This is a genomic window from Variovorax sp. Soil_C_19 (genome assembly GCF_057657255.1).
In genome coordinates this window covers 335,396-388,286 of record NZ_JBDGIV010000002.1, presented here as the reverse complement: position 1 = coordinate 388,286, position 52,891 = coordinate 335,396, and the positions used below count along the sequence as shown (strand labels likewise).

The following is a 52,891-nucleotide window of genomic DNA, read 5'->3' as shown; positions in this document are numbered from 1 at the left end:
AGAGCGTGTCGCTGTGCGGCGAGCGCTTCGGCTTCGAGGAAGGCGAGACGATCCACACCGAGTACTCGCACAAGTTCACTGTCGACGGGCTGCGGACGCTGGCGGTGAAGGCGGGGTTTCGGCCGGGGAGGGTATGGACGGATCCGGAGAGGCTGTTCAGCGTGCATTGGCTGGGGGCTTGAGTTTTTCCGAGGCGCCGGGTCTCGTCCGGGCCTCCATTCGCGCCCGGCTGTTCTTGCTCCCTCTCCCTCCGGGAGAGGGCAAAAGAGGGCCGACCTGTAGCTCGCCCGCCGGGGCGAGACCCGACCCCGAAAAACAAGCCAGTCCGCGGATGCACAATACTCCCTCGCGGGCCAAAAAAGCCAAACACAGAAGCACCCGCACCCTGGAGAGCAGAACATGAAAGCAACCTGGAACGGCGTGACCATCGCCGAGAGCGACGACACCGTGCTCGTCGAAGGCAACCACTATTTCCCGATGGACTCGCTCCACCGCGAACACGTCACCTTCAGCAACCACAAGACCACCTGCCCCTGGAAGGGCATGGCCAGCTACTACTCGCTGCTGGTCAACGGCGAACTCCTCACGGATGCCGCCTGGTACTACACCGACCCCAAGCCCGAAGCCGATCAGATCCGCGACCGCGTGGCATTCTGGAAGGACGTGAAAGTCACTGCATCGTGACCACGGCCGCCTTCGCGCCGCCGTTCGTCGCGCCCGCCGAACTCACGGCCGCGCTGCGCGAGCAGGGCTATGCGGTGCTGAGCCCGCAGGCGGTGAGCGAATGGCTCGGCATGCCGCTCGACGCACTCGAGGCGCTGCATGCCGACTGGAGCGATCTTCCGCCCGACGAATACCTGAAGGACGGCGGCCGCTACCGCACGCGGCGCCATGCATGCTTCACGGTCGAGGGCGATGCGGTGGCGCAGGTGCCGCACCGCGCGCACTGGCAGCCGGTCGAATACAACGCGCTGCATGGTGGCATGCAGCGCTGGTTCGCGCCGATGCACGAGGCGACCATCGCGCAGCCGGCGTGGCAGCGGCTGATGCAGCGCCTCGCCGAGGCCGCGAGCGGCATGCGCGGCCATGCGGCGCGGCCCTGGTTCGTCGAAGCGCACCAGTTCCGCATCGACACCGCGGGCGGCATCGGCCGGCCCACGCCCGAGGGCGCGCATCGCGATGGGGTCGATCTCGTTGCGGTGGCGCTGGTGGGCCGCAGCGGCATCAAGGGCGGCGAGACGCGCGTCTTCGAGGCCAATGGCCGGCGCGGGGAGCGCTTCACCATGACCGAGCCATGGACGCTGCTCCTGCTCGACGACGCGCGCGTGATCCACGAATCCACGCCGATCCAGCCGCTCGACGAGGGCAGCGCCGGCTGGCGCGACACGCTCGTCGTCACCTGCCGCGCTGAGGGTTTCCAGGGGGATTGATCCCGCTGGTCCGAGTCCTACAGTGTCTGCCCCGGCACAGGGGTTAAATTCGAGGGCCGGCTCCGCGCGAGCCGCGCCTGTCTGTATGCGAACGAAAGTGAGGTCCGCCAATGTTCAATCACATCCTGGTTCCGATCGACGGCTCCGAAACTTCCATGCTCGCCGTCAGCAAGGCCAGCGGCCTGGCATTGGCTTTCGGAAGTCGGATCACGCTGATCCACGTGATCGACAACTACCCCTTCATCGGCGTGGGCGCCGACTATGCGCTCGGCCAGAACGAATACCTTGCCGCCGCCACGGCCAGCGCCAATGCGGCGTTGGCGCGCGGCGTGGCCGCGCTCGCGGCCGAGGGCCTGCACAGCGACCAGCGCGTGATCGACGGCCATGTGGTGCATGAAGGCATCGTCGACACCGCGATCGCCATCGCGGCCGACCTGATCGTGATGGGCTCGCACGGCCGCAGCGGCATCGAGAAGCTGCTGCTCGGCAGCGTCACGCAGCGTGTGCTGCAGGACGCGCCGATGCCCGTGCTCGTGGTCAAGGGCGGGCTGTAGCGGGCCCGCAGAGCGCGGCGAGCGTGAAGTCCGGCGCACTGCGAAAGCGCACCGGCTGCTGCGTCGCCGGATGCACGAAGCCCAGTTCGCTCGCATGCAGCAGCAGCCGTGGGGCGCGTGCACGGACCTCGTCGCTGCCGTAGAGCGCATCGCCGAGGATCGGATGGCCGATCGACAGCAGATGCACGCGCAGCTGGTGCGAACGTCCAGTCAGCGGCTCGAGCAGCACATGGGTGGCCATCATCGCCGCGCCATCTGAAGAAGAACTCACAGCGGCCGAGCCGAGCTCACGCCAGCGCGTGAGGCTGGGCTTGCCCGCCGGGTCCACCTTCTGCAGCGGACGCCGCGGCCAGTCGGCCATCAGGGGCGCATCGATGACCGACCACGCCTGCTCCTTCTCGTGTTGTACCGGCATCGCGCCGTCGACAATGGCTTCGTAGCGCTTGTGCACGAGGCGGTCCGCAAAGGCATCGCCGAGCGCGCGCTGCACCGCGGGGCTGCGCGCCAGCAGCACGAGCCCGCTGGTTGCCATGTCGAGGCGATGCACGATCAGCGCGTCGGGCCAGCGCCGCAGGGCGCGCGCGCTCAGGCAGTCCTGCTTGTCCTCGCCGCGCCCGGGCACGCAGAGCAGGCCGGCGGGCTTGTCGAGCACCAGCAGGTGGGCGTCTTCGTGGACGAGGGTGATCGCATCGAGGTCGGTCATGGCTGCGCCGGAGTGTAGAGACCTGGCGCTCGGCTATCCTCAAACGAATGTCCGGCCCCGCCCCCGCTTCTTCTTCCGCACCCAGCTTTGCCGACCTCCGGCGCGAACGGCCCTTCATGCGGCTCTGGGTGGCGCGGCTCTTCGGCACCGCAGCCTCGCAGATGCTGATGGTGGCCATCGGCTGGCACATGTACGAGCTCACCGGCAGCGCCTGGGACCTCGGGCTCGTCGGCCTCTACCAGTTCGTTCCCGCGCTGCTGCTGGCGCTGCTGGCCGGTCACGTGGTCGACCGGCACCACCGCGGCCGCATCGTGGCGGCCTGTTTCGCGGTGCAGGGCATCGTGGCGCTGGCGTTGCTGGCCGCGGTGCTGCGTCAGGGTGACTCGCGCGGCCTGTTGCTCGGCCTGTCGCTGGTGCTCGGGGCGGTGCGCGCGTTCCAGATGCCGGCGCAGCAGGCGCTCACGCCGCTGCTGGTGCCGCCCACCATGCTGCCGCGTGCGATGGCCTTCAGCTCGGCCGGCATGCAGGGCGCGATCATCGGCGGGCCCGCGCTCGGCGGGCTGCTGTTCGTGGCGGGCATGGCGGTGGTGTACGGCGCGACGGTACTGTGCTTCGCGGTGGCCTGCACGCTCGTGCTGCGGCTGCGCTATGCCCACACGCCGGCCGCGCGCGAGCCGGTCACGCTCGCCACGGTGTTTGCGGGCGTCGACTTCATCTGGAAGCGCAAGCCCGTGCTGGGCGCGGTCTCGCTCGATCTTTTCGCGGTGCTGCTGGGCGGCGCGGTGGCGCTGCTGCCGATCTATGCCAAGGACATCCTGCACACGGGGCCGTGGGGGCTGGGGCTGCTGCGCAGCGCGCCGGCGGTGGGGGCGCTGGTGATGTCGATCGCGCTCACGCGCCGACCGATCGAGCGGAACGTCGGCCGCACGCTACTGATGGCGGTCGGTCTGTTCGGGCTCTGCATGGTGGTGTTCGGCATCTCGCGCAGCTTTATCGTGTCGCTGATCGCGCTCGCGGTCTCGGGCGGTGCCGACATGGTCAACGTGGTGATCCGGCAGACGCTGGTTCAGCTGGAGACGCCCGATGCCATGCGCGGCCGGGTGAGCGCCGTGAACTCGATCTTCATCGGCGCCAGCAACCAGCTCGGCGAGTTCGAATCGGGCGCCACGGCGGCGCTGCTCGGGCCTGTGGGCTCGGTGGTGCTCGGCGGCGTGGGCACCATGCTGGTGGCGCTCGGATGGTTCCGGCTCTTCCCCTCGCTGGCGCAGCGCGACCGGCTGGTGGTGGCGTTGCAGCCGGTCGTGCGCAGGTAGCCGCGCCAGCGTTTCAGAAGTGCGAGAACGCCGCGGGCGCGTGGAGCGTGAGGTCGCCCTGCGCCTCGGCCACGCAGGGCAGGATCCAGCCCTCGGCCTTTTCCTCGGCGCTCAGCCCGGGCCATTCGATGGTGTGGCGCGTGCGGCCCGAGACCACCTGGCAGATGCAGGTGCGGCAGGTGCCGTTGCGGCACGAGCTGGACATCTCGATGCCGGCCGCCGCGGCGGCTTTCAGCAGCGTGGTACCGGCCTCGGCGTCGAAGACCAGGCCCGACGGTTCGAGCCGGACCTTCACCGCGCGGGCCGCGCCTGGTGCTGCTGCTCGCGGCGTTGCTCGCGCAGCATGAAGAGGTACAGGCTCTCGACCTTCTCGCGCGCCCACGGCGTCTTGCGCAGGAACTTGAGGCTCGATGCCACGCTCGGGTCGGTCGTGAAGCAGCGCACCGGGACCATCTCGCCCAGGCGCTGCCAGCCATAGTGCGCGGCCAGCGCGCTGACGATGGCTTCGAGCGTGAGCCCGTGCAGCGGGTTGCGCGGTTGCGCCGGCGGCGGGGGCGCCACCGGGGTGCCGGGCGCTGGCGCGTCGCTCACTTGTTCTTGAGCTTGCCGCGCGGGATCACCGCGGTGGTGAGGGTGCGCACCGGCTCGATGCCGCCGCCCACCGGTTTCGGCGGCGCGTTGTCCTTCTTCGGTTTCTTGGCTTCCTTGCTCGTGCGTTGCTGACCTTTGGCCATATGGCGTCCTTCCGATGCCGCGTGCGGCGTTGATCAGCAGGCAGTTTAGCTGTGCGGCGACAATACGCGGTTCCATCCGATTCCCCAGCATCCATGTCCGATTACGAAGTTCGCCCCGCCACCATGCGCGACGCCAAGGCTGTCGCCGAGATCCACGCCGTGGCCGCCAAGGCTGCCTACGAAGGTATCCTGCCCGAAGAAGAGTTGCGCGCGCTGACGCCCGCCACGCGCGAAGCCAAGTGGCGCGAGGCCATCGAGTTCAGCGAACCGCAGGTTCAGGTGGCGGTGCACGACGGCGAAGTCGTCGGCTTCGTCGGCTTCGACCGCTCGCGCGACCCCAAGACGCCGTCCACCACGGGCGAGATCTGGGCCATCTACGTCAAACCCGAGCACTGGGGCAAGGGCGTCGGCGTCGCGCTCTGGGACGCCGCACGCGAAGGCCTCGAGGAAGAGGGCTGCACCACCGTCACCATCTGGGTCCCGATCCGCAATGAGCGCGCCATGCGCTTCCACGAGCTCGCAGGCTTCAAGCGCGAGATGAAGACCGCCAAGACCACCGCGCTCGGCACGGTGCGCATCGAAGAAATCCGGCTCAAGCGCAGCGTCGTCTGAGCGGCTTGCGGATAAGCTCTCCGCTTCCCTGTTCAACTTCCGACTCTCTCCATGGCCTCCAGCCTGCTTCTGCTGCTTGACGATATCGCGACCGTCCTCGACGACGTCTCGGTCCTCACCAAGGTCGCTGCCAAGAAGACAGCCGGCGTGCTCGGCGACGACCTCGCGCTGAACGCGCAGCAGGTCTCGGGCGTCAAGGCCGAGCGCGAGCTGCCGGTGGTCTGGGCCGTGTGCAAGGGCTCGCTCGTCAACAAGGCCATCCTCGTGCCCGCCGCCCTGGCGATCGGGACCTGGCTGCCATGGCTGGTGACGCCGCTGCTCATGGTCGGCGGCGCCTTCCTGTGCTTCGAAGGCTGCGAAAAGCTCGCCCACAAGTTCCTGCACAAGGAAGAGCACGCGGCCGACACCGCGCGCCACGAGCAGGCGGTGGCCGACGAAGCCGTCGATGTGGTCGCAGTCGAGAAGGACAAGATCAAGGGCGCCGTGCGCACCGACTTCATCCTGTCGGCCGAGATCATCGCCATCACGCTCGGCACCGTGCAGGGCCAGCCGTTCACCACCCAGCTCAGCGTGCTGGTCGGCATCGCGATGATCATGACGGTCGGCGTCTACGGCCTTGTCGCCGGCATCGTGAAGCTCGACGACGCGGGCCTGCACCTGAGCAAGAGCGCGAGCGCGGCGGCGCGCGGCCTGGGACGCGGCATCCTGGCGGCGGCCCCCTGGCTCATGAAGGGGCTCTCGATCGCCGGCACGGCGGCCATGTTCCTCGTGGGCGGCGGCATCCTGGTGCACGGCGTGCCGAAGCTCGGCCATGCGGTCGAGGCCTGGGCCGAAGCCGCGGGCGGCGTGTTCGGCACGCTCGGCTCGATGGCGGCCAATGCGGCGGTCGGCCTCGTGGCCGGCGCCGTGGTGCTCGCAGTGGTCGAGCTCGTCAAGAAGCTCCGCCGCTGAGCCTCAGCGCCGCCCCTTGGCGCGCTGCACCAGGTCGACGACCACCAGCGCCACGCCGAGCACCAGCGCGAACCAGCCGACGAGGTAGGCGCCCGCGATCATCTCGAACCACCGTGTGCCTTGCAGGAAGCGCGGCGCCAGCAGCACGGCGGCGCCGATCACGATGCAGAGGATGCCGCGGTCGCGTGTGCGGAGTTGTTTGGAGGCCATGGTTGTTTCGGGCGAAAGCGGTGTGGGTGTGGAACGGGAGGTGCACCATTGTCGCAAGGAGAGGCCGGGCAGAATCGACAGCCCGCAGACATCGAAAAGCCGCCGCCATGACCCTCGAGATTCCGAAGGACGCCCGCCCGCAGGCCATTGCCTCCATCGAACGCTACTTTCGCGAGAACATGGATGAGCCGATCGGCAATGTCGCGGCAGGGGCGCTGCTGGGCTTCTTCCTGGAAGAGATCGGCCCCATCGTCTACAACAAGGCCGTGGCCGACGTGCAGGAGCGATTGCAAGCCCGGGTGTCCGAAGTGGACCTCGAGGTGCACGAGGACGAATTCCAGTACTGGCGCAAGTTCGATCGCCAAAAAAAGAGCCGGTAAGCCATTGGGGCGCCCTTGGCGATGCGTCCAGACGTTGCAGAATCACGGGCCATGCACCACCACCGCCGCCAGCCGTCCATCCTTTCTTCCCCCGTGCTGCGCCGAACGCTCGCCGCCTTGCCGCTCGTGCTGGCGGCCTCGCTGGCCAGCGCGCAGCAGCAGAGCCCTGCCGCCTTCCCGCTCGAAGCGGTCGGCTACCTCAACGAGGAACTGCCGCGCATGGAGGCGGCCGTGGCCGCCAGGGACCGCGGCTTCTTTCACGGCGCGATCGCCCGGACCGTCGAGTTCTCGGAGCGCTGGGGCTTCAAGGTAACCGCCAACCCCGAGCTTGCGCCCTACGCGATGTGCACCTCGGCGGTGATGGACTACACGGTGGTCGGCATGTGCCGGCTCATGCCCAACGAAGACGCCTGCGAGCCGGGCCTTGCATCGCGCTTCGAGGCCGAGCTGCAGCGCTGCCGCGACATCGCGGCAGCGAAGAAGTAACACCGCCCCTTCGTGGGCATCGACGGAGACATGCCATGGACTACGCGCGCTACCAGACCCTTTCCATCACCCGCCGCGGCGCCAACGGTGCGGTGCTCGACATCCAGATGCGCGCCGCCAACGGCAAGCTGCCGACTGCCGGCCACGACGGCCACCGCGAGCTGGCCGAGATCTGGCGCGACGTGGCGGCCGACGAGAGCGTGCGCTGTGCGGTGCTGCGCGGCGAGGGGCAGGGCTTCTCGGGCGGCGGCGACCTTGCGATGGTGCAGGACATGACCACCGACGACGTGGTGCGCCAGCGCGTGTGGAAAGAAGCGCGCGACCTGGTCTACAACATCATCAACTGCGACAAGCCGATCGTGAGCGCCATGCACGGCCCAGCGGTGGGCGCGGGGCTCGTGGCGGGGCTCCTGGCGGACATTTCGATCGCGGCGAAGAACGCGAAGATCGTCGACGGCCACACGCGCCTCGGCGTGGCCGCGGGCGACCATGCGGCCATCGTCTGGCCGCTGCTGTGCGGCATGGCCAAGGCCAAGTACCACCTGCTGCTGTGCGAGCCCGTGAGCGGCGAGGAAGCCGAACGGATCGGGCTGGTGTCGCTCGCGGTGGACGAGGCCGACCTGCTCGCGCGCGCCTACGAGGTCGCCGACCGGCTCGCGGCCGGCAGCCAGAGCGCGATCCGCTTCACCAAGTACGCGCTCAACAACTGGCTGCGCCAGGCGGGGCCGACCTTCGACGCCTCGCTCGCGCTCGAGTTCATGGGCTTCGCGGGCGCCGACGTGCGCGAGGGCGTGGCGTCGCTGCGCGAGCGGCGGGCGCCGAACTTCGGCTGAAAGAACTCGGCTGAGGAAGGCCGCCCGATGCGGGCCTTCAGGCCGCGCGCAGCCCCTGCAGCGTCTGCAGCAGCACCACGCGCGTTTGCCCGAGCACCATGCCCTTCCATTCGTCGTTGTCGCAGTAGAACGCGTCGCGCAGCTGGCGGCGGATCTCGCGCTGCTGCGATGCGGGCGCCTCGGGGTGGCGGCGCAGCCAGGTGTCGGCGCGCAGGCGCGTGAGCACCTCCAGGTCGGGCAGGGTGCCGAACTCCAGCCCCATGGGCGCGATGCGCGCGCCGGGGCACTCGTCGTAGGCGATGGACACCACCGGCCCCGACACGTCGGCCGACGCCGAGTCGCCCGCGAACGGCGCGAACACGTCGGCGCCCCACCAGGCGTGCGCCAGCGCGAGGTCTTCGGGCGTGTTGCGCCCCGGGTAGATCTTCTCGCCGTGGCCGTAGGGGCCGAGCCCGGTGTGGATGTCGATCCATCCGATGTGCGTGGCCGCGGCCGCGTAGCTGCGCAGGATCGCGCGCATCGTGCGGTTGCTCCACGACGGCGCGGTGCCACCGTAGAAGAGTCCGTCGGGCGAGGTGTACTGGCCTTTGGTGACGGCTTCGCGGAAGGCGCGCATGCCGTGCTGCGCGATGTAGGCGGAAAGCGCCGCCTCGTCGGCGGGCGTCGGCGGCCAGCTGGCCGGCAGCACCAGCGGCTCGACCTCGGCATAGCCCGCGTTCACCGGCAGCGGCGCGCCGAAGTCGATGTGGTTGCGGTTGAGGTCGATGTTGTCTTCATTGGTGCGGTGCAGGTGCGAGAAGCCGTGCGGGTTCACCGCATGCACCAGCAGCAGCGCCACGCCGGCCTGCGCGAGGCGGCCCAGCAGGTCCGCGTCGTCGAGCGTGGCGACCTGGGCGCCCGAGCCGCAGAAGCCCTCGGGCCCATGCGTGCCGGAGGTCACGAGCAGCAGCTTCTTCGCGTCCTTCGCGCCGATGAGTGCCAGGTCGGTGGCCAATTCCTCGCCGAGCGCACCGCGGTGCGCGGGGTGCACGAAGCTCTCGATCGCTGCGCCGCGCGCGGAGGCTGCGTCGAGGAACTTGGCGCGGGCTTCGGCATAGGTGCCCGAGAAGTGGCGGGCGCTGCCGCCGGCGGATGTCTGCATGGGAGGAACTCCTGTTGTCGTGCGCGAATCATGGTGGAAAGACGATCCCGGGCGCGCCGGCTTGCCAAGGCGCATGCCTGTGCATGGCGCGCTCGAACAGCGCCGACGCGGTCCAGCCCGCCAGCCAGCGGTGCAGGTGCGGCCACGGCTGCATGCCGAACCATGCGGCATCGACCATCGCGAACTGCCGCACGAAAGGCATGACGGCGGCGTCGGCCAGCGCCGGCGCTGCACCGAAGAGCTGCCCCGCCGGCGCCAGCAGGGCGTCGAGCCGCAGCAGGAACTGCGCGCCGCGCTCGCGCGCATCGGGGGCCGCGTCCTCGAAGCGCTGCGGGTACTTGTAGCGGTCGAGCTGCGGCTTGAAGCCGTTGTCGCACTCGGCCACCAGCGCGAGCATGTCGCCGAGCGAGCCCGTGGCCGGCGCCAGCCAGTGCATCGGGTCGCTGCGCCCGAGCGCCCAGTGCATGATGTCCAGGCTCTGGTCGATCACCGTGCCGTCGGGCAGCACGAGCACCGGCACCGTGCCCTTGGGCGAGGCGGCGAGCATGTCGGCCGGCTTGTGCTTCAGCACCACTTCGCGCAGTTCGCAGCACTGGCCGCTCGCGAGCAGCGCAAGGCGCGCGCGCATCGCATAGGGGCAGCGGCGAAAGCTGTAGAGGACGGGCAGGCGCGGGTGTGGCATCGCGCGTTCAGCCGCTGCATTCGCCGCAGGTGCCGTGCAGCGTGAACGCGGTCCGGCGGGCGTCGATGCCGTGCTTGCGCAGTTCCCGGCCCAGCCGGCTCATGACCTTGGGCAGCTCGGGATCGGCGGGCAGTGCGAGCACCTTGTGGCACTGATCGCATTCGAAGCGGTGGCCCGATGCGGCGTCCACGTGGCGCGAGAAGCGGTTGGTGCGGTCGGCACCGACGCGGCGATCGCACAGGCCGGCCTCGACCAGGCGGTCGAGCACGCGATAGACGGTCACGCGGTCGGGCCGCGTGCCGGCTGCGGCGGTGTAGGCGGCGACCAGGTCGTCGTGCGTGAGTGGCTGGGAGGCCTGCGCCAGCAGCGCCAGCACCGTCTGCGCCGCGCGCGTCACGCGCAGGCCGGCGGCGCGCAGCAGGGCCTCGCTGTCGAACGGTGCGGCGGACGGGGAGGGCTTTGGGGGCGGGCGCATGGTTTTCTCGGAACGCCATTGTGTTGCATTCTGCGGGGTCCCGGACTGGCCGGTCCGAATGCGCTAAGGTCTGGTTCCTTGAGTCCTTTCGAATACCTTTTTGCCGACGACCATGTCCCGTCCCCCCATCGAAATTGAAACCGCACCCCACCCCACCGCCGCGGTGATCGTGATGCACGGCCTCGGTGCCGACGGCAACGACTTCGTGCCGATCGCGAACGAACTCGACCTGTCGTCCGTGGGCCCCGTGCGCTTCGTGTTCCCGAACGCGCCGATGATCCCGGTGACCGTCAACGGCGGCTACCAGATGCCGGCCTGGTACGACATCGTGATGTCCGACCTCGGCAAGCGCGAGGACGAGGCCGGACTGCGGCGTTCGCAGGCTGCCATCGAGGCGCTGATCGCGAACGAGAAGGCGCGCGGCATCGCGGCCGGCCGCATCGTGGTGGCGGGCTTCTCGCAGGGCTGCGCGATGGCGTTGATGACCGGGCTGCGCCACACCGAGCGGCTGGCGGGCATCGTCGGTCTCTCGGGCTACCTGCCGATCGCCGCCACGACCGCGGCCGAACGCCATGCGGCCAACCACGAGACCCCGGTGTTCCTTGCCCATGGCCGGCAGGACCCGGTGGTGCCGCTGGCGCGGGCGCTGCAGTCGCGCGACGCGCTCGCCGCGCTGGGCCACGCGGTCGAGTGGCACGAGTACCCGATGGCGCATTCGGTCTGCATGGAGGAGATCGCCGACCTGAACCGCTTCCTGCTGCGCGTGCTCGCCTGAAGCCATGGTCCCAGCTATCGAAAACATAGCGGGCGCGCAGCATAGCGGATGCCGGGTTTCCCTGCACGAGCAGTGCCCGTGCGGCCGTGCTACCTTCCAGCCCCTCAGGAATTGACGGGCATAACAATATGAGCAGCAGATTGCAGGAGAGGCTGGGTGCGCTCTCGGCCGCGCGGTTGAAGGGGATGCGGCGCGGCATCGAGAAGGAGAGCCTGCGCGCGCTGCCCGACGGCAAGCTCGCGCTGACGCCACATCCGGCCGCGCTCGGGGCGGCGCTGACCCACCCGCACATCACCACCGACTTCAGCGAATCGCAGCTGGAGCTCATCACGGGCGTGCATGCCGACGTCGAGGCGGCGGTCGACGAGCTGACCCGCGTGCACCAGTTCACCTACCGCGTGCTCGATTCGCTGGGCGACGAGCGGCTCTGGGTGTCGAGCATGCCCTGCGGCCTGCCGACCGACGAAACCATCCCGATCGGGCGCTACGGTTCGTCGAACGTGGGGCGCGCCAAGAGCGTCTACCGCATGGGGCTGAGCCACCGCTACGGCCGCCGCATGCAGACCATCTCGGGCATCCACTACAACTGGTCGCTGCCCGACGTGACGAGCGACCAGTACTTCGCGTTGATCCGAAACTTCCGCCGCCACGCCTTCCTGCTGCTGTACCTGTTCGGCGCCTCGCCCGCGCTGTGTTCGAGCTTCGTGGCGGGTCGCCCCCACGAGCTGCAGCCGCTCGGCGACGGCAGCATGTTCATGCCGCACGGCACCTCGCTGCGCATGGGGCGCCTGGGCTACCAGAGCGACGCGCAGGCCTCGCTCGCGGTGAGCTACAACAGCCTCGACGGCTACGGTGCCTCGCTGCAGGACGCCCTCACGCGGCCCTGGCCCGCCTACGAGGCGATCGGCATCCGCAACCTCGGCGGCGACTACAACCAGCTGGCCACGAGCCTGCTGCAGATCGAGAACGAGTTCTACGGCACCATCCGCCCGAAGCGCGTCATCCACCCTGGCGAGCGTCCGTTGCATGCGCTGCGCGAGCGCGGCGTCGAGTACGTCGAGGTGCGGCTGATGGACCTCGACCCGTTCGAGCCCGTCGGCATCAACGCGCAGACGATGCGCTTCATCGACGTGTTCCTGCTGCAGTGCCTGCTCGCCGACAGCCCCGACGACACGCCGCAGGAAATCGCCGAACTGGCCCACAACCAGCACCTCACCGCCGCGCGCGGGCGCGAGCCGGGCCTGCGCCTGCTGCGCGGGGGCCGCGAGGTGGCGCTGGCCGACTGGGGCGTCGAGCTGGTCGAACAGTGCCTGCCGATCGCCGGGGCGCTCGACGCCGCCCACGGCGGCACGCAGCACGCCGAGGCGGTGCGCGCCGCGCTGGCGGCGCTGCAGGCACCAGACAGCCTGCCATCGGCCCGCGTGCTGGCGGCCGTCGAATCGCAGTACGGCAACTCCTTCATCGGCTTCGTGCGCGACCGCTCGGAAGCCGCGCGCGCCGCGATGCTCGCGCTGCCGTTCCCGCCCGAGCAGCAGGCCGGGTTCGAGCGCATGACCGAGGCCTCGATCCAGGAACAGAAGCGCATCGAGGCCGCCGACACAATGCCGTTCGAGATCTACCGCGAGCAGTACGTGTCGCCGGCGCGGCTGGGCATCGGCCACGCGAAGCTGCCCGTCGCGGCCTGAGGCCTCAGCCGCCCAGCACCCGCTCCGTGTCCTGGCCCAGGTTGGGCGCGGGCCGGTGGATCGCGGTAGGGGTCGCGGAGAACAGGGCGGTCGGCCGCGTCACCACCGTCGCGCCTTCCGTCGGATGCGCCACGGTCTGGAACAGGCCGGTGCTCTTTGCCTGGGGATGCGTCTTGATGTTGTGGATCGAGTAGAGCTCGGCCACGGGAATGTCCATCTCGCTGCAGACGTCCATCAACTCACGCGTCGTGTGCTGTGCGGTGATGTTGCGCAGTTCCGCGTAGATGGCCTGGATGTTCCTGTTGCGATCGGTGCGGCTCGCGATGTTGAACCGATCGATGAACTCGCCGCGTCCGAAGTGGTGGAAGAAAGCCTTCCAGTGCTGCTCCGTGTAGGGCAGCAGGGCGATGTGCCCGTCCTTGGTGGGCGAGGGCTTGCGGCCGCCCTTGAGCAGCCGTGCGTAACCCGCTTCGGCGATCGGCGGCTCGAAGCCCTGGCCACCCAGGTGTTCCGTCATGGTGAAGGCGACCATGGTCTCGAACATCGGCACCTCCACGTACTGGCCTTCGCCGCTGCGCGCCTGGTGCACCAGCGCACCGAGGATGGCGTTGGCCGTGGCCAGGCCGGCGATCTTGTCGGCCAGCAGCGTCGGTGCGTATTCGGGCGCACCGCTCTCGTGGCCCATCAGGTGCGCCAGGCCGCAGGCGCCCTGGATGATGTCGTCGAACGCGGGCTGGCCCGCGAACGCACCGCCTTCGCCGAAGCCGGTGGCGGCGCAATAGACGATGCGCGGGTTGATCCGCCGCACTGCTTCGTAGCCGAAGCCCAGCCGCTCGATCGCCCTGACGCGGATGTTGTGCACCAGCACGTCGCACCGAGCGACGAGCCCGCGTAGCTGCGCGTTGCCCGCCTCGGTCTTCAGATCGATGCACACCGAACTCTTGTTGCGGTTGATGTTCATGAAGGTCGAGCTCATGCCGGGCGAGCGGCCCACGCCATTGGCACGCATCAGGTCGCCCTCGGGCGGCTCCACCTTGATCACGTCGGCCCCGTAGTCGGCCAGCACCTGCGTGGCCACGGGGCCGAGCACCACGGCGGTCAGGTCCAGCACCCGGATGCCATCGAGGGGGCCGCGGCGCGGGGGCCTGGCCGCGGGTGCCGCGTCGGTGGGTGTCGTCTCGTTCATGGCAGGGCCTCGCGTCTCATCGTTACTACCTACAGCGGAATGCTGGTGATGAATATAGATTATTGCTTGATCGCAAGCAACTTAGGAAAAACATGGATGCATTGCACATTTCGGTCGAAGACCTGCCCGCGGAATGCGAAGCGCTTCGACAGGAAGTCAGGGCCTTCGCCCAGGAGAACATGGCCCGGTACTCGAAAGCCCAGCGGGCGCAGAACTGGTCCGGCCGCGACCCGGCGTTCACGAAAAAGATGGCGGAGCAGGGCTGGCTCGGCATGACTTGGCCGACCGACATCGGCGGCGGCGGCAAGACCATGCTCGAACGCTACGTGATGCTCGAGGAACTGCTGGCCGTGGGCGCACCGATGGGCGCGCACTGGGCCTCCGACCGCCAGATGGGCCCGCTGCTCATCCGCTACAGCCGCGACAAGCTGGCGCCCAAGGTGGTGCCCGAGATCATCCGCGGCGAGGCCTTCATCTGCATCGGCATGAGCGAGCCCGACGCGGGCTCCGACCTGGCATCCATCCGCACCCGCGGCACCAAGGTGGACGGCGGCTGGAAGATCAACGGCCGCAAGGTCTGGACTTCGGGGGCGCATCACGCGCACTACATGGTCGCCCTGGTGCGCACCAGCGACCGCGGCGACGACCGCCACGCCGGCATGAGCCAGATCTTCATCGAGATGGACCGCCCGGGCGTCACCGTGCGGCCGATCGTCTCGCAGCTGGGCACGCGCATCTTCAACGAGGTCACGCTGGACGACGTGTTCGTCCCCGACGACCACCTGGTGGGCGAGGAGGGCAAGGGCTGGCGCCAGGTGATCAACGAGCTCAAGTTCGAGCGTTCGGGCGCCGAACGCTTCCTGAGCAGCACCCAGCTGCTGCTCGAAATGCTCGACGAGGCCGACGCCGGCAACCCGCAGCAGAGCGTGGCCATCGGCAAGGTGATTGCGCGCTACGCCAGCCTGCGCCAGATGTCGCAAGGCATCGCGCTGATGATGTCCAAGGGCGAAGACCCTTCGCTGGCCGCGTCGATCGTCAAGGACCAGGGCGCGCTGCTCGAGCAGTCGCTGCCCGACATCGCCTACGAGATATTTCCCGACAAGCTGGGTGACGGCAGCGCGTTCGACCAGGTGCTGAACTTCCTCACGCTGGCGGCGCCGTCCTTCTCGCTGCGCGGCGGCACGCGGGAGATCCTGCGCGGGATCATCGCCAAGGAACTGGGGCTGCGATGAACGACGACATGATCGGCCAGACCGTGCAGCGGCTGCTGTCCAACGAAGTGACGCGCGAGCGCCTGATCGCCGTGGAAGCCGGCGCCTTTGCCGACGACCTCTGGCGCACCATCACCGATGCGGGCATGACCAAGATCCTCTGCCGCGAGGCGCATGGCGGCATCGAAGCGTCGTGGGCCGACGCCATGCCGCTGTTCCACCAGGTGGGCTACACGCAGGCGCCGGTGCCGCTCGCGCAGGCGGTGGTGGGCCAGTACTTCGCGTCGCGCTGCGGCCTCGACCTGCCGGCCGAGAGCATCGTGGCCCTCGCCGCGGGCCTGCAGACCCGGGACCTGGCGCTCGCCCGCGGCGCAGAGGGGGCGCCGAGCAGCCTCACTGGCCGCATCAAGGCAGTGAAATGGGCGCGCCACGCCCAATGGCTGCTCGTGGAGCTGGCCGATGGCATCGGCCTGGTCGACGCCAAGGGGCCCTGTGTGGAGGTGGCGCATGGTGTGGACGCCGCCTCGCTCCCGGCCGACGCGGTGATGCTCTCGCAAGCGCCCGTGGCCCACATGCTCCCGGTGCGCATCGACGGACTCGCGCAACCGCTGGAGGCAGCCTATGCCGCCGTGATCGCGACGCAACTGACCGGCGCACTCGAATATGCGCTCGACCTGGCCGTGCAGTACGTGAAGGACCGCGTGCAGTTCGGCAAGCCCATCGGACGGAACCAGGCCATCCAGCAACAGCTGGCGGTCCTGGCGGGCGAGGTGGCATGCAGCCATGCGGCCAGCGCCACGGCCCTGAGGGATCTACCCGCCCTGGCGGACAGCGAGGCTCCGCGCGCCGAGTTCAGCGCCGCGGTGGCCAAGGTGACCGCGAGCGACGCGGTGAAGACCGGTGCGTCGATCGCTCATCAGGTGCATGGCGCCATCGGCTTCACGCACGAGTACCCGCTCAACTTCGCAACCCGCAGGCTCTGGGCCTGGCGCGCCGAGGCCGGCAGCAGCTCCGAATGGGCAGAGCGGCTGGGCCGCGCCTTCATCGCAGGCGGCGCGGTTGCGTTCTGGCCGCACCTGACTGCGCGCACCTTGCCGTCGCAGGCAGCAGCACCCCCCCCTCAAACCCGAAAGGACCACCGGACATGCCTGACGCCGACACCTCCCAATCCGCCATCCTGAGCAGCCGCGACGGCCACGTGGCCGTGATCGAGTTGAACCGCCCGCCGCACAATTTCTTCGACGTGGAGATGATCGCCCGCATCGGCGACGAACTCGACCAGCTGCAAGCGGACAAGGCTTGCCGCGTCGTGCTGCTGCGCGCAGGTGGCAGCGCCTTCTGCGCCGGCGCGGATTTCGCGAGGCGAGAGGGCGCGAGCGTGCCGCGCAGCGCCTCGCGCATCAACCCGATCTACCAGGAGGCGCTGCGCATCTTCAGCTTCGGCAAGCCGATCGTCGCCGCCATCGAGGGCGCTGCGATCGGGGGCGGCCTGGGCCTGGCGCTGAGTGCGGATTTCCGTGTGTCGTGCGCCGAGGCCCGCTTCTGCGCCAACTTCAACCGGCTGGGCTTCCATCCCGGCTTTGCGCTGTCGCACACCTTGCCCGCACTCGTCGGCAAGCAGAAGGCGGCATGGATGCTCTACACCGGCGCGCGCGTCGGCGGCGAGCAGGCCAAGGCCATCGGACTGGTGGACTTCCTCGTTTCCAAGCCCGACGTGCGCACCGCCGCCATGAACCTCGCGCGGGAGATCGCCGTCTCCTCGCCGCGCGCCGTGCAATCCACGCGCCGGAGCGTCCAGGGCGATTCGCTCCACCACATCCTCAGCGCGCTCTCGCGCGAGAGCGCGGCGCAGTCCGAGCAGTTCGCCGGCCCCGACCTGGCCGAGGGCGTGCAGGCGATGGCGCAGCGGCGACCGCCCGTTTTCGAAGACTGATCAGCAAGTTCACAACAGGAGGCAAGAGATATGCAACGCAGACAATTCGGCGCCAGCGTGCTGGCGGGCGCATCGGCGCTGGCCTTTCCCTCGATCGCGCTCGCGCAGCCGCCAGCGATTCGCATCGTCGTTCCCTTTACCGCGGGAAGCGGTTCCGACGAGGGCGCGCGCTTCTATGCCGAGCAGTTGTCGCGAAAGATCAACCGCCCGGTCATCGTCGAGAACAAACCCGGTGCCAGCGGCGTGATCGCCGTGCGCACGGTGCTGGCGGAACCGGCCGACGGCAACACCATCCTGCTCGGCAGCAACTCTCTGATCGCGGTGAACCCGGTGATGGTGAAGGACCTGGGCTACGACCCCTTCAAGGACCTGGCACCGCTGCATGGACTGGGCATCTCGGCCGCGGCCTTCATCACCAGCAACGACTCACCCTACAACAGCATCGCCGACGTGGCGGCGGGATATAAGGCGAAGGGCCAGCCCATTTCGGTGGGCAACTATTCCGAAGGCTATCGCCTGGTCGGCGAGTGGCTGGCCCAGGAACTCGCGATCAAGATCACGCCCGTACGCTACAAGGGCGGTGCGCCCATGGTGACCGATGTGATCGGCAACCGGCTCGACGTCGCGCTCAACGACATCACCGGCATCGCCGCGATGCAAAGGGCCAGGAAGCTGCGCGTGCTGGCCATCACCGGCGCCGAGCGCGACAGGCTGCTGCCCGACACCCCGACAATGAAGGAACTGGGGCACACCGAGTTCGAGACCTATGTCTGGTCGTCGCTGTCGATGAAAGCCGGCACGCCCGCAGACAAGATGAAGGCGTTGGCCGAGGCGATCACCGCTGTGCAGGGCACCGAGGCCGCCAAGGCGTACCAGTCGGCCCGGGCTGGTACATTCCTGTCCAAGTCACTGGCGGAGCTGGGCGAGTTCCAGCGCTCGGAATATCTCCGATTCAAACGCGTGGCCGAGCGGGCTCACATCGTCCCGTCCTGACGTTCCAAACGAAATCGGCTCGCGGGCCGATTTTTTCATGGCATCCGCCATGGCCGAGATCTGCAACGCAACACGACATCTGCTGCCCATGAAGGAAACCACAGGCCGTACGCAGGAGCAGCGCCGCGAGGAATCGGTGAACGGCATGGTGCAGGCCGCCATCGAACTGATCGCCGAAAAAGGCGTGAGCGGGCTCACCATGGCCGAAGTCGGCATCAAGGCCGGCTACAGCCGCGGGCTGGCGCACCTGCACTTCGGTTCCAAGGACAAGCTGCTGTCGCAGTGCCTCGAATACCTCTGGCGCGACTTCAACACCCAGCGCAAGAAGGGCGGCGCCGACACCACCGGCCTCGCCGGCATCTATTCGCTGGTCGACGCCTACACCCAGCGCGCGGAAGATGCCGTGAAGAGCATCCGTGCCATGTTCTTCATCGTGCTGGATTCATCGGTGGCCGATTCGTCGCTGTACGGCTTCGTGCACGACTACAACGAGAAGATCGTGGCCTATGCCGAGTTCAAGCTGAACGAGGCCAAGGCACTGGGCCAGATCGAGCAGGACGTCGATACGCAGTCGGCCGCCTTCATCATCATGAGCCTGCTTCGTGGTATTTCCGTGCATCGCCTGAACAACGCGACCATGGACGCGGGGCGGGTAAAAGACGAGATCCTGCGGATGGTGGGGAGGTGGCTGGTGCGATAGCCTATCGGCCGCCGCGGCTGTCCTCCGCTTCCCACTGGGCCCGCGCTACCATGACGACAGGCGCGGGCGCCAATCGCCTACAGGCATTGGCCTGCATCGCTCACCGTGGCTGCGCGCACCGCGGCGACCATGGAGCCATGCAGCTTCCAAGATCCCGCAACTCCCACTTCAGGCGCCTGGCCGTGCCGGAGATGCCGGCATGACTGTCAAGGCCTACCTCGTCGAGGACAGTGCCCTCATCCGCGACAACCTCGTCGGGTTCCTCCATGACGTGGCCGATGCGGACGTGGTGGCCTGCGCCAGCACCGAGGAGGAGGCCGTCAACTGGCTCGACACCCACCACGACGACTGGGACCTGACCATCGTCGACCTGTTCCTCGAGCGCGGCAACGGCCTCGGGGTGGTGCGGGCCTGCCGCAATCGCCGCGCCAGGCAGAAGGTGGTGGTGCTCAGCAACTACGCGACGGCCGACATGCGCAGGCGCTCGGCCCAGCTCGGCGCCGACGCCTTCTTCGACAAGTCGGCCGAACTCGACCAGCTGGTGGCCTACTGCGACACCCTGCGTCACGCGCGCGACTGAAGGGGCGGGCGGCCGCTCGTGCCGCTGCGCTTTTCTGGGGTAAAAGAGCGACCCATGAGCAACAGTACCATCGACTTCCACGGCCGCGTGGCCATCGTGACGGGCGCCGGCGGCGGCCTGGGCCGCCAGCATGCGCTGGCGCTTGCGGCGCGCGGCGCCAAGGTTGTGGTCAACGACCTGGGCAGCGCCGCCGACGGTTCTGGCGGCTCGTCGAGCGCCGCCGAAAGCGTGGTCGCCGAGATTCGCGCAGCGGGCGGCGAGGCCATCGCCAACGGTGCTTCGGTGACGGACTTCGCCGCGGTGCAGGCGATGGTGCAGCAGGCAGTGGATGCCTGGGGCCGCGTCGACATCCTGGTGAACAACGCCGGCATCCTGCGCGACAAGAGCTTCGCCAAGATGGACCTCGCCGATTTCAGGCTGGTGCTCGACGTGCACCTGATGGGCGCGGTGAATTGCACCAAGGCCGTCTGGGCGCTCATGAACGAGCAGAAGTACGGCCGCATCGTCATGACCACCTCGTCCTCGGGGCTCTACGGCAACTTCGGCCAGAGCAACTACGGCGCGGCCAAGCTCGCGCTCGTAGGGCTGATGCAGACGCTGAGCATCGAGGGCGCGAAGAACGACATCCGTGTCAACTGCCTCGCGCCCACCGCGGCCACGCGCATGACCGAAGGCCTGATGCCGCAAGAGGTGCTCGATGCGCTCAAGCCCGAGGCAGTGGTGCCGGCCATGCTGGTGCTGGCATCGGCGGACGCACCGAACCGCACCATCCTCTGCGCGGGCGCCGGCACTTTCGAGGCTGCGTACATCACGCTGACGCAGGGCGCCTGGCTCGGCATTGGCACCGACACGCCCGAGCAGTTGGCCGAGCGGCTCGCCGACGTGATCTCGCGCGAGGGAGAGACCGTGCCGCAAAGCGGTGCCGCGCAAGGCACCAACGAGGTTGGCAAGGCAATGAAGGCGAACGCGGCGCGGGGCTGAACCCCTGCCGGGGCCGCGCTGCCGTTACTCGGCGATGAAGCCCGGATCCTTGCGAATCGATTCGCGGTCGCGGTGGCTGTGCAGCCGCCCCAGCGTGTGGTCGAGCAGGCGTTTGAGCTTCTCGGTCGCACCGCGGAAGGCCTCGTCGAGCCCGGCGGCATGCTGGGTCACGGCCAGCGGCTGGTGGTGCGCGAGGCGCGCTTCCATCGTGCAGCACTTGTCGGCTGCGCCAGCCTTGTCGTGGTTCTCGTCGCTCAGGTGCACCTCGACGCGTGTCACCTCTCCCGCGAAGCGGCTCAGCTGTTGCTTTATCTCGGTATCGGCCCAACGCTCCAGCGTTTCCTTGTTGTCCACGCCATTGCTCGTGTTGACCTGAATCTGCATGCGAAAACTCCCTGCTCGGATGAATTGGACGAAGGCCCACTTTGCACCCGGATCGGTGCCGTCCGGCGTAGGCGTGTGCCCCTACCTGGGGACAGGCGGTGTTCAGCTCTGGATATAGGTTGTGAGCTGCGCGATGGTTTCCTCGTGGTCGGAAATGATGTCGTCCATCAGATCCTGGATCGAGATCATGCCCACCACCTTGTCGCCGTCGACCACCGGCAGGTGGCGGAACTTGCGCTGGCTCATCAGCGCCATGCAGGCACGGGTGCGGGTCTGTGGTGTCACGGTCATCACGTCGGGCGTCATGATCTCGGAGACCTTCACTTCCTTGGAATTCTTGCCCTGCAGCGCCACCTTGCGGGTGTAGTCGCGCTCGGACAGGAAGCCCACGAGCTTCTCGCCGTCCATCACCATGAGCGCGCCGACCTCGAAGCGCGCCAAGGTCTCGAGCGCGTCGAACACGCTGGCATCGGGCGAGGTGCGCCATGCGGCGGACTGGTGGCGCTTGAGCAGTTCGGAGACCGGTTTCATCGCTTGCACTCCATCTATCAAGAATTCTGGCTTCGACCGACGCACCGATGCGCCGCCCTCGAGCAAATGATAGGCGCGGAAGCGCGCACGGCGATGTAAAAAACTTCTGCGCACGGCGGGGCGCGCTTGCTGCGAACTAAGGTGTCGGTTGCCTGCCCGCACAGGCCTGCACGATCCCGGGCCACAATGCAGCCCCCGTACCTCAAGGAAAGAACACCCACCGATGGCGATCCAGTGGTTCCCCGGTCACATGCACCTGACCCAGAAGGCCATCACCGAGCGCGTGAAGGACATCGACGTGGTCATCGAGCTGCTCGATGCGCGCCTGCCGGGCTCCAGCGCCAATCCGATGCTTGCCGAGCTCACGGCCGGCCGGCCCGCGCTGAAGGTGCTCAACAAGCAGGACCTGGCCGACCCGGCGCGCACCGCCGCCTGGCTGGCGCACTACAACGCGCTGCCCGCCACGCGCGCGATCGCGCTCGACGCGAGCCTGACCACGCCCGCGCAGGCGATCGTGCGCGCCTGCCACGAACTCGCGCCCAACCGCGGCGGCATGGCCAAGCCGATGCGCGTGCTGATCTGCGGCATTCCCAACGTCGGCAAGTCGACGCTCATCAACACGCTCACGGGCAGCCGCAAGGCCAAGACCGGCGACGAGGCCGGCATCACCAAGCTGGAGCAGCGCATCACGCTTGCCGACGACTTCTACCTGTGGGACACGCCGGGCATGCTGTGGCCGCGCATCGTGGTGCCCAAGAGCGGCTACAACCTTGCCGCCAGTGGCGCGGTGGGCCGCAATGCCTTCGACGAGGAAGAGGTCGCGCTCGAACTGCTCGGCTACCTGAAGGCGCACTATGCCGGCGGCATCGGTGTGCGCTTCAAGCTCGAAGACGACGCCGCCAGCCTCGCCGCCATGACGGACGAGGAACTGCTCGAGGCCATCGGCCGCAAGCGCGGTGCGCTGCTCGGCAAGGGGCGCGTCAACCTGCAGAAGGCAGCCGAGATCGTGATGCACGAATTCCGCGCGGGCAATCTCGGGCGCATCACGCTCGAGACGCCCGAGGAGTTCGCGGCCTGGCTGGCCGAGGGCCAGCGCATCGACGCCGAGCGCGCCGCGAAGAAGGCGGCGCGGGGCAAGCGCGGCAAGGCCGGTCCGCAAGCCACGGCAACGCCGGACGCCTGACCGGAGCAGGCCGGTGTCTTCTGAACCCGCGGATTGCAACTGGATGCAGGCGCTGGCGCGGCGCTTTCCCGAACTCGACGCTTGCGCGCTGGCCGCTCTGGCGGGCCAGGCGCAGCGCACCACGCTCGCGCCGCATGCCACGCTGCTCCCGGCGGGCGCGCCGTGGCAGCATGCTTTCTGGGTCGAACGTGGGATCCTGCGGTTGTTCTACATCGACCGCGAAGGCCGCGAGTCGAACAAGAACTTCCATGCGGAGGATGCCTTCATCTGGCCCGTGACCGATGCGCTGCGTCGCGAGCCGGCGGCCTTCTTCATTGCGGCACTGGAGCCGTCGGCCGTGCGGTGCCTGCCGTTCCCCGCGCTCGAAGCGGCCGTGGCCGGCCTGCCGTCGTGGACCGCGGTGCGGCTGCAGGCGCTCGCGGGCCTGCTCGACGACAAGATGCGGCGCGAGCAGGCCTTCCTGCAATGCACGGCGCGCGATCGCTACGAGGCACTGCTGCGCGAGCGCCCCGAATGGACCGGGCGCATCCCGCTGAGGCACCTGGCCTCGTACCTGGGCATGACGGACGTCTCGTTGTCGCGGCTGCGCGCGTCCATGGGGCTTATCGGCGGTTAAGGCGCCGCGGCGGCGACGCTGCGACAGTGGCGCTTTTTATTCGACGAGGCACCCCATGTTCCGTTTTCCGCCGATGTCCGTGCAGCTCGGGCTGCACGCGCTCGCCGTCTTCTGCCTGGGCGTGATGGCCGGCTTCTTCTGGACCTACAGCGCCAACGTCAACTTCGCGACGCTGCAGATGGACGGCAACACCTATGCGCAGGTGCAGTCCAGCCTCAACCGAAACGTGCGCCATGCGATGTTCTTCGGGTTCTTCTTCGGTCCGCCGCTGCTGTGCGCGTTGGCGGTGCTGGCGGCATGGCCGGCATGGCGGGAGCGCTGGTTCTGGTGCCTGGCGGCTGCGGGGTTGCTGTATGCGCTGGGCATCGTGCTCTTCACCGCGCGCGTGAACCTGCCGCTCAATGCCTATACCGAGTCGTGGGACCCGCTGGCGCTGCCGTCCGATTGGGCGCAGGTGCGCGAGCGCTGGAATGCCGCGAACCTGTGGCGCGCCTGGGCCGGTTCGACGGCCTTCGGTTTGGCGCTTGCGGCGCTTTGCTTGCGCGGTCCTGTCGCCAAGGCAACTCCTCGCACCGGATCCGTCGCGGGTGCGACCGCAGGCCAAGGCTGCCGTTCGTAGAGTGGCTCCATCCACTTTTCGAAAGCGAGACCGCCATGCTCGACACCATCCAGGCCATCAACAAGATGGCTGCCTTCAACCGCTGGGCCGGCTTCGAGGTCACGCGTGCCGAAGCCGGCGAAGCCGAGCTGCGCATGGCGTGGCGCGAGGAAGACATGGGCCAGTACGCCGGCTTCCTGCATGCCGGGATGATCGGCGCGCTGCTCGACACCGCCTGCGGCTTCGCGGCCTCCACGGTGTCGGGGCGGGTGCTGGCGTCGCAGTTCTCGGTCAACTGCCTCTCGCCCGCGATCGGCCGCGTCTTCGTGGCGCGCGGCAAGGTGGTGAAGGCCGGGCGCAAGCAGGTGTTTGCCGCGGCCGAACTCTATGGCCAGGGCGAAGGCGACAGCCTCAAGCTCGTGGCGACCGGGAACGCCATCCTGGTGCCGGTGGCGCCGGAGCAAGCGGCGCCGCAGCAGCCCCGCGCCGGCGCTTGAGGCCGAACAGCGGCCGAAGCCAGCCGAGGCGGCGGATCAGCCCGTCGGTCAGCAGCCAGCAGCCGCCGAAGGTCAGCGCCACGAGCAGCGTCGGCTCCAGCATCGGGCCCAGCGCCAGCGGCGCCAGCAGCACGATGCCCGCCACGATCAGCGTCTGGTGCAGCATGTACCAGGGAAAGACCGATTCGTTGGCCCAGCGCAGCCACGCCCAGCGCCGGTTCAGGTGGCGGTATGCATGGCCGAGGATCGTGGCGAGCGCAGACCACAGGTAGAGCATGCGCAGCAGATCGATCACCGCGGGCGGCGGCGTCCCGGTGCGGAGCCTTAGCAGGACGAAAGCACCGAAGGCCGCGGCCGCGAGCGCAAGCGAGGCCCAGCGCAGGCGCTCCAGCTCGCGCCAGATGCCGCTCGCCATCTCTGTGCCCATCCACCAGCCATACAGGAACACCGTGAAGTAGATGCCGTGCAGGTAGACGTCGTGCACGAGGTCGTGCGTGGGTGGAAAGTGCCGGGCCAGCAGCATTGTCCACGCCACCAGCGGCAGGGCCGGCAAGAGCATCAGCTTCGCACCGCGCAGCCCGTTGAAGCCATCGCCGAGCCGGCGCCCCGCGCGCGAACGCCAGAGCGGCAGCGTCAGCGCGACCAGCGCGGTGTAGGCGAACAGATAGGGCAGGTACCAGAGATGGTTCCAGGTGATGCCGAACGCCGCACCCGTGAAGGCGTCGGGCGGCCAGGGATCGTTCATCGGCAGGTAGCGCAGCAGGAAGGCGCCGAAGCCCGGCGCGACCAGGCCCCTGGCCATGCCTTCCGCATAGGCCTGGTACGGCACCACTACCGCCATGCCGAAGGCCAGCGGCAGCATCAGCCGCAATCCGCGGCCCCGCAGCAGCTGCCAGGTGCCCTGGCCGCGACACAGGAAAGCCAGCGACACGCCAGAGATCAGAAACACCAGGTCCATGCGCCAGATGTTGAGCGCGCGCATCGGCCACTGCAGCCATTCGGCCGCGTGCGGGCTCTTGAGGTGCCAGGGCCAGTCGGCCACGTAGTACATCGCCACGTGGTAGAGGATCACGAGCCCGAAGGCGAGTGCACGCAGCGCATCGATGTCGTGGCGGCGCGAGGGCGGGGCGGGGTTCGGATTCATGCGCTGCATGGTGGCGCCTCCCCGCCCGCTGCGGGCTGCCCGGTGACGAAGCGGCGGGCTTTTGTGACGAGCGGTGGCCAGCGAGGGACGGAATTCACCGGCCCCGTAGCCCGAAGGTCGCGAGAATGCCGGCCATGAGCGATGCCTCCCGCAACCTGTACGAGCGCTACGAACCCGTCCGACGGCGCGTCGAGGTGGGTTTCTGGATCGTCTTCATGGCGCTGCAGGCGCTTTTCAACACCACAGTGGCGCTGGTCGACGCGCGCGACCGCTCAGTGCCGCGCGCGGGTTGGGAGATCGTGACCTGGGAGGTCTCGAGCCATCTGGTGCTGTTGGCGCTGGTGCCGGCCGTGGTCGCGCTCCAGCGCCGGCTTGCGCCGCTCGCGCGCAACCGGCTGCTGCACTACCTGGCCTGGCACCTGGCCGGCAGCGTGGTGTTCAGCCTGGTGCACGTGGCCGCGATGTTCGCGCTGCGGGCCCTGGTCTATGCGGCCGCCGGCGAACGCTACGACTTCGCCGGCTGGACCGGCCGCTGGGGCTACGAATACCTGAAGGACGTGCGCGCCTACCTGGCGATGGTGTTCGGCATCTGGGTGTACGGCGTCTTCATGCTGCGGTTGCAGGGCGAGGCGCGCGTGCTCGATGCGCCGGAGCCGGCGCCATCGACAGCGCCCGAGGAAAGGCCAGCTTCGGCGGCACCGCCGCCACCAGCGCGGCCGGAGCGCTTCCTGGTGCGCAAGCTGCGGCGCGAATTCCTGATCGCCGCGGGCGACATCGACTGGCTCCAGGCCCAGGGCAACTACGTCGGCCTGCACGTCAACGGCCACGACTACCTGCTGCGCGCCACGCTGACCGACTTTCTGGGCCAGCTCGATCCGGCGCTCTTCGTGCGCGTGCACCGCAGCCATGCGGTGAACGTCTCGCGCGTGAAGGAGATCGAGCCGCTCGACGGCGGCGATGCGCGGCTGCACATGCACGACGGCAGCACCGTGCCCTGCAGCCGCCGCTACCGCGAAGCGTTGCGCGGCACGGCCGCCTGAAAACCGGATGCGGGCGCACCGCGATGCGGCGCCCGTTTCGGTGCGCGCGCACCACAGAGACGCTCTTTGGGCACCGTTTTTGCTTCTGCGGTCCGCCGTGCTGCCGAATGGTGGCGCGGCGCACCAAATCCAACCACAACAAGGCAAGAAGCTCCAATGGACGCACTCAAACAGGGCGCAGACGCGCTGTTCATCCTTCTCGGCGCGATCATGGTCCTGGCCATGCACGCGGGCTTTGCCTTTCTGGAACTCGGCACCGTGCGCAAGAAGAACCAGGTCAACGCGCTCGTGAAGATCCTGGTCGACTTCTCGGTGTCGACCCTCGTCTACTTTCTCGTGGGCTACGGCGTCGCCTACGGTGCCCATTTCTTCGTGGGCGCGACCGAACTGGCGGCAAAGAGCGGCTTCGAGCTCGTGAAGTTCTTCTTCCTGCTGACCTTCGCGGCGGCCATCCCGGCCATCATCTCGGGCGGCATCGCTGAGCGCGCCAAGTTCTGGCCGCAGCTCATCGCCACCGCCGTCATCGTGGGCCTGGTGTATCCGTTCTTCGAGGGCATCGCCTGGAACAAGCATTTCGGCATCCAGGCATGGATCGCCGCCGTCACCGGCCATGAATTCCACGACTTCGCCGGGTCGGTGGTGGTGCATGCGATGGGCGGCTGGCTCGCGCTGCCGGCGGTCATGCTGCTCGGCGCCCGCCGCAACCGCTACCGGGGCGACGGCTCGCTCTCGGCGCACCCGCCGTCGAACATCCCGTTCCTCGCGCTCGGCGCCTGGGTGCTCTGCGTGGGCTGGTTCGGCTTCAACGTGATGAGCGCGCAGACCATCGACAAGATCTCGGGCCTGGTCGCCGTCAACTCGCTGATGGCAATGGCTGGCGGCACGCTGGTGGCGCTGGCCATGGGCCGCAACGACCCCGGCTTCGTCTACAACGGCCCGCTCGCGGGACTGGTCGCGGTGTGTGCGGGCTCCGACCTGATGCATCCGCTCGGCGCGCTGGTGGTCGGTGGCGTGGCGGGCGCGATCTTCGTCGCCATGTTCACGCTCACCCAGAACAAATGGAAGATCGACGACGTGCTCGGCGTCTGGCCGCTGCACGGCCTGTGCGGCACCTGGGGTGGCATCGCGGCCGGCATCTTCGGCACGCAGGCGCTCGGCGGCATCGGGGGCGTGAACGTGGGCGCGCAGCTCATCGGCACCGCGATGGGTGTCGCCTGGGCCCTGGTGGGCGGCTTCGCGGTGTACGGCGTGCTCAAGGCGACCATGGGGCTGCGGCTCACGCAGGAAGAGGAATACGACGGCGCCGACCTGTCGATCCACCACATCTCGGCCACGCCGGAGCGCGAAGTCAACTGGTGAGGCTCATCAGCACTTCTGGAAGCGCTTGCACTCCGCCGCGGCGCGCAGGGCGACCACGGTGTTCTCGCCGTCGATGCGGCGCGCGACGAACTCCACGGGCGAGCCATCGGGGATGCCATCCAGCAGCGCGCGATCGGCGAGCCTGAAGGTCTGCGTGGAAAACGGCAGCTTGGCGCGCGGCAGCAGCGTGAGGCGGACGTAGGGCTTGCCGGCGTCCTCGTGCGCGGCGACGAAGCGCGCGCGCGTGAACACCGGTTGCTGCTGTGTTTCGGCCGCGGGCGGGTCCGGTCGCCGAGCGGCGTCCTGCGCGTTGGTGGCCGTGGCCAGCACCAGGCTGAGCCAGGCAATCGACAGGTGGCGGGGCGACGGGAACGGCATGCGCGGGCTCCGTGGTGTTGCGGGCATCGCATTGTCGATCGTGCAAGCTTCGGCAAAGCCAAAGCCAAAGACGCAGGGCGGCGGCTGTAGCAAACTCGCGCCACATCCGCTCCTTCACCACCGGCCGCCATGACCCAGACCCCGCCCACCTTTGAAGTCCTCCCGCGCGATCTTTCCGCCTACCGCGAGGGCAATGTCGGCATCGACTACGTGCACCGCTTCGAATCGGGCCGACCCGGCCCGCACGTGCTCATCAACGCGCTCACCCACGGCAACGAGATCTGCGGCATGACGGCCGCCACGCACCTGCTCGACAACGCGGTGCGACCGAAGATCGGCACGCTCACGGTGAGCTTCGCGAACATCGACGCCTACGAATCGTTCCAGGAAGCGTCGCCCTACGACAGCCGCCAGATCGTGCACAACCTCAATCGCGTCTGGTCGCCCGAGTGGCTCGACGGCGCCGAAGACAGCCCGGAACTGCGCCGCGCGCGCATCCTGCGGCCCGTGGTGGAGGCGGCCGACCACATTCTCGACATCCATTCGACGAGCCAGCCCGTGGTGCCGTTCTGGGTCTACCCGGCCTTCGAGCGCAACGCCAGGGTCGCGATGGCGATCGGCCACCCGCCGGTGCACCTCGTGATGCCCGACGGCCTGGGCTCGGGCACGCCGCTGATCCAGTACGGCCGCCATGGCGGACCCGACGGCGAGGGCGTGGCGATGGTGGTCGAGTGCGGCCAGCATTTCCTACGTTCCGCATCGGACCTGGCCACCGAGGTCGCCCATGACTTCCTGGCCTTCTTCGGCCTCATCGACCCGCGCCCCGACACCCCCGCACCGGGGCCGCAGCGGCGCTTCCAGCTGCTGCAGACGCATGTGATCCAGAGCGAGGACTTCGCCTTCGTGCGTCCGCTGATCGGCTTCGAGACCTTCGCCAAGGGAGAGCTGATCGCCACCAATGGGCCCGAGGAGATCCGCGCGCCCGTGGACGACTGCACGGTGTTCATGCCCGCGCAGAAGGTGATCGTGGGACGCGAGGCGGTGTATCTGACGAAGCCGATCTGAGCGGCGGGCCGGTCAGCCCACAGCGTGCAGCAGCTTGGTGATCTGCGTCCGGAGCGATGGCAGGTCGCTCTGAATGGTCTGCCAGACGATCGCATGGTCTACCGTGAAGTAGCCGTGCGCAAGTGCGTTTCGCATCTCGTAGGCCACGCGCCAGGGGATCTCCGAATGCGCGGCCGCGAAGGCTGCGTGGTGCTTCACGACGTTGTTGCAGGCCTCTCCAATGACTTCGAGATTGCGCAGGACTGCGTCCTGAGTCTTGCGATCAGCCAGGTATGTTTCGCGCACAAAGCCCTCGGTGTAGGCCTCGATGTTGCCAATCGCCTCAAGCACATGGCCCAGGTAGTCAGAAACTCGCCGGGTATCTGCCCGCGTCATAGCAACACGGCTTCGCGCAGCACCTGCTCCCGGAACTTCGGCGGCAGTCCGTTCGGCGTCAGCACATCGACCTCCACGCCCAGCAAGTCCTTGAGTTCGTGGCGAATCGCGCCGATGTCCATCATGGTCGTCTGCGCCGTGGGTTCGACGAGAAGGTCGAGGTCGCTGTCCGGGCCGTCTTCGCCGCGCGATGCCGAGCCGAACACGCGCACACTGCGCATGTTATGGCGAAGGGCGATCTCGCGGATGCGGGCGCGGTGCAGGGAGACGGCTTCGGAGGGGCGCATGGGGCGCAGTGTAGTGCGGCCTCGTCAGCCTGCAACGAACAGCGCCGGGTCCACCATCGCCCGGTTCAGCATCACCGACCAGTGCAGGTGCGGCCCCGTCACGCGGCCGGTCGCGCCGACCGCGGCGAGCTGTTCGCCGGTCTTGAGCAGGTCGCCCACCTTCACGTCGATGCGGCTCAAGTGGCAGTACATGGTCAGGAGGCCGCCGCCATGGTCGAGCCAGACGGTGCCGCCGTTGAAGAAGTAGTCGCCGGTGTCGATCACGCGGCCGGCGAGCGGCGCGACGACGGGCGTGCCGGTGGCGGCGGCGATGTCCATGCCGCTGTGCGGATTGCGCGGCTGGCCGTTGAACACGCGGCGCAGGCCGAACGAGCCCGAGCGCCGGCCGGGCACGGGCACGCGCATCTGCAGCGCGGCGTCGGGGCGCAGCGCGGTGCGGGTCGCGGTCACGGTGGCGAGGTGGTCGCGCTCGCGCTCGAAGCGCGCCTGGTCCTCGGCCGAGAGGTCGACGGTGCGCGGCGCCACGTTCAGGCGCTGTTCCCGATATCGCTTGTCGGCCACGGTGTAGGCGACCTGCCGGTCGCTGCCGTGGTCGGTGCGCACCGTGATGTGCGCCTCGCCGGGCGTGGCCGCGAGGGGAATGCCGACGATGGCGGTCCATTCGATCGCGTCGCCCAACACGAGCAGCGGCTGCTCGCCCGAGAAGGCCGCCGGCCGCTCGGTGGCGGGTCCGAGCGACAGGCGCGCCACGCCGCCGGGCACCTGGCTGGGCTGTGGCCAGACGCCGGCGTGCGCCGGCTGTTGCCTTGCCGGCGCGGCTGCGGAGGCTGCGGGGACGGCGAACAGGCCCAACGCGCCGAGCAATGCCAGGCGGCGGGTCAGTGCGGGGGCGAGAAGGTCGGGGGCGGTGTGGGGTCGGATGTCGTGCATGGAGATCGAATAAAAAAACTGCTGCAACCTGCAACGCATTGCCGCCTGCCGCGCTACGCGCGCCAGGCGCCCGGCGCCAGGCCCTCGAGCGTGTGCGGCCCGATGGCCACGCGAACCAGGCGAAGCGTGGGCAGGCCCACGGCGGCGGTCATGCGCCGTACCTGCCGATTGCGGCCTTCGCTGATCGCAAGTTCCAGCCAGGTCGTCGGAATGTTCTTTCGCTCCCGAATGGGCGGCTGGCGCGGCCATACGTCGGGGGTGGTGTCGAGCACGCGGGCGCGGGCCGGCCGCGTAGGACCGTCGTTGAGCTGCACGCCGTCGCGCAGCGCGGCCAATGCGGCGTCGGTTGGCATGCCTTCAACCTGCACCCAGTAGGTTTTCTCCAGCTTGAAGCGCGGATCGGCGATGCGCGCCTGGAGCCGGCCATCGTCGGTGAGCAGCAGCAGGCCTTCGCTGTCGGCGTCGAGGCGGCCGGCCACGTACACACCCGGCACCTCGATGAACTCTTTCAACCCCCGCCAGCGGCCCTCGGGCGTGAACTGGCTGAGCACGCCGTAGGGCTTGTTGAAGCGTATGAGCAAGGTCGCTTTCTGTCTTGCCTACTTGCTCCAGCCGTCCCGCATGCCGGCCGCCCGGTTGAACACCCGCTTGCCTGCCGCATCGGCCTTGCTGTCGGCCACGAAATAGCCATGACGCTCGAACTGGATGGCCACGCCGGGCTCGGCCGTCGCCAGCGAAGGCTCCACGTATGCCGGGCAAACCTGCAGGCTCTGCTTGTTGAGCTCGTCGAGCAGTTCGCCGCTGCCCGGATTCGCCGCGGCGAAGAGCCGCTCGTACAGCCGCACCTCGGCCTGCAGCGCATCGGCCGCGGCCACCCAGGTGATGTTGCCCTTGACCTTGACCGCGTCGGCGCCCGGCGTGCCGCTCTTGGTGTCGGGCACCAGCGTGGCCTGCACCTCGACGAGCCGGCCTTCGGCGTCGCGCGTGCCGCCGGTGCATTCGATGACGTGGCCGTACTTGAGCCGGACCTTGTTGCCGGGGAACAGCCGGAAGAAGCCTTTGGGTTGCACGTCCTCGTAGTCGGTGCGCTCGATCCAGACCTCGCGGCCGAGCTTGAACGCGCGCTTGCCCATTTCGGGATGGTGAGGGTGCACGGGCGCCGAGCACTCGTCGAACACCTCGTCGCCCCCCATCGCTTCACCCCAGTTGGTGATGACGAGCTTGACCGGGTCGAGCACCGCCATGGCGCGCGGTGCGATCGGATCGAGCGTGTCGCGCAGCGCCGCTTCGAGGCTTGCGTAGTCGATCCAGCCGCCCGACTTGGTGGTGCCGCTGCGTTCGCAGAACAGGCGCAGCGCCTCGGGGGTGTAGCCGCGGCGGCGCAGGCCCGCGAGCGTGGGCATGCGCGGATCGTCCCAGCCGTCCACGTGCTTCTCTTCGACCAGCTGGCGCAGCTTGCGCTTGCTCGTGAGCACATGCGTGACGTTGAGCCGCGCGAACTCGTACTGGCGCGGATGCGGGCTCGCGATCAGGCCGCCTTCGGCCAGGCGGTCGAGCAGCCAGTCGTAGAAGGGGCGCTGGTCCTCGAACTCGAGCGTGCAGATCGAATGGGTAATCTGTTCGAGCGCATCCTCGATCGGGTGCGCATAGGTGTACATCGGGTAGATGCACCACTTGTCGCCGGTGTTGTGGTGCGTGGCGCGGCGGATGCGGTAGAGCGCCGGATCGCGCATGTTGATGTTGGGGCTCGCCATGTCGACCTTCGCGCGCAGCGTGGCGGCGCCGTCGGCCAGCTTGCCGTCGCGCATCTCGCGAAAGCGCGCCAGGTTCTCTTCGGGCGTGCGGTCGCGGAACGGGCTGTTCCTGCCGGGTGTGTTGAAGTCGCCGCGGCTCGCGCGCATCTCGTCGATGCTCTGCTCGTCGACGTAGGCCAGGCCGGCGCCGATCAGGTATTCGGCTGCGCGGTACATGAAGTCGAAGTAGTCGCTCGCGAAGTACTCGTGCGGCTGCAGCGTGCCGGGCGCGCTCGGGCGGTCGGCGAGCAAGGTTTCGTAGCCCAGCCACTGGACCGCATCGCGGATCGCGTCGACGTATTCCTGCTCTTCCTTCTCCGGGTTGGTGTCGTCGAAGCGCAGGTGGCAGACGCCGCCGTATTCGCGGGCCAGTTCGAAGTTGAGCCAGATGCTCTTGGCGTGGCCGATGTGGAGGTAGCCGTTGGGTTCGGGCGGAAAGCGCATGCGGACCTTGGCCGGGTCGGGCATGCCGTCGGCATGATGGGCGGCGTCACCGGGCGAGCCGCCCCATTGGCGGCCGGAATAAGCCCCCTGCGCGAGGTCGTTCTCGATCACGTGGCGCAGGAAATTGCTCGGGGCAGCGGCGGTTTTCGCGCTGTCTTTGTCGGTCGGGGAGGTCATTGCGGCATTCTAGATTGCGCTCTTTTGCTGTTACCTTTGGCAACGTTCTTCACATTCGCGCGGGCAACCGGTTTGCATTTGGCGCGTTCAATACCTACATGGGCGGCAACGCCCCAACCAGGAGTTCCAGATCATGAGCCTCACACGTTCAACCTTCTTCAAATGGACCGGCGCAGGTCTCGTGGCCTTCGGCGCCTTGTTTGCGGCCACTTCGGCCAGCGCCCGCGGCGACGTGAGCTGGTCGATCGGCGTGGGCATCCCGGGCGTGGCCGTGGGTGTGGGCGCCCCGGCCTACTACCCGCCGCCGGCGCCCGTGTACTACGCGCCGCCCCCGCCGGTGTACTACCGCCCGCCGCCGCCGGTCTATTACCGTCCGGCCCCGGTGTACTACGCGCCGCCGGCCTACTACGCACCGCGCGGCCACTACCGCCATCATCGCCACCACCGCCATCAGCACTGGCGTTGAGCCGGTGCGGCATCGCCAGACGGTGCCTTCCCGCAAGATCAGGAAGCCGGTCCCTCGACGGGGCCGGCTTTTTTCATGGCCGTTTCACATGGCGCGAAACAGATGGGCATAGAGCCGGCTGACGGGGATCTTCTCGGGCCGGCCGCGCAGCGCGAGATTCAGCTTGCCGGCCTCGTCGCGGTGCACTGCCTCGATGGCGGCGCTGCGCACGACCACGGCGCGGTGCACCTGCCAGAAGGCCTGCGCATCGAGCTGGGGCAGCAGCTGCTTGAGTGGGGTGCGGATGAGGTATTCATGGCGCTCGGTGAGCACGCGCACGTACTTGTCCGCGGCCTCGAAATACAGCACCTCGTCGACCGGCACCATGCGCACGGTGGCGCCGCCGGTCTCGCTCGCCGCGATCATCCGCAGCGGCGCCGCGACGGGTGACTGCGCGGGGGGGCCACCGGCACCGGCACCGGCGGCGAGCAGCCGCCGCCACTGCGCGAGCGTCTGCTCGAGCGTTTCGTCGCTGGCGGTGGCGGTAGGGCGCTGGGTGTCGAGCGCCAGCCGCAACCGCTGCACGGTCTTCTGCAGCCGCGCGGGCTGCACGGGCTTGAGCACGTAGTCGATGGCCTGGGTCTCGAAGGCGCGGGCGGCGTATTCGCCGTAGGCGGTCACGAAGACGAGCTGCGGCAACGGCGCTTCGTCCGCCGGCCAGCGGTCGGCCAGTTCGGCGGCGGCGCCGAGGCCGTCCTGGCCGGGCATGCGGATGTCGAAGAAGAGCACCTGCGGCAGCAGGCGCAGCGCCTCGTGCACTGCGGCGTTGCCGTCGCGCGCGATCGCGAGCACCTGGAGTTCGGGCCAGGCCGCGGCGAGTTCGGCCTGGAGGGCCTGGGCGAGCAGCGGCTCGTCTTCGGCGATGAGGGCGGTGGGGTTCATGCGTGGGGCTGCAACGGAAAGCGCAAGGTGGCGCGGGTGCCGCCCGCGGGGCCGGTCGTCAAGTCCATGCGGCCCCGGTCGGCGTACATGGCAGCGAGCCGCTCCCGAACCTGGCCGAGCCCGAAGCCGCCGCCATCGCCCAGCGCGCCGGGGTGTGCAGCATCGAAGCCCCCACCGGTGTCGCTGACCTCGATCACGAGCTCTGTGTCGATCCGCCGCGCGCGCACTGCGATCTCGCCGCCTTCGACCTGCGGCTCGAGCCCGTGGCGGATGCTGTTCTCCACCAGCGGCTGCAGCAGCAGCGGCGGCACGGCCGCGTTGCGCAGCTCGTCGGGCAGCTCGAGCGTGTAGCGAAGTCGCTCGCCCATGCGCACCGACATCAGTTCGAGGTAGTCGGCCAGCCGGTCGAACTCGGCCGCGAGCGGGTGCGAGAGCGCGCGCGAGCCGCCGAGCGTCATGCGCAGGTAGCTGTTGAGGCGGTCGAGCATGGCCACGGCGCGCGGCGGATCGGTGGCGATCAGCACGCGCAGGTTGGCCAGCGTGTTGAACAGCATGTGCGGCTCGAGCTGGCTTTCGAGCAGCTTGAGCCTCGCCTCGGTGGCATTGCGCTGGGCCAGATCGAGCTGCTCCTGCATGTACCGGCCCTTGCCCAGGGTATAGAACAGATACGACATGCCGGCCGTGGTGCCCAGCGTGACGGCGATGGTGGCGATCAGTTGCGCCCGGCCGAGCTTGTAGAACGTCAGTATCGGTCGCCCGCTCCATGCGTCGCCGATGGTCTGGCCGACGAGGAAGCCGATCGTCACGCTCACGGCCACCAGGACGATGCCGCGTGCGCCATGGGGCCAGCGAACCTGCTGGCCGCGGGTCAGCAGCAGCCGGCCCATGTCGATGAACAGCCAGCTCACGAGCCCGATCGAGAGCGAGTAGACGAGCTGCTTGTCCCAGGCGCCGTCCGCGCCGCGCATGGTGGCGGTCATCACGGCCGCGATCACGCAGCAGCAGGCGGCCGTGATGAGGCCGTGCCGCAGCACGTCGCGAAGGATTCCGGCGCCGAACAGCGGGGCCGGCATGGGCGCCCCGCCTGCTACCAAGGATCGCCTCCCTGCAGCGCACGGCGTTCGCGCGCCACGAGCCGGTCATAGACGCCGCCACCGGTGGCGACGAACCAGACCACGGCGCCGTGGATCAGCAGCCCGAGGCCCCAGCCCAGCAGTGGGTACACCGCCCAGCTGTGGCCGCGCGAGGCCGAGAGGGCGACCAGGCCGAGGTTCACCAGCACATAGACGAAAGCATGGATGAACCAGCCCAGCTTGGCGCCGGCGCGGCGCCGGGCGAGCCGCTCGAGTTCGGAGGCAGAAGCGTGGGTGTGGGGCTGTGCAGGGTTCATGACGGTTCTCCGTGAGGGGGTTGAAGAAAAATGTCGATGAAGCGGCTGGCGATCTTAGGCCGGGCGCACTTCGGGTGCCATGGCGGCGGTTCGGAGCGCCAGTTTCCACAGGCGCAGGGCCCGCGCGGCGAAGATGCCGCTGAAGGCGCCATACAGCATCGGAATGCCGACCGCGAAAGCGGCCTGTCGGTGCAGCGCGGGGTGCAAGGCCAGCGCCACGCCGACCGCATACTTGGTGAAGAAGATGCCCATCATCAGCACCAGCGGCACGGCGCTGCCGGGCAGGTGGAAGCTGCGCGCGGCGGGGTCGTAGCGGACGCCGGCGGGCAGTGCAGCCTGCAGCACCGCCAGGCCCATGGCGGCCGCCGCGAGGCTCCAGCCGAGCAGGGCACCGGGCGAAGGGCCGAAGGCCGTGAGCACGCCCGCCAGCGACAGGCCGGTCATGCCGACCGACACCGCCGTGAGCCGGCCGAGTCCGCTGCGGCCTGGCAGCAGCTGCCTTGCGCCCAGCCACAGCAGGAGCACGAAGACGGCGAAGACCCACTTCGGGGTGTGAAGAATGATCTCGAGCAGCATGGCGGTTCAGAAAGAAAGCATCGATGGAGCGGACTGTGCCGATCGTTGGCCGGCGCGGCCATCGGCGTGCGACGAAATGCGCCACGGCGGCGCGAGGCGCGGCGACGGTGTGCGAAACGTGGGCATTCTTTGCAGCTTTACCGTCGCTTTACGGTCCGACAGACAGGCGCGCTACGATCCAGCGGTCCACTAGCGGCTGTACTGCGCACTGCCCCACCCCATGGAATCACCGACCTCCGAGCCTTCTTCCGGCGATTCGCCTGCTGCCCCACCGGCACACCCCGTCCCTTCTCCCTCTCCGCGTCCGCCTTCGCGCCGCCGGCGCTGGCTGGGCAGCCTGCTCGCGCTGCTGTTGCTGCTGGCTGTCGGTGCGGGGGGCTGGTACCTCATCAACCGCAAAGACAGCGCTGCAGGCGCGTCGCGCTTCGGCGGCGCGACCGTCACGGTCGGCCATGCCGCGGCGCGCGAGACCGAGCTGCCGGTCACCATCGATGCGCTCGGCACCGTCACGCCGCTCGCCACCGTCACGCTCCGGGCCCAGGTCGGCGGCGTGCTGACCGAGGTGATGTTCACCGAAGGCCAGACGGTGGCCAAGAACCAGCTGCTCGCGCGCATCGACCCGCGCCCCTACGAGCAGGCGCTGATGCAGGCCCGTGGCACCCGGGAACGCGACGAGGCGCAGCTCGCGGCCGCGCGCGTCACCCTTGCGCGCTACCGCACGCTGCTCGGGCAGGACTCCATCGCGCGGCAGGAGGTCGACACCCAGGCCGCGCTGGTGCGGCAGCTCGAAGGCACGGTCACCACCGACCGGGCCGCCGAAGCCTCGGCCAGGCTGAACCTCGACTGGACCCGCATCACCGCCCCCGTGGCCGGCCGCATCGGGCTGCGCGCGGTCGACCCGGGCAACACCATCACCGCCAACGCGACCACCGGCATCGCGGTCATCACGCAGATGAACCCGATCGACGTCCAGTTCTCGGTGCCGCAAGACCGCGTGCCCGACATCCAGGCCCAGCTCGCGCGCGGCGAACCGCTGCCCGTGACCGCGTTCGACCGCACGCGCGCGGCAACGCTCGACACCGGCACCTTCTCGACGCTCGACAACGTGGTCGACACCACCACCGGCACGGTGAAGGCCAAGGCCCGCTTCGCCAATGCGCAGACCACGCTGTTCCCGAGCCAGTTCGTCAACGTGCAGCTGCTGCTGCGCAAGCTGCGCGCGGTGGTGGTGCCGGTGACGGCGGTGCGCACCGGCCCGAACGGCGACTACGTGTACGTGATCAACGAGGACCGCACGGTCTCGATGCGCGCGGTGAAGCGCGGCGAGGCCAATGCCGAGGTGGTAGCGATCACCTCGGGCCTGCGTGCCGGCGAGAACGTCGTGACCGAAGGCGGCGACCGCATCAAGGACGGCGCGGTGGTGCAGTTGCAGGGTGATCGGCCCGGCGCCGGCCCGCGTGGCGGTGCGGCCGGCCCGCGTGGCGCGGCATCGGGTCCGCGTGGTGGAGAGCGCCGTCGCCAGCGCCCGCCGCAGTGATCGAGGTTGAGGTGCCCGCGCGATGAGCCCGTCCCGTCCCTTCATCGAACGGCCGGTGGCCACGGCGCTGCTGATGCTGGCCATCGTGCTGGCCGGCTTCGTGGGCCTGCGGCTGCTGCCGCTGGCCGCGCTGCCGCAGGTCGACTACCCGACCATCCAGGTGCAGACGCTCTATCCGGGCGCGAGCCCCGAGGTCATGAGCCGCACCGTCACGGCACCGCTCGAGCGCCAGTTCGGCCAGATGGCGGGGCTCAACCGCATGAGTTCGGTCAGCTCGGCGGGGGTCTCGATCGTCACGCTGCAGTTCGCGCTCGACGAGACGCTCGACGTGGCCGAGCAGCAGGTGCAGGCCGCCATCAATGCCGGCGGCTCGCTGTTGCCGGCCGACCTGCCGGCGCCGCCGGTGTATGCCAAGGTCAATCCAGCCGACGCACCGATCCTGTCGCTGGCCGTCAGTTCCGAGACCATGCCGCTGACCGAGGTGCAGAACCTTGTGAACACGCGGCTCGCGCAGAAGATCAGCCAGGTCGGCGGCGTCGGGCTGGTGTCGCTCTCGGGCGGGCAGCGCCCGGCCGTGCGCATCCAGGCCGACACCAATGCGCTCGCGTCGGTGGGCATCGGCCTCGACACGCTGCGCAGCGCCATCAGCGCAGCCAACGCCAACAGCGCCAAGGGCAGCTTCGACGGGCCGCAGCGGGCCTACACCATCAACGCCAACGACCAGCTGCTCGCGGCGGACGACTACAAGAACCTGATCGTCGCCTGGAAGAACGGCGCGCCCATCCGCATGACCGACGTGGCGCGCGTGGTCGACGGCGCCGAGAACACGCAGCTCGGCGCCTGGGCAGGCTTGCGCGGCGAGGATGCGTCGGCACCGGCCGAGCCGCCGCCGGGCCGCCCCAAGGCGGCGAGCGCCCCCTCGGGCGGCAGCGAGGACACGCCAGTGCCGAGCGTGGGGGCAGGCATGTACCCGGCGATCATCTTGAACGTGCAGCGCCAGCCGGGCGCGAACGTGATCGGCACCGTCGAAGCGATCAAGCAGCAGCTGCCTGAACTGCGGGCCTCGCTGCCTGGCTCGCTCAAGGTCGAGGTGCTGAGCGACCGCACCACCGGCATCCGCGCTTCGGTCTCGCACGTGCAGCTCGAGCTGGCGCTGGCGGTGGTGATGGTGGTGCTGGTGATCTTCTTCTTCCTGCACAGCGTGCGCGCGACGGTCATCGCGAGCCTCGCGGTGCCGATCTCGCTGATCGGCACCTGCGGGCTGATGTACCTGCTGGGCTACAGCCTCAACAACCTGAGCCTGATGGCGCTGACGATCGCCACCGGCTTCGTGGTGGACGACGCGATCGTGATGATCGAGAACATCGCGCGCTACCTCGAGGAGGGCGACCCGCCGTTCAAGGCCGCGATCAAGGGCGCCACGCAGATCGGCTTCACCATCATCTCGCTCACGGTGTCGCTGATCGCGGTGCTGATCCCGCTGCTGTTCATGGGCGACGTGGTCGGCCGGCTGTTCCGCGAGTTCGCCGTCACGCTGGCGATCACCATCCTGATTTCCGCCGTGGTCTCGCTCACGCTGGTGCCGATGATGTCGGCGCGCTGGCTCCGGCCGCAGGCGGAGGAGGGCGGGCGCTTTGGCGCGAGCGTGCAGCGCTTCTTCGACCGCGTCATCGCGCGCTACGACGTGTGGTTGATCTGGGTGCTGCGGCACCAGCCGCTCACGCTCGTGGTGGCCGTCGCCACGCTGGCGCTCACCGTGCTGCTCTACGCGGTGATTCCGAAGGGCCTGTTCCCGACCCAGGACACGGGCCAGCTGAAGGCGCGCATCGAGGCCGCGCAGGATGTCTCGTACACGCGCATGGCCGCGCTGCAATTGCAGGCCGCCGACGCGATCCTGGCCGACCCCGAGGTGGCGAGCGTGAGCTCGGTGGTCGGCGTGGACGCGGCCAACAACACCGCGCTCAACACCGGCAGCATGCTCATCAACATGCGGCCCGATCGCGGCGACCAGGAGGCCACGATGCAGCGCCTGCGCGAGCGCGTGCGCGCCGTGGCGGGCGTCACGCTCTACCTGCAGCCCACGCAGGACCTGACCATCGATGCCGAAACCGGGCCGACCGAATTCCGCGTTTCGCTCGAAGGCGTGGACACCACCACGGTGGACACCTGGGCCCAGAAGCTGGCCGAGCGGCTGCGCGCCGAGCCGCTGGTGCGCAATGCCACCACCACCGCCGGCGCGACGGGGCTCGCGGCCTACGTGGACATCGACCGCAACACCGCCTCGCGCCTGTCGATCACGGCCAGTTCGGTGGATGACACGCTCTACAGCGCCTTCGGCCAGCGCATCGTCTCGACCATCTTCACCGAGACCAACCAGTACCGCGTGATCCTCGAGGCCCAGCGCGAGGCGCTGTCGTCGCCGCAGCTGCTCGGCAACCTGCAGCTGCGCACCGGCAGCGGTGCGGCCACCACGCTGTCGTCGATCGCCACCGTGCGCGAACAGCCCGCGCCGCTGGCGGTGACCCACGTGGCGCAGTACCCTTCGGCCACGGTGGGCTTCGACACCGCCCAGGGCGTGGCGCTCGGCAAGTCGGTTGCGGCGATCCGCGCGGCCGCCAAGGAGATCGGCATGCCCGCGAGCATGACCATGACCTTCCTGGGTGCCGCTGGCGCGTACGAGAAGTCGCTCACCAACCAGCTGTGGCTCATCCTTGCGGCCGTGGTGTGCGTGTACATCGTGCTCGGCGTGCTGTACGAGAGCTACATCCATCCGCTGACCATCCTTTCGACATTGCCCTCGGCCGGCGTGGGCGCGCTGCTCGCGCTCATGCTCACGGGCAACGACCTGGGCGTGATCGGCATCATCGGCATCATCCTGCTGATCGGCATCGTCAAGAAGAACGCGATCATGATGATCGACTTCGCGATCGACGCCGAGCGGCGCGAAGGCAAGTCGCCGCAGGAGGCCATCCACCAGGCGGCCTTGCTGCGTTTCCGACCCATCTTGATGACCACGCTGGCGGCGCTGTTCGCGGCGCTGCCGCTGATGTTCGGCTGGGGTGAGGGCGCCGAGCTGCGCCGGCCGCTCGGCCTTGCGATCTTCGGCGGGCTGGTGGTGAGCCAGGTGCTCACGCTGTTCACCACGCCGGTGGTCTACCTGGCCTTCGACCGGCTGGGTCGCCGCTTCGGGCGCCAGCGGGAGGCCGTGGCCGAATGAACCTGTCGCGGCCCTTCGTCGAGCGTCCAATCGCCACGGTGCTGCTGACCGTCGGCATTGCGCTGGCCGGCATCGCGGCCTTTTTCGCGCTGCCGGTGTCGCCGCTGCCGCAGGTCGACTACCCGGCCATCTCGGTCACGGCCAGCCTGCCGGGGGCGAGCCCGAGCACCATGGCGTCGAGCGTGGCGACGCCGCTCGAGCGCCGGCTCGGCGTGATCGCCGGCGTGAACGAACTCACCTCGACCAGTTCGAACGGCTCGACGCGCATCAGCCTGCAGTTCGACATGTCGCGCAACATCGACAGCGCTGCGCGCGAGGTGCAGGCCGCCATCAACGCGGCGCGCGCCGATCTGCCCGCCACGCTGCGGCGCAACCCGACCTACCGCAAGCGCAATCCGACCGCCGCGCCGATCGCGATCCTGGCGCTGACGTCGAAGACGCGCACGCCGGGCCAGATCTACGAGGCCGTGTCGAACATCGTGAGCCAGAAGCTCTCGCAGGTCGATGGCGTGGGCGAGGTCGAGATCGGCGGCGGCTCGCTGCCCGCGGTGCGCGTCGAGCTCGAGCCGTTCTCGCTCAACCGCTACGGCATCAGCACCGAGGACGTGCGCGCCGCGATCCAGTCCAACAACGCCAACCGGCCCAAGGGCGCGATCGAGGGCGACGAGCGCCGGCTCCAGATCTACACGCCCGCGCCGGGGCGCCATGCGGCGGAATACCGCGACATGGTGATCGGCTGGCGCAACGGCGCGGCCGTGCGCCTCGGCGACGTGGCGCGCGTGATCGACAGCGTGGAGAACACGCGCACGCTGGGCCTGTTCAACGGGCAGCCGGCGGTGATCGTGCTGGTCACGCAGGAGCCCGGTGCCAACATCATCGAGACGGTCGACGGCGTGCGCGAGCTGCTGCCCGAGCTCCGTGCGCAGCTGCCGCAGGACATCGAGGTGCAGGTGGCCTCGGACCGCACCAACTCCATCCGCGCGTCGCTGCGCGAGATCGAGGCCACGCTGATGATCTCGATCGTGCTGGTGGTGCTCGTGGTCGGCCTCTTTTTGCGCCGCGCACGCGCCACCATCATTCCCGCGGTGGCCACCGTTGTGTCGCTGCTCGGCACCTTCGGCGTGATGCACCTGCTGGGCTACAGCCTCAACAACCTGAGCCTCATGGCGCTCACGGTGGCCACCGGCTTCGTGGTGGACGACGCCATCGTGGTGCTCGAGAACACCAGCCGCCACATCGAGGCCGGCGTGGGCCGCATGGAGGCCGCGCTGCGCGGCGCGCGCGAGGTGGGCTTCACCGTGCTGTCGATCAGCCTGTCGCTGGTGGCGGTGTTCATTCCGCTGCTGTTCATGGACGGGCAGATCGGACGGCTGTTTCGCGAGTTTGCCGTCACGCTGTCGGTCGCGGTGCTGATCTCGCTGGTGATCTCGCTCACCACCACGCCGATGATGTGCGCCATGCTGCTGCGGCCCGAGACGCCCGGCGGCAAGCCGCCCGGCCGGTTCGCGCGCATGGCCGAGCGCGGCTACCAGTGGAGCCTGCGCACCTACGCCCACAGCCTCGACTGGGCGCTGGCGAGCAAGGCCGTGGTCATGGTGCTGCTGCTCGCGGTGGTCGGCCTCAACGTGTACCTGTTCACCGCCATTCCGAAGGGCTACTTCCCCGAGCAGGACAACGGCCAGCTCAACGCGGGCCTGCGTGCCGACCAGAGCATCTCGTCGGTGGCACTGGCCGAGAAGCTGCGGCAGGCGGTCGACATCATCCACAAGGACCCGGCGGTCGACACCGTGGTGGGCTTCTCGGGCGGCAGCCGCTCGGGCGGCGGCTTCATGTTCGTCAACCTCAAGCCGGCCTCCGAGCGCAAGGAGAAGACCGCCACGGTCATCGCCCGGCTGCGGCCGCAGCTGGGCCAGCTCACCGGCCTGCGCGTGTTCCTGAGCCCAGTGCAGGACCTGCGCATGGGCGGGCGCTCGAGCAACTCCACCTACCAGTACACGCTGAAGGGCGACAGCCTGGGCGACCTGCGCACCTGGACCGCGAGGCTCGCCGACCGGTTGCGCCAGGAGACTGCGCTGACCGACGTCGACAGCGACCAATCGGACAACGGCGTGGAGACCTTCGTCGAGATCGACCGCGACAGCGCGGCACGGCTCGGCGTGACCGCCAGCGCGGTCGATGCCGCGCTCTACAACGCCTTCGGCCAGCGCTCGGTCGCCACCATCTACGACGAGCTCAATCAGTACTCGGTCATCATGGAATGGGCGCCGCGCTACCAGCGTGCGCCCGTGGTGCTGAAGGACCTGTACGTGCCGTCGACGCTCACCGCAGCCACCAGCGCGAACGGTGCGGCCACGGTGAGTTCGCTCGCCAGCAACACCGACGCGAGCACCGGCACTTCGACCACCACCTCGGCCAACCCGGGCCTGCGCACGGCCTCCACAGGCCAGGCGCTGGCGGCCAACACCACGCAGATGGTGCCGCTCTCGGCCATCGCCAAGGTCAGCGAGCGCGCGGTGCCGAGTTCCATCGATCACCAGGACACCGAGCTGGCGAGTACCGTCTCGTTCAACCTGAGCGAGGGCACCACGCTGGACGATGCGCGCCGCATCGTGGCGCAGGCCGAGGCCGACATCGCCATGCCCACCAACGTGCGCGGCAGCTTCCAGGGCACGGCGCTCGCGGCGCAGCAGTCACAGGGGCAGCAGCTCGCGCTGATCCTGGCGGCCATCGTTGTCATCTACATCGTGCTGGGCGTGCTCTACGAGAGCCTGGTGCACCCGGTCACCGTGCTGACCACGCTGCCCTCGGCCGGCGTGGGCGCCGTGCTCGCGCTGCTGCTGTTCCGCATGGAGTTCTCGATCATTGCGTTGATCGGGCTGTTCCTTTTGATCGGCATCGTGAAGAAGAACGCGATCCTGATCATCGACTTCGCGCTCGAGGCCGAGCGCGCGCGCGGCATCTCGGCCGTGGAAGCGGTGCGCGAAGCCTGCCTGCTGCGCTTCCGCCCGATCCTCATGACCACGCTCGCCGCCGCCCTGGGCGCGCTGCCGCTCGCCGTCGGCTTTGGCCAGGGCGCCGAACTGCGGCAGCCGCTCGGCGTGGCGATCATCGGCGGCCTCGTCGCGAGCCAGCTGCTCACGCTGCTCACCACGCCGGTGGTCTACGTGCTGCTCGACAAGCTGCGGCGGCGTTCGGGCAACGAGCGGCACCTGAGCCGCGCGGCCGGCGCGCAGACCTGAAGAGAATGAACGAGACCCTGCCATGACACATCGCCGCCCCCGCATCCTTTCGCTGTCCGCGCTCGCCCTGGCGGCGGTGCTGGCCGGCTGTGCCGTGGGGCCTGCCTACCAGGCGCCCGCTGCGGCCATGCCCGCGGGCTGGAAAGAGCAGCCGGCCGCCGACGGCTGGCTGCCCGCCGCGCCGGCCGACGCGCTCGACCGCGGCGAATGGTGGAAGCTCTTTGCCGACCCCACGCTCGACGAGCTCGCCGCGCGCGTGAACGTCTCGAACCAGAACATCGCCGCGGCCGTGGCCAACTTCGCCCAGGCCCGCGCACTGGTGCGCGGCGAACGCGCGGCGCTGTTCCCGTCGGTCGCGATCGACGGCAGCGGCCGGCGCAGCGGCAACCTCGGCGGTAGCAGCAATGCGTCGAGCGCCTTCGCAGCCAACCTCGGCGTCGACTGGGCGCCCGACGTCTGGGGCCGGTTGCGGCAGGCCGTGGGCAGCGCCCAGGCCAACGCGCAGGCCAGCGAGGCCGACCTGGCCTCGGCGCGGCTCTCGGCCGTCGGCGATCTGGCCACCAACTATTTCTCGCTGCGCGAAACCGACGCCGAGATCGTGCTGCTCGACCAGACCATCGAAGGCTACCAGCGCGCCTTCGAGATCACGAGCAACCGCTATGCGGCCGGCATTGCGGCGCAGACCGACGTGCTGCAGGCGCAGACGCAGCTCGTCAATGCGCAGGCCGAGCGCGTGGGCCTGCAGCGCACGCGCGCCACGTTCGAGCATGCCATCGCCATGCTCGTCGGCGTGGCGCCGGCCGACTTCAGCTTGCCGCCCGCGCGCTGGACGCCCACCGTGCCCGGCGTCCCGACCGGCGTGCCGTCGACGCTGCTGCAGCGCCGGCCCGACATCGCGGCGGCCGAGCGCGCGGTGGCCGCGGCCAATGCGCAGATCGGCATCGCGCGTTCGGCCTACTTTCCGAGCTTCAGCCTCAGTGCCTCGGTCGGCGGCAACGCGAGCCGCGTGAAGGACCTGTTCGATGCGTCCAACATGCTCTGGGCGCTGGGGCTGTCGGTGGCGCAGGTGGTGTTCGACGCCGGTGCGATCGGCGCGTCGGTCGATTCGGCCAGGGCGGCCCACGACGCGAGCGTGGCGCGCTACCGCCAGACGGTGTTGGGCGCGTTCCAGGCGGTCGAAGACCAGCTCACGGCCGGCGCGGCGCTCGCGCAGCAGGAAGGCCTGCGGCGCGAGGCCTCGGCCGCCGCCGACAGGAGCGAACAGCAGTTTCTCAACCGCTACCGTGCGGGCCAGTCCGGCTACACCGAAGTGGTGACCGCACAGGCGGCCGCGCTCAATGCGCGCCGCGCGCTGGTGCAGGTGCAGGTCGATCGGCAGACCGCCGCCGTCGCGCTGATCCAGGCGCTGGGCGGCGGATGGCAGGCCGGCTGGACCGGCGCCTCGGCGCCCTAGGCGCGCGGGCTCCGCGGGCGCAGGTAGGCGCCCGACTCGAACAACTGCGCCGCGGCCTCGTCGATGCGTCGCATGCCCGGTTTGCCAGCGCGGCTCGCGAGCAGCTCGACCAGTGCTTCGGCCAGCGCAACGCCCGCAGCGACCGAAGGAAAGAACGACGGGCTCTGGATCGTGAACAGCAACGTCTCGTCGGCGAGCAACGACAGCGGGGATGCCGTGCTGTCGGTCAGCGCGACGATGCGCAGCCCCGCTGCCTTGGCGGCCTGGGCCACCTGCAGCGCCTCGCGCGAGTAGGGCGCGAAGCTCGCGACCACCAACGCATCGCCTTTGGCGAAGGCGCGCTGCTGCATCTCGAGCGAGCCGCCCGGGCCGTCGACCAGGTGCACGCCGGTGCGGAACAGCCGGTACGCATAGACGAACGAGAACGCGATCGGAAAGCAGGCGCGGAAGCCCGCGGCATGCACCGCGCCCGCCTTCTCGAGCAGCACGCATGCCTTGCGCAGCGCGTCGGCGCATTGCCGGTGCGTGGCTTCGAGGTTGCGGCGCTGCACTTCGAAGATCTCACCCGCGAGGCCCTGGTTCTGGACACGGCCGACGAGCTGCTTCGCATGTCCGCCAAAAGGGTCGGAGCCGAGCCCCATGTCGCCCGCGAAGGCTTCCTTCAGCTGGGGCCAGCCCGCATAGCCCAGTTGCTGCGCAAAGCGCACCAGCGTGGCCGGCGTGCTCTGCGCGCGCGCGCCCACGCTGCGCATCGAGGCCGTGACCACCTCGTTCGGATGGTCGAGCACATAGCGCGCCACCTGCTGCAGCGCGGGGCTCAGTTCGTTGAAGCGCTGGCGGATCTGGTCTCTGGCAATCGTCATTGGAACAAATGTACCGGAACGCAAGCGCATTCGCGGTTGGGTGAAACATGTATTCCAATGATAATTCGGCCGCATGACCCGCATCGCCCTGATCCACGCGCTGGCGCATTCCGTGGCGCCCATCAACGCCGCCTTCGAGCGCGACTGGCCCGAGGCCCGGCGCATGAACCTGCTCGACGACAGTCTCTCGGCCGACCTGGCGCGCAGCGGGCAGGGGCTCGATGCCGCGATGCACGAGCGCTTCCAGCGGCTCGCGCAGTATGCGGTCGATGCGGGGGCCGAGGGCATCCTCTTCACCTGCTCGGCCTTCGGGCCGTGCATCGAAGCGGTGGCCCGGCGGCATGCGGGCATTCCGGTGCTCAAGCCGAACGAAGCCATGGTGGCCGAGGCGGTGCAGGGCGCGTCGGGCCGGCTCGGGCTCATCGCCACCTTTGCGCCGACGCTGGCCTCGATGCCGTCCGAGTTTCCGCCCGGGACCGCGCTCGAGCCGGTGCTGGCCGAAGGCGCACTCGAAGCGCTCGACGCCGGCGACACCGCGCGCCACGATGCGCTGGTCGCCGCCCAGGCCGCCGCGTTGCGCGCGCGCGGCTGCACCCGCATCGCGCTCGCGCAGTTCAGCATGGCGCGTGCGCGCAGCGCCTGCGAAGCGGCCAGCGGACTGCCCGTGCTCACCACGGTCGACAGCGCGGTGCGGGCGCTGCGGCAGCGCACGCGTCAAGCGGCCGGCTAATCCCCGCGGCGCCCGGGGGCCGGCCGAAGGGACTGTCGCGATGCCTCGCCATAATTGCGGCTCTTTAAAGGAGTAAGCGTGGACATCGTTTTGCTGGTGAAGGCCGCCATCATGGGCATCGTCGAAGGGCTGACCGAGTTTCTGCCGATCTCGTCGACCGGGCATCTGATTCTTGCGGGCGCGCTGCTCGGCTTCGACGATGCGAAGGCCAAGGTCTTCGACATCGCCATCCAGACCGGCGCGATCTTCGCGGTGATCCTGGTGTACTGGCAGAAGATCCATTCGACCATCGTGGCGCTGCCGCGCCAGCCCAAGGCGCGGCGCCTGGCCATCAACGTGGTGCTGGGCTTCCTGCCGGCGGTGGTGCTGGGCCTGGTGTTCGGCAAGATGATCAAGGAACACCTCTTCACGCCCGTGGTGGTGGCCAGCACCTTCATCATCGGTGGCTTCATCATCCTGTGGGCCGAGAAGCGCCCGCCCGGTTCGGTGCGCGTCGAGCACGTCGACGACATGACGATGTGGGATGCGCTCAAGGTCGGCCTGGTGCAGTGCTTCGCGATGATCCCGGGCACCAGCCGCAGCGGCTCGACCATCATCGGCGGCATGCTGCTGGGCCTGTCGCGCAAGGCGGCCACCGATTTCTCGTTCTTCCTGGCGATCCCCACGCTGATCGGTGCCGGCGCCTACAGCCTCTACAAGGAGCGGGCGCTGCTGACGATGGCCGACATCCCGATGTTTGCCGTAGGCCTGGTGTTCTCGTTCGCGAGCGCATGGCTGTGCGTGCGCTGGCTGCTGAAGTACATCAGCACGCACGACTTCATCCCGTTCGCGTGGTACCGCATCGCCTTCGGCATCGTGGTGCTGACCACTGCGTGGACCGGCGCGGTGGTCTGGGCCGAATAAGCGCGCGAAGGAACAGCAAGGCGCGCGGCCGTCAGGCCGTGCCGCCGTGGCCGAGCAGGGCGCTCGCGGCGTCGGCCTCGCGCCGCACTGCGCCCGCGATCGGGCCGTCGATCGCCGGGTCGAAGCCGCCGGTGGCGCCCAGCGCCGTCAGCACCGCGCACACGCGCCCCGCATAGTCGACCACCGGCGCGGCCACTGCGCTGATGCCGCGCAGGTAGGTGTCGCGCACGATCGCGCAGCGTGCCTGCTGCACCTCGCGCCGCAACTGGCCGATCGGGTCGGCCGCGTCGAGCGTGGCGCGCATGTCCGGCGGTGCCTCGGCGAGTTCCTGTTCGGCCAGGGCGCGCACGCGCGATTCGTCGAGCAGGCCGAGGAAGGCGCGGCCCGTCGCTGACCAGAGCATCGACATCACCGAGCCGGCACGCACGTTCACCGTGACCGGCAGGCCCGGCTCCTCGAAACGCACGATGGTCGGCCCCTTGTTGCCCATCACCGCGACGAAGCAGGTCACCTCGAGCGATTCGCGCAGGCGCAGCAGGCCGGGCTCGGCCGCGCGGATCGGGTCGGCCTGGCGCATTGCGGCCAGGCCGATCTGGATCGCCGCCGTGCCCAGGTAGTAGTGCTGCGAGGCCGCGTCCTGCAGCACCAGCCCTTCTTCCATCAGGCTCGCGAGGTAGCGGTGCACCTTGGCCGGGCTTTCGGCCACGTGGGCGGCCAGCGCGGTGAGGCTGCTGCGCCCGCCCAGGTGGGCCAGCCCCTTGAGCACCGCCATGCCGGTTTCGGCCGACTGCACGCGCTGGCGCCGCTCGCGGCCGGCGGCGGGAACGGGAGGGACTTCCGGGGCTTGGGTCATGTGGGCGGGGATGTTACGTGCTCGGCACCGGGCACCGGATGCCTCGGGTTAGACCTGAGTTTTTAATTACGCAATGCGTATGATACTTACGCAATACGGAACAACACCGAGGCAATTCCCATGACAAAGCACTACTTCCTTCGTTGCATCGCGGCCCTGGCGCTCGTGGCCGCCACGAGCGCCGGCGCGCAGACGGCCACCTTCCCGTCCAAGCCGATCCGCTGGATCGTTCCCTACGCGGCGGGCGGCGGCTCCGACTTTCTCGCGCGCACAGTCGCACAGACGTTCTCCACGCAAGTGGGGCAGCCCGTGCTGGTCGACAACAAGCCCGGCGGCAACACCGCGCTGGCTGCCGCCGAGACCGTGCGCTCGCCGGCCGACGGCTACACGGTGCTCTCGGCCGACAACGGCACGCTGGTGTTCAACCCGGCGCTCTACAAGTCGCTGAGCTACAGCCCCACGAACGACCTTGCGCCCGTCACGCTGATGGGCAAGTTTCCGATGATCCTCGTGGTCGGCAACGACGCCGGCTTCGCCACGGCCAAGGACTTCATCGCCAAGGCAAAGGCCAAGCCCGGCGGCATGAACTACGCCTCGGCCGGCGCGGGCAGCCCGCACCATCTCGCGATGGAACTGCTCAAGGTCGAGGCGGGCCTGTTCATGGTGCACGTGCCGTACCGCGGCGCCGCGCCCGCGCTGGCCGACGTGGCGGGCGGGCAGCTGCCGGCCATGATGGTCGACCTGGCCGCGGGCGCCGGCTTCATCAAGGGCGGCAAGGTGCGCGCGCTCGCGGTGGCCAACCCCACGCGCCTGCCGCAGCTGCCCGACGTGCCCACCTTCGCCGAACTCGGCTACAAGAACGTCGAGGCCGCCGCGCTGGTCGGCGTGGTGGTGCCCTCGGCCACGCCGCCCGAGGTGGTGAACACGCTCAACCGCCAGTTGGTGGCGGCCATCAACGAGCCCGCGGTGCGCAAGCGCATGATCGACTTCGGCGTGGAGCCGGTGGCCAATACGCCCCAGCAGTACGCCGCGCTGCTCAAGAGCGAGACCACGCGCTGGCACAAGCTGATCCGTGATCTGAAGATCACGCTGGACTGATGACGAGCCCGCGCACCTCCGGTTGCCCCGTCGCGCACGGGCCGCTGTCGTCCGAGCGCACGCCCACGGGCTGCCCCGTGAGCGCCCGCGCAGCCGAGTTCGACCCCTTCGAGGACGGCTACCAGCAAGACCCGCCCGAGTACGTGCGCTGGGCGCGCGAGAAGGAGCCGATCTTCTACAGCCCGAAGCTCGGCTACTGGGTGGTCACGCGCTACGACGACATCAAGGCGGTGTTCCGCGACAACATCACCTTCAGCCCCTCGAACGCGCTCGAGAAGATCACGCCCACGAGCGACGAGGCCAATGCGGTGCTCGCCTCGTACGGCTTTGCGCTGAACCGCACGCTGGTCAACGAGGACGAGCCCGCGCACATGCCGCGCCGCCGCGTGCTGATGGACCCGTTCACGTCCGAAGCGCTCAAGCATCACGAACCGATGGTGCGCGAACTGGCGCGCAGCTACGTCGACCGCTTCATCGACGACGGCCGCGCCGACCTGGTCGACCAGATGCTCTGGGAGATCCCGCTCACGGTCGCGCTGCACTTCCTCGGCGTGCCCGAGGAGGACATGGACACGCTGCGCAAATACTCGATCGCGCACACCGTCAACACCTGGGGCCGGCCAAAGCCCGAAGAGCAGGTGGCCGTGGCGCATGCGGTCGGCAACTTCTGGCAGTACGCGGGCAAGGTGCTCGAGAAGATGCGCCAGGACCCGGACGCGCCGGGCTGGATGCAATACGGCATCCGCAAGCAGAAACTGCATCCCGAGATCGTGACCGACTCGTACCTGCATTCGATGATGATGGCCGGCATCGTGGCCGCCCACGAGACCACCGCCAACGCGACCGCCAATGCGATGAAGCTGCTGCTGCAGCACCCGCACGTGTGGCAAGAGCTCTGCGAGGACCCGGGGCTTATTCCGAACGCGGTGGAAGAGTGCCTGCGCCACAACGGATCGGTCGCCGCCTGGCGCCGCCTCGTCACCCGCGACACCCAGGTCGACGGCGTGGACCTGCCGGCCGGCTCGAAGCTGCTGATCGTCACCTCGTCGGCCAACCACGACGAAGGGCACTTCGCCGATGCCGACCTGTTCGACATCCGCCGCGACAACGCGAGCGACCACCTGACCTTCGGCTACGGTTCGCACCAGTGCATGGGCAAGAACCTCGCACGCATGGAGATGCAGGTCTTCCTGTCGGAGTTCACCCGGCGGTTGCCGCACATGCGCCTGGCGGAGCAGCGCTTCACCTACGTGCCGAACACTTCCTTCCGCGGGCCCGAGCACCTCTGGGTCGAATGGGACCCGGCCGCCAACCCCGAACGCCGCAACCCGGCCCTGCGCGAGGTGCAGGTGCCGGTGCGCATCGGCGAGCCCTCGCGGCATGCGGTGACGCGGCCCGTGGTGGTGGAGCGCGTCACGCGCGTGGCCGACGGCATCGTGGGGCTGCGGCTGGTGTCGCCCGACGGCAAGCCGCTGCCGCGCTGGACGCCCGGCTCGCACATCGACGTGGAATGCGGTTCGAGCGCGCTGTCGCGCCAGTATTCGCTGTGCGGCGATCCCGACGAGACGGGCGTGCTCGAGATCGCGGTGCTGCACGAGCCCGAGGGCCGCGGCGGCTCGGCCTGGGTGCATGCGAACGTGAAGGCCGGCGACCGGCTGCGCATCCGCGGCCCGCGCAACCACTTCCGGCTCGACGAATCGCTGCAGAAGGCCATCTTCATCGCGGGCGGCATCGGCATCACGCCCGTGAGCGCCATGGCGCGCCGCGCGAAGGCGCTGGGCATGGACTACGAACTGCACTACAGCGGTCGCAGCCGCGCCAGCATGGCCTTCATCGACGAACTGGCGGCGCTGCATGGCGAGCGGCTGCATGTGCATGCAAGCGACGGGGGCCGTCGCAACGACCTGCGCGCGCTGCTCGCCGAGCCGGTGCCGGGTGCGCAGGTGTACGCCTGCGGACCGCTCAGGATGCTCGAGGCGCTCGAGGACTGCTGCGCGGCCTGGCCCGAGGGGGCGCTGCGCGTCGAGCATTTCGAATCGACCCTGGCCACGCTCGATCCTTCGAAGGAACAGGCGTTCGAGGTGGAGCTCAAGGACTCCGGCCTCGTGCTCACCGTGCCGCCGGACCGGACCCTGCTTGCCACGCTGCGCGCTGCCAATGTCGACGTGCAAAGCGATTGCGAGGAGGGCCTTTGCGGCTCGTGCGAGGTGCGGGTGCTCTCGGGCCAGGTCGACCACCGCGACGTGGTGCTGACGCGCGCCGAGCGCGACGCCAACACCCGGATGATGGCCTGCTG

The 52,891-nt window shown here is 69.1% G+C and carries 59 protein-coding genes (2 of these 59 cut by a window edge); 35 read left to right on the top strand and 24 right to left on the bottom strand.

What is annotated here, in order from left to right; translation table 11 throughout:
• The 4 genes from egtD to AC3A6R_RS06255 all read left to right on the top strand — a co-directional run.
• Positions 1–182, top strand: the end of a protein-coding gene (egtD, locus tag AC3A6R_RS06270) for an L-histidine N(alpha)-methyltransferase (RefSeq protein WP_487864019.1). The gene continues 817 nt to the left of window position 1, outside the view; only the last 182 of its 999 coding nucleotides appear in the window; its start codon lies beyond the left edge, outside the window; it ends in the stop codon at positions 180–182.
• Between the two features lie 217 nt (positions 183–399).
• Positions 400–684, top strand: coding sequence for a DUF427 domain-containing protein (locus AC3A6R_RS06265; protein WP_487858177.1), 285 nt, complete (start codon positions 400–402; stop codon positions 682–684).
• On the top strand, positions 681–1,430 hold the full coding sequence (locus AC3A6R_RS06260; RefSeq protein WP_487864018.1) for a 2OG-Fe dioxygenase family protein: 750 nt from the start codon (positions 681–683) through the stop codon (positions 1,428–1,430). Before AC3A6R_RS06265 ends, AC3A6R_RS06260 begins: the two co-directional genes overlap by 4 nt.
• 110 nt (positions 1,431–1,540) lie before the next feature.
• A complete protein-coding gene (locus AC3A6R_RS06255; protein WP_015866434.1) occupies positions 1,541–1,984 on the top strand; it encodes a universal stress protein in 444 nt (147 codons plus the stop codon).
• On the opposite strand, the gene AC3A6R_RS06250 is transcribed toward AC3A6R_RS06255, so the two are convergent.
• Positions 1,968–2,687, bottom strand: a complete 720-nt coding sequence (locus AC3A6R_RS06250; RefSeq protein ID WP_487858175.1) for an RluA family pseudouridine synthase — start codon at positions 2,685–2,687, stop codon at positions 1,968–1,970. The genes AC3A6R_RS06255 and AC3A6R_RS06250 overlap by 17 nt on opposite strands.
• 116 nt (positions 2,688–2,803) lie before the next feature.
• On the opposite strand from AC3A6R_RS06250, the gene AC3A6R_RS06245 reads away from it, so the two are divergent.
• Positions 2,804–4,000, top strand: a complete 1,197-nt coding sequence (locus AC3A6R_RS06245; protein WP_487858623.1) for an MFS transporter — start codon at positions 2,804–2,806, stop codon at positions 3,998–4,000.
• Positions 4,001–4,013: 13 nt separating this feature from the next.
• On the opposite strand, the gene AC3A6R_RS06240 is transcribed toward AC3A6R_RS06245, so the two are convergent.
• From AC3A6R_RS06240 to AC3A6R_RS06230, 3 genes are read right to left on the bottom strand one after another with little or no spacing between them, the layout of a single operon-like run.
• Positions 4,014–4,295 carry a 2Fe-2S iron-sulfur cluster-binding protein gene (locus AC3A6R_RS06240; RefSeq protein ID WP_487858174.1) on the bottom strand — a complete coding sequence of 94 codons (282 nt, stop codon included), beginning with the start codon at positions 4,293–4,295 and terminating at the stop codon, positions 4,014–4,016.
• Positions 4,292–4,591 carry a VF530 family protein gene (locus AC3A6R_RS06235; RefSeq protein WP_487858173.1) on the bottom strand — a complete coding sequence of 100 codons (300 nt, stop codon included), beginning with the start codon at positions 4,589–4,591 and terminating at the stop codon, positions 4,292–4,294. The genes AC3A6R_RS06240 and AC3A6R_RS06235 overlap by 4 nt, the downstream gene beginning before the upstream one ends.
• Positions 4,588–4,734, bottom strand: coding sequence for a hypothetical protein (locus AC3A6R_RS06230; RefSeq protein ID WP_487858172.1), 147 nt, complete (start codon positions 4,732–4,734; stop codon positions 4,588–4,590). The genes AC3A6R_RS06235 and AC3A6R_RS06230 overlap by 4 nt, the downstream gene beginning before the upstream one ends.
• 93 nt (positions 4,735–4,827) lie before the next feature.
• Between AC3A6R_RS06230 and AC3A6R_RS06225 the strand changes: the two genes are divergently transcribed.
• A complete protein-coding gene (locus AC3A6R_RS06225; protein ID WP_487858171.1) occupies positions 4,828–5,346 on the top strand; it encodes an N-acetyltransferase family protein in 519 nt (172 codons plus the stop codon).
• 51 nt (positions 5,347–5,397) lie between these two features.
• Positions 5,398–6,297 (top strand): DUF808 domain-containing protein, encoded by a 900-nt coding sequence (locus AC3A6R_RS06220; protein ID WP_487858170.1) that lies wholly within the window; start codon positions 5,398–5,400, stop codon positions 6,295–6,297.
• A 3-nt stretch (positions 6,298–6,300) separates the two neighbouring features.
• Here the strand turns inward: AC3A6R_RS06220 and AC3A6R_RS06215 are convergent, their stop codons facing one another.
• A complete protein-coding gene (locus tag AC3A6R_RS06215; RefSeq protein WP_487864017.1) occupies positions 6,301–6,507 on the bottom strand; it encodes a hypothetical protein in 207 nt (68 codons plus the stop codon).
• A gap of 107 nt (positions 6,508–6,614) precedes the next feature.
• On the opposite strand from AC3A6R_RS06215, the gene AC3A6R_RS06210 reads away from it, so the two are divergent.
• Genes AC3A6R_RS06210 through AC3A6R_RS06200 form a run of 3 tightly spaced genes read left to right on the top strand, consistent with a single transcriptional unit; the run spans position 6,615 to position 8,206 of the window.
• Positions 6,615–6,887: a DUF2164 domain-containing protein gene (locus AC3A6R_RS06210; protein WP_487864016.1), complete on the top strand. Its 273-nt coding sequence runs from the start codon at positions 6,615–6,617 to the stop codon at positions 6,885–6,887.
• Positions 6,888–6,938: 51 nt separating this feature from the next.
• Positions 6,939–7,373 (top strand): hypothetical protein, encoded by a 435-nt coding sequence (locus AC3A6R_RS06205; RefSeq protein WP_487858167.1) that lies wholly within the window; start codon positions 6,939–6,941, stop codon positions 7,371–7,373.
• A 35-nt stretch (positions 7,374–7,408) separates the two neighbouring features.
• Positions 7,409–8,206 (top strand): enoyl-CoA hydratase/isomerase family protein, encoded by a 798-nt coding sequence (locus AC3A6R_RS06200; protein ID WP_487858166.1) that lies wholly within the window; start codon positions 7,409–7,411, stop codon positions 8,204–8,206.
• A gap of 37 nt (positions 8,207–8,243) precedes the next feature.
• Here AC3A6R_RS06200 and AC3A6R_RS06195 read toward each other — a convergent pair whose 3' ends face one another.
• From AC3A6R_RS06195 to AC3A6R_RS06185, 3 genes are read right to left on the bottom strand one after another with little or no spacing between them, the layout of a single operon-like run.
• A complete protein-coding gene (locus AC3A6R_RS06195; protein ID WP_487858165.1) occupies positions 8,244–9,347 on the bottom strand; it encodes a M14 family metallopeptidase in 1,104 nt (367 codons plus the stop codon).
• A 28-nt stretch (positions 9,348–9,375) separates the two neighbouring features.
• Entirely contained in the window at positions 9,376–10,029 is a 654-nt protein-coding gene (locus AC3A6R_RS06190) for a glutathione S-transferase (RefSeq protein WP_487864015.1), read from the bottom strand.
• Positions 10,030–10,036: 7 nt separating this feature from the next.
• Complete coding sequence (locus AC3A6R_RS06185) at positions 10,037–10,504, bottom strand: Fur family transcriptional regulator (protein ID WP_487858163.1); 468 nt, start codon at positions 10,502–10,504, stop codon at positions 10,037–10,039.
• 112 nt (positions 10,505–10,616) lie between these two features.
• Between AC3A6R_RS06185 and AC3A6R_RS06180 the strand changes: the two genes are divergently transcribed.
• Together AC3A6R_RS06180 and gshA are read left to right on the top strand one after the other, a co-directional pair.
• A complete protein-coding gene (locus tag AC3A6R_RS06180; protein WP_487864014.1) occupies positions 10,617–11,279 on the top strand; it encodes an alpha/beta hydrolase in 663 nt (220 codons plus the stop codon).
• Between the two features lie 128 nt (positions 11,280–11,407).
• Positions 11,408–12,964 carry a glutamate--cysteine ligase gene (gene gshA, locus AC3A6R_RS06175; RefSeq protein ID WP_487864013.1) on the top strand — a complete coding sequence of 519 codons (1,557 nt, stop codon included), beginning with the start codon at positions 11,408–11,410 and terminating at the stop codon, positions 12,962–12,964.
• 4 nt (positions 12,965–12,968) lie between these two features.
• Here the strand turns inward: gshA and AC3A6R_RS06170 are convergent, their stop codons facing one another.
• Complete coding sequence (locus AC3A6R_RS06170) at positions 12,969–14,150, bottom strand: CaiB/BaiF CoA transferase family protein (protein WP_487864012.1); 1,182 nt, start codon at positions 14,148–14,150, stop codon at positions 12,969–12,971.
• A gap of 92 nt (positions 14,151–14,242) precedes the next feature.
• Between AC3A6R_RS06170 and AC3A6R_RS06165 the strand changes: the two genes are divergently transcribed.
• The 7 genes from AC3A6R_RS06165 to AC3A6R_RS06135 all read left to right on the top strand — a co-directional run bounded on the left by AC3A6R_RS06165 (position 14,243) and on the right by AC3A6R_RS06135 (position 20,548).
• On the top strand, positions 14,243–15,382 hold the full coding sequence (locus AC3A6R_RS06165) for an acyl-CoA dehydrogenase family protein (protein ID WP_487864011.1): 1,140 nt from the start codon (positions 14,243–14,245) through the stop codon (positions 15,380–15,382).
• Positions 15,379–16,542, top strand: a complete 1,164-nt coding sequence (locus AC3A6R_RS06160; protein ID WP_487864010.1) for an acyl-CoA dehydrogenase family protein — start codon at positions 15,379–15,381, stop codon at positions 16,540–16,542. Before AC3A6R_RS06165 ends, AC3A6R_RS06160 begins: the two co-directional genes overlap by 4 nt.
• On the top strand, positions 16,506–17,294 hold the full coding sequence (locus AC3A6R_RS06155; RefSeq protein WP_487864009.1) for an enoyl-CoA hydratase/isomerase family protein: 789 nt from the start codon (positions 16,506–16,508) through the stop codon (positions 17,292–17,294). Before AC3A6R_RS06160 ends, AC3A6R_RS06155 begins: the two co-directional genes overlap by 37 nt.
• A 30-nt stretch (positions 17,295–17,324) precedes the next feature.
• Positions 17,325–18,287 (top strand): tripartite tricarboxylate transporter substrate binding protein, encoded by a 963-nt coding sequence (locus AC3A6R_RS06150; RefSeq protein ID WP_487864008.1) that lies wholly within the window; start codon positions 17,325–17,327, stop codon positions 18,285–18,287.
• Positions 18,288–18,375: 88 nt separating this feature from the next.
• Positions 18,376–18,987, top strand: coding sequence for a TetR/AcrR family transcriptional regulator (locus AC3A6R_RS06145; RefSeq protein WP_487864007.1), 612 nt, complete (start codon positions 18,376–18,378; stop codon positions 18,985–18,987).
• A 199-nt stretch (positions 18,988–19,186) separates the two neighbouring features.
• The gene (locus tag AC3A6R_RS06140; protein WP_487858160.1) at positions 19,187–19,567 is read left to right on the top strand and encodes a response regulator transcription factor; all 381 of its coding nucleotides are present in this window, start codon (positions 19,187–19,189) and stop codon (positions 19,565–19,567) included.
• 54 nt (positions 19,568–19,621) lie between these two features.
• Positions 19,622–20,548: an SDR family NAD(P)-dependent oxidoreductase gene (locus AC3A6R_RS06135; RefSeq protein WP_487864006.1), complete on the top strand. Its 927-nt coding sequence runs from the start codon at positions 19,622–19,624 to the stop codon at positions 20,546–20,548.
• Between the two features lie 24 nt (positions 20,549–20,572).
• Here the strand turns inward: AC3A6R_RS06135 and AC3A6R_RS06130 are convergent, their stop codons facing one another.
• The gene (locus AC3A6R_RS06130) at positions 20,573–20,932 is read right to left on the bottom strand and encodes an HPF/RaiA family ribosome-associated protein (RefSeq protein WP_487864005.1); all 360 of its coding nucleotides are present in this window, start codon (positions 20,930–20,932) and stop codon (positions 20,573–20,575) included.
• Positions 20,933–21,034: 102 nt separating this feature from the next.
• The gene (locus AC3A6R_RS06125) at positions 21,035–21,463 is read right to left on the bottom strand and encodes a CBS domain-containing protein (protein WP_487858157.1); all 429 of its coding nucleotides are present in this window, start codon (positions 21,461–21,463) and stop codon (positions 21,035–21,037) included.
• A gap of 223 nt (positions 21,464–21,686) precedes the next feature.
• On the opposite strand from AC3A6R_RS06125, the gene ylqF reads away from it, so the two are divergent.
• From ylqF to AC3A6R_RS06105, 4 genes are read left to right on the top strand one after another with little or no spacing between them, the layout of a single operon-like run.
• Positions 21,687–22,646, top strand: a complete 960-nt coding sequence (gene ylqF / locus AC3A6R_RS06120) for a ribosome biogenesis GTPase YlqF (RefSeq protein ID WP_487858156.1) — start codon at positions 21,687–21,689, stop codon at positions 22,644–22,646.
• Positions 22,647–22,659: 13 nt separating this feature from the next.
• The gene (locus AC3A6R_RS06115) at positions 22,660–23,262 is read left to right on the top strand and encodes a Crp/Fnr family transcriptional regulator (protein ID WP_487864004.1); all 603 of its coding nucleotides are present in this window, start codon (positions 22,660–22,662) and stop codon (positions 23,260–23,262) included.
• Between the two features lie 55 nt (positions 23,263–23,317).
• Entirely contained in the window at positions 23,318–23,881 is a 564-nt protein-coding gene (locus tag AC3A6R_RS06110; protein ID WP_487858154.1) for an anthrone oxygenase family protein, read from the top strand.
• Between the two features lie 35 nt (positions 23,882–23,916).
• On the top strand, positions 23,917–24,357 hold the full coding sequence (locus AC3A6R_RS06105) for a PaaI family thioesterase (protein WP_487858153.1): 441 nt from the start codon (positions 23,917–23,919) through the stop codon (positions 24,355–24,357).
• On the opposite strand, the gene AC3A6R_RS06100 is transcribed toward AC3A6R_RS06105, so the two are convergent.
• Positions 24,272–25,501, bottom strand: a complete 1,230-nt coding sequence (locus AC3A6R_RS06100; RefSeq protein WP_487864140.1) for an acyltransferase family protein — start codon at positions 25,499–25,501, stop codon at positions 24,272–24,274. The genes AC3A6R_RS06105 and AC3A6R_RS06100 overlap by 86 nt on opposite strands.
• A 134-nt stretch (positions 25,502–25,635) precedes the next feature.
• Here AC3A6R_RS06100 and AC3A6R_RS06095 point away from each other — a divergent pair, with 134 nt between their 5' ends.
• Together AC3A6R_RS06095 and AC3A6R_RS06090 are read left to right on the top strand one after the other, a co-directional pair.
• Positions 25,636–26,541 (top strand): LytTR family DNA-binding domain-containing protein, encoded by a 906-nt coding sequence (locus tag AC3A6R_RS06095; RefSeq protein WP_487858152.1) that lies wholly within the window; start codon positions 25,636–25,638, stop codon positions 26,539–26,541.
• Between the two features lie 156 nt (positions 26,542–26,697).
• Positions 26,698–27,900, top strand: a complete 1,203-nt coding sequence (locus AC3A6R_RS06090) for an ammonium transporter (RefSeq protein WP_487858151.1) — start codon at positions 26,698–26,700, stop codon at positions 27,898–27,900.
• 6 nt (positions 27,901–27,906) lie between these two features.
• Here the strand turns inward: AC3A6R_RS06090 and AC3A6R_RS06085 are convergent, their stop codons facing one another.
• A complete protein-coding gene (locus AC3A6R_RS06085) occupies positions 27,907–28,278 on the bottom strand; it encodes a hypothetical protein (RefSeq protein WP_487864003.1) in 372 nt (123 codons plus the stop codon).
• 129 nt (positions 28,279–28,407) lie between these two features.
• Between AC3A6R_RS06085 and AC3A6R_RS06080 the strand changes: the two genes are divergently transcribed.
• The gene (locus tag AC3A6R_RS06080; protein WP_487864002.1) at positions 28,408–29,343 is read left to right on the top strand and encodes a M14 family metallopeptidase; all 936 of its coding nucleotides are present in this window, start codon (positions 28,408–28,410) and stop codon (positions 29,341–29,343) included.
• A 12-nt stretch (positions 29,344–29,355) separates the two neighbouring features.
• Here AC3A6R_RS06080 and AC3A6R_RS06075 read toward each other — a convergent pair whose 3' ends face one another.
• Genes AC3A6R_RS06075 through AC3A6R_RS06055 form a run of 5 tightly spaced genes read right to left on the bottom strand, consistent with a single transcriptional unit; the run spans position 29,356 to position 33,349 of the window.
• Entirely contained in the window at positions 29,356–29,718 is a 363-nt protein-coding gene (locus AC3A6R_RS06075) for a HepT-like ribonuclease domain-containing protein (protein WP_487864001.1), read from the bottom strand.
• Positions 29,715–30,005 carry a nucleotidyltransferase family protein gene (locus AC3A6R_RS06070; RefSeq protein ID WP_487864000.1) on the bottom strand — a complete coding sequence of 97 codons (291 nt, stop codon included), beginning with the start codon at positions 30,003–30,005 and terminating at the stop codon, positions 29,715–29,717. The genes AC3A6R_RS06075 and AC3A6R_RS06070 overlap by 4 nt, the downstream gene beginning before the upstream one ends.
• Before the next feature lie 24 nt (positions 30,006–30,029).
• Positions 30,030–30,935 (bottom strand): peptidoglycan DD-metalloendopeptidase family protein, encoded by a 906-nt coding sequence (locus AC3A6R_RS06065; protein ID WP_487863999.1) that lies wholly within the window; start codon positions 30,933–30,935, stop codon positions 30,030–30,032.
• 53 nt (positions 30,936–30,988) lie between these two features.
• Positions 30,989–31,516 carry a pseudouridine synthase gene (locus AC3A6R_RS06060; protein WP_487858145.1) on the bottom strand — a complete coding sequence of 176 codons (528 nt, stop codon included), beginning with the start codon at positions 31,514–31,516 and terminating at the stop codon, positions 30,989–30,991.
• A gap of 18 nt (positions 31,517–31,534) precedes the next feature.
• Entirely contained in the window at positions 31,535–33,349 is a 1,815-nt protein-coding gene (locus AC3A6R_RS06055) for a glutamine--tRNA ligase/YqeY domain fusion protein (RefSeq protein WP_487858144.1), read from the bottom strand.
• Positions 33,350–33,482: 133 nt separating this feature from the next.
• On the opposite strand from AC3A6R_RS06055, the gene AC3A6R_RS06050 reads away from it, so the two are divergent.
• On the top strand, positions 33,483–33,815 hold the full coding sequence (locus AC3A6R_RS06050) for a hypothetical protein (RefSeq protein WP_487858143.1): 333 nt from the start codon (positions 33,483–33,485) through the stop codon (positions 33,813–33,815).
• 84 nt (positions 33,816–33,899) lie between these two features.
• On the opposite strand, the gene AC3A6R_RS06045 is transcribed toward AC3A6R_RS06050, so the two are convergent.
• The 4 genes from AC3A6R_RS06045 to AC3A6R_RS06030 are packed head-to-tail and all read right to left on the bottom strand — an operon-like array spanning position 33,900 to position 36,702.
• Positions 33,900–34,736, bottom strand: a complete 837-nt coding sequence (locus AC3A6R_RS06045) for a LytR/AlgR family response regulator transcription factor (RefSeq protein ID WP_487858142.1) — start codon at positions 34,734–34,736, stop codon at positions 33,900–33,902.
• On the bottom strand, positions 34,733–35,809 hold the full coding sequence (locus AC3A6R_RS06040; RefSeq protein WP_487863998.1) for a sensor histidine kinase: 1,077 nt from the start codon (positions 35,807–35,809) through the stop codon (positions 34,733–34,735). The genes AC3A6R_RS06045 and AC3A6R_RS06040 overlap by 4 nt, the downstream gene beginning before the upstream one ends.
• A 14-nt stretch (positions 35,810–35,823) precedes the next feature.
• Positions 35,824–36,126: a 2TM domain-containing protein gene (locus AC3A6R_RS06035; protein ID WP_487863997.1), complete on the bottom strand. Its 303-nt coding sequence runs from the start codon at positions 36,124–36,126 to the stop codon at positions 35,824–35,826.
• Between the two features lie 54 nt (positions 36,127–36,180).
• A complete protein-coding gene (locus AC3A6R_RS06030; RefSeq protein WP_487858139.1) occupies positions 36,181–36,702 on the bottom strand; it encodes a DUF6622 family protein in 522 nt (173 codons plus the stop codon).
• Positions 36,703–36,922: 220 nt separating this feature from the next.
• Here AC3A6R_RS06030 and AC3A6R_RS06025 point away from each other — a divergent pair, with 220 nt between their 5' ends.
• Genes AC3A6R_RS06025 through AC3A6R_RS06010 form a run of 4 tightly spaced genes read left to right on the top strand, consistent with a single transcriptional unit; the run spans position 36,923 to position 46,148 of the window.
• On the top strand, positions 36,923–38,239 hold the full coding sequence (locus AC3A6R_RS06025; protein ID WP_487863996.1) for an efflux RND transporter periplasmic adaptor subunit: 1,317 nt from the start codon (positions 36,923–36,925) through the stop codon (positions 38,237–38,239).
• A gap of 22 nt (positions 38,240–38,261) precedes the next feature.
• Positions 38,262–41,456: an efflux RND transporter permease subunit gene (locus AC3A6R_RS06020; protein WP_487858137.1), complete on the top strand. Its 3,195-nt coding sequence runs from the start codon at positions 38,262–38,264 to the stop codon at positions 41,454–41,456.
• Entirely contained in the window at positions 41,453–44,695 is a 3,243-nt protein-coding gene (locus AC3A6R_RS06015; protein ID WP_487863995.1) for an efflux RND transporter permease subunit, read from the top strand. Before AC3A6R_RS06020 ends, AC3A6R_RS06015 begins: the two co-directional genes overlap by 4 nt.
• A gap of 22 nt (positions 44,696–44,717) precedes the next feature.
• Positions 44,718–46,148 carry an efflux transporter outer membrane subunit gene (locus AC3A6R_RS06010; protein ID WP_487863994.1) on the top strand — a complete coding sequence of 477 codons (1,431 nt, stop codon included), beginning with the start codon at positions 44,718–44,720 and terminating at the stop codon, positions 46,146–46,148.
• Here the strand turns inward: AC3A6R_RS06010 and AC3A6R_RS06005 are convergent.
• On the bottom strand, positions 46,145–47,011 hold the full coding sequence (locus tag AC3A6R_RS06005) for a MurR/RpiR family transcriptional regulator (protein ID WP_487863993.1): 867 nt from the start codon (positions 47,009–47,011) through the stop codon (positions 46,145–46,147). The genes AC3A6R_RS06010 and AC3A6R_RS06005 overlap by 4 nt on opposite strands.
• 73 nt (positions 47,012–47,084) lie before the next feature.
• Here AC3A6R_RS06005 and AC3A6R_RS06000 point away from each other — a divergent pair, with 73 nt between their 5' ends.
• The gene (locus AC3A6R_RS06000; RefSeq protein ID WP_487863992.1) at positions 47,085–47,741 is read left to right on the top strand and encodes an aspartate/glutamate racemase family protein; all 657 of its coding nucleotides are present in this window, start codon (positions 47,085–47,087) and stop codon (positions 47,739–47,741) included.
• Positions 47,742–47,819: 78 nt separating this feature from the next.
• Positions 47,820–48,644 (top strand): undecaprenyl-diphosphate phosphatase, encoded by an 825-nt coding sequence (locus tag AC3A6R_RS05995; protein ID WP_487858132.1) that lies wholly within the window; start codon positions 47,820–47,822, stop codon positions 48,642–48,644.
• Positions 48,645–48,675: 31 nt separating this feature from the next.
• Here the strand turns inward: AC3A6R_RS05995 and AC3A6R_RS05990 are convergent, their stop codons facing one another.
• Entirely contained in the window at positions 48,676–49,497 is an 822-nt protein-coding gene (locus AC3A6R_RS05990) for an IclR family transcriptional regulator (protein ID WP_487863991.1), read from the bottom strand.
• 120 nt (positions 49,498–49,617) lie between these two features.
• Here AC3A6R_RS05990 and AC3A6R_RS05985 point away from each other — a divergent pair, with 120 nt between their 5' ends.
• Positions 49,618–50,595, top strand: coding sequence for a Bug family tripartite tricarboxylate transporter substrate binding protein (locus tag AC3A6R_RS05985; protein ID WP_487858130.1), 978 nt, complete (start codon positions 49,618–49,620; stop codon positions 50,593–50,595).
• A protein-coding gene (locus AC3A6R_RS05980; RefSeq protein ID WP_487863990.1) for a cytochrome P450 crosses the window boundary here: on the top strand, positions 50,595–52,891 show its 5' portion. Its footprint extends 40 nt past the window's final position; 2,297 of the gene's 2,337 nt are visible here — the first part of the coding sequence; its start codon is at positions 50,595–50,597; its stop codon lies beyond the right edge, outside the window. The genes AC3A6R_RS05985 and AC3A6R_RS05980 overlap by 1 nt, the downstream gene beginning before the upstream one ends.

Excerpts from the sequence above, each read along its gene's own strand:
- AC3A6R_RS06265 (WP_487858177.1), top strand. The coding sequence starts at position 400 with ATGAAAGCAACCTGGAACGGCGTGACCATCGCCGAGAGCGACGACACC.
- AC3A6R_RS06255 (WP_015866434.1), top strand. The coding sequence starts at position 1,541 with ATGTTCAATCACATCCTGGTTCCGATCGACGGCTCCGAAACTTCCATG.
- AC3A6R_RS06250 (WP_487858175.1), bottom strand. The coding sequence starts at position 2,687 with ATGACCGACCTCGATGCGATCACCCTCGTCCACGAAGACGCCCACCTG.
- AC3A6R_RS06245 (WP_487858623.1), top strand. The coding sequence starts at position 2,804 with ATGCGGCTCTGGGTGGCGCGGCTCTTCGGCACCGCAGCCTCGCAGATG.
- AC3A6R_RS06230 (WP_487858172.1), bottom strand. The coding sequence starts at position 4,734 with ATGGCCAAAGGTCAGCAACGCACGAGCAAGGAAGCCAAGAAACCGAAG.
- AC3A6R_RS06225 (WP_487858171.1), top strand. The coding sequence starts at position 4,828 with ATGTCCGATTACGAAGTTCGCCCCGCCACCATGCGCGACGCCAAGGCT.
- AC3A6R_RS06220 (WP_487858170.1), top strand. The coding sequence starts at position 5,398 with ATGGCCTCCAGCCTGCTTCTGCTGCTTGACGATATCGCGACCGTCCTC.
- AC3A6R_RS06215 (WP_487864017.1), bottom strand. The coding sequence starts at position 6,507 with ATGGCCTCCAAACAACTCCGCACACGCGACCGCGGCATCCTCTGCATC.
- AC3A6R_RS06210 (WP_487864016.1), top strand. The coding sequence starts at position 6,615 with ATGACCCTCGAGATTCCGAAGGACGCCCGCCCGCAGGCCATTGCCTCC.
- AC3A6R_RS06205 (WP_487858167.1), top strand. The coding sequence starts at position 6,939 with ATGCACCACCACCGCCGCCAGCCGTCCATCCTTTCTTCCCCCGTGCTG.
- AC3A6R_RS06200 (WP_487858166.1), top strand. The coding sequence starts at position 7,409 with ATGGACTACGCGCGCTACCAGACCCTTTCCATCACCCGCCGCGGCGCC.
- AC3A6R_RS06195 (WP_487858165.1), bottom strand. The coding sequence starts at position 9,347 with ATGCAGACATCCGCCGGCGGCAGCGCCCGCCACTTCTCGGGCACCTAT.
- AC3A6R_RS06190 (WP_487864015.1), bottom strand. The coding sequence starts at position 10,029 with ATGCCACACCCGCGCCTGCCCGTCCTCTACAGCTTTCGCCGCTGCCCC.
- AC3A6R_RS06185 (WP_487858163.1), bottom strand. The coding sequence starts at position 10,504 with ATGCGCCCGCCCCCAAAGCCCTCCCCGTCCGCCGCACCGTTCGACAGC.
- AC3A6R_RS06180 (WP_487864014.1), top strand. The coding sequence starts at position 10,617 with ATGTCCCGTCCCCCCATCGAAATTGAAACCGCACCCCACCCCACCGCC.
- gshA (WP_487864013.1), top strand. The coding sequence starts at position 11,408 with ATGAGCAGCAGATTGCAGGAGAGGCTGGGTGCGCTCTCGGCCGCGCGG.
- AC3A6R_RS06170 (WP_487864012.1), bottom strand. The coding sequence starts at position 14,150 with ATGAACGAGACGACACCCACCGACGCGGCACCCGCGGCCAGGCCCCCG.
- AC3A6R_RS06165 (WP_487864011.1), top strand. The coding sequence starts at position 14,243 with ATGGATGCATTGCACATTTCGGTCGAAGACCTGCCCGCGGAATGCGAA.
- AC3A6R_RS06160 (WP_487864010.1), top strand. The coding sequence starts at position 15,379 with ATGAACGACGACATGATCGGCCAGACCGTGCAGCGGCTGCTGTCCAAC.
- AC3A6R_RS06155 (WP_487864009.1), top strand. The coding sequence starts at position 16,506 with ATGCCTGACGCCGACACCTCCCAATCCGCCATCCTGAGCAGCCGCGAC.
- AC3A6R_RS06150 (WP_487864008.1), top strand. The coding sequence starts at position 17,325 with ATGCAACGCAGACAATTCGGCGCCAGCGTGCTGGCGGGCGCATCGGCG.
- AC3A6R_RS06145 (WP_487864007.1), top strand. The coding sequence starts at position 18,376 with ATGAAGGAAACCACAGGCCGTACGCAGGAGCAGCGCCGCGAGGAATCG.
- AC3A6R_RS06140 (WP_487858160.1), top strand. The coding sequence starts at position 19,187 with ATGACTGTCAAGGCCTACCTCGTCGAGGACAGTGCCCTCATCCGCGAC.
- AC3A6R_RS06135 (WP_487864006.1), top strand. The coding sequence starts at position 19,622 with ATGAGCAACAGTACCATCGACTTCCACGGCCGCGTGGCCATCGTGACG.
- AC3A6R_RS06130 (WP_487864005.1), bottom strand. The coding sequence starts at position 20,932 with ATGCAGATTCAGGTCAACACGAGCAATGGCGTGGACAACAAGGAAACG.
- AC3A6R_RS06125 (WP_487858157.1), bottom strand. The coding sequence starts at position 21,463 with ATGAAACCGGTCTCCGAACTGCTCAAGCGCCACCAGTCCGCCGCATGG.
- ylqF (WP_487858156.1), top strand. The coding sequence starts at position 21,687 with ATGGCGATCCAGTGGTTCCCCGGTCACATGCACCTGACCCAGAAGGCC.
- AC3A6R_RS06110 (WP_487858154.1), top strand. The coding sequence starts at position 23,318 with ATGTTCCGTTTTCCGCCGATGTCCGTGCAGCTCGGGCTGCACGCGCTC.
- AC3A6R_RS06105 (WP_487858153.1), top strand. The coding sequence starts at position 23,917 with ATGCTCGACACCATCCAGGCCATCAACAAGATGGCTGCCTTCAACCGC.
- AC3A6R_RS06100 (WP_487864140.1), bottom strand. The coding sequence starts at position 25,501 with ATGAATCCGAACCCCGCCCCGCCCTCGCGCCGCCACGACATCGATGCG.
- AC3A6R_RS06095 (WP_487858152.1), top strand. The coding sequence starts at position 25,636 with ATGAGCGATGCCTCCCGCAACCTGTACGAGCGCTACGAACCCGTCCGA.
- AC3A6R_RS06090 (WP_487858151.1), top strand. The coding sequence starts at position 26,698 with ATGGACGCACTCAAACAGGGCGCAGACGCGCTGTTCATCCTTCTCGGC.
- AC3A6R_RS06085 (WP_487864003.1), bottom strand. The coding sequence starts at position 28,278 with ATGCCGTTCCCGTCGCCCCGCCACCTGTCGATTGCCTGGCTCAGCCTG.
- AC3A6R_RS06080 (WP_487864002.1), top strand. The coding sequence starts at position 28,408 with ATGACCCAGACCCCGCCCACCTTTGAAGTCCTCCCGCGCGATCTTTCC.
- AC3A6R_RS06075 (WP_487864001.1), bottom strand. The coding sequence starts at position 29,718 with ATGACGCGGGCAGATACCCGGCGAGTTTCTGACTACCTGGGCCATGTG.
- AC3A6R_RS06070 (WP_487864000.1), bottom strand. The coding sequence starts at position 30,005 with ATGCGCCCCTCCGAAGCCGTCTCCCTGCACCGCGCCCGCATCCGCGAG.
- AC3A6R_RS06065 (WP_487863999.1), bottom strand. The coding sequence starts at position 30,935 with ATGCACGACATCCGACCCCACACCGCCCCCGACCTTCTCGCCCCCGCA.
- AC3A6R_RS06055 (WP_487858144.1), bottom strand. The coding sequence starts at position 33,349 with ATGACCTCCCCGACCGACAAAGACAGCGCGAAAACCGCCGCTGCCCCG.
- AC3A6R_RS06050 (WP_487858143.1), top strand. The coding sequence starts at position 33,483 with ATGAGCCTCACACGTTCAACCTTCTTCAAATGGACCGGCGCAGGTCTC.
- AC3A6R_RS06045 (WP_487858142.1), bottom strand. The coding sequence starts at position 34,736 with ATGAACCCCACCGCCCTCATCGCCGAAGACGAGCCGCTGCTCGCCCAG.
- AC3A6R_RS06040 (WP_487863998.1), bottom strand. The coding sequence starts at position 35,809 with ATGCCGGCCCCGCTGTTCGGCGCCGGAATCCTTCGCGACGTGCTGCGG.
- AC3A6R_RS06035 (WP_487863997.1), bottom strand. The coding sequence starts at position 36,126 with ATGAACCCTGCACAGCCCCACACCCACGCTTCTGCCTCCGAACTCGAG.
- AC3A6R_RS06030 (WP_487858139.1), bottom strand. The coding sequence starts at position 36,702 with ATGCTGCTCGAGATCATTCTTCACACCCCGAAGTGGGTCTTCGCCGTC.
- AC3A6R_RS06025 (WP_487863996.1), top strand. The coding sequence starts at position 36,923 with ATGGAATCACCGACCTCCGAGCCTTCTTCCGGCGATTCGCCTGCTGCC.
- AC3A6R_RS06020 (WP_487858137.1), top strand. The coding sequence starts at position 38,262 with ATGAGCCCGTCCCGTCCCTTCATCGAACGGCCGGTGGCCACGGCGCTG.
- AC3A6R_RS06015 (WP_487863995.1), top strand. The coding sequence starts at position 41,453 with ATGAACCTGTCGCGGCCCTTCGTCGAGCGTCCAATCGCCACGGTGCTG.
- AC3A6R_RS06010 (WP_487863994.1), top strand. The coding sequence starts at position 44,718 with ATGACACATCGCCGCCCCCGCATCCTTTCGCTGTCCGCGCTCGCCCTG.
- AC3A6R_RS06005 (WP_487863993.1), bottom strand. The coding sequence starts at position 47,011 with ATGACGATTGCCAGAGACCAGATCCGCCAGCGCTTCAACGAACTGAGC.
- AC3A6R_RS06000 (WP_487863992.1), top strand. The coding sequence starts at position 47,085 with ATGACCCGCATCGCCCTGATCCACGCGCTGGCGCATTCCGTGGCGCCC.
- AC3A6R_RS05990 (WP_487863991.1), bottom strand. The coding sequence starts at position 49,497 with ATGACCCAAGCCCCGGAAGTCCCTCCCGTTCCCGCCGCCGGCCGCGAG.
- AC3A6R_RS05985 (WP_487858130.1), top strand. The coding sequence starts at position 49,618 with ATGACAAAGCACTACTTCCTTCGTTGCATCGCGGCCCTGGCGCTCGTG.